Below are 57,671 nucleotides of genomic sequence, written 5' to 3'. Positions count from 1 at the left end.
CACGGCATTGTGGCGCCTGTATGCCGCACTTTCGAGTGCACTATGACCGCTGAACACCATTAACTCCGGCCATCTAATGGCTTGATAAAACACAGAGGTAATTGCGATGCGCATCAGCATATTTGGTTTGGGTTACGTTGGCGCGGTATGTGCCGGTTGCCTGTCTGCACGGGGCCATGACGTCGTTGGCGTCGATGTTGCCAAAGACAAGATCGACATGATCAACGCCGGCAAGTCGCCGATTGTTGAACCGGGCCTGGGCGAACTTCTGGCTCAGGGTATCGAGACCGGTCGTCTGCGCGGTACGACCAACTTCGCCGAGGCGATTCGTGACACCGACCTGTCGATGATCTGCGTCGGCACGCCGAGCAAGAAGAACGGCGACCTGGAACTGAACTACATCGAGGCCGTGTGCCGCGAGATCGGTTTCGTGCTGCGTGAAAAATCCACCCGCCACACCATCGTGGTGCGCAGCACCGTGCTGCCGGGCACCGTTGCCAACGTGGTGATCCCGATCCTCGAAGACTGCTCGGGCAAGAAGGCCGGTGTCGACTTCGGTGTCGCGGTCAACCCGGAATTCCTGCGTGAATCCACCGCGATCAAGGACTACGACCTGCCACCGATGACCGTCATCGGCGAATTCGACAAAGCCTCGGGCGACGTTCTGCAATCGCTGTACGAAGAACTCGACGCGCCGATCATCCGCAGGGACATCGCGGTCGCCGAGATGATCAAGTACACCTGCAACGTCTGGCACGCGACCAAAGTGACCTTCGCCAACGAGATCGGCAACATCGCCAAAGCGGTCGGCGTCGATGGCCGTGAAGTGATGGACGTGGTCTGCCAGGACAAGACCCTCAACCTGTCCCAGTACTACATGCGTCCGGGCTTCGCCTTCGGTGGTTCGTGCCTGCCCAAAGACGTGCGCGCCCTGACCTACCGTGCAAGTTCGCTTGACGTCGAAGCACCGTTGCTCAACTCGCTGATGCGCAGTAACGAATCGCAAGTGCAGAACGCCTTCGACATCGTTGAAAGCCACGACAAACGCAAAGTCGCCCTGCTCGGCCTGAGCTTCAAGGCCGGTACCGACGACCTGCGCGAAAGTCCGCTGGTGGAACTGGCCGAAATGCTGATCGGCAAGGGCTACGACCTGAGCATCTACGACAGCAACGTCGAGTACGCCCGTGTTCACGGCGCGAACAAGGACTACATCGAGTCGAAGATCCCGCACGTGTCGTCCCTGCTCAACTCGGACTTCGATTCGGTGATCGACAACTCCGACGTGATCATCCTCGGCAACCGCGACGAGAAGTTCCGCTCGCTGGCCCAGGAAGCACCGCAGGGCAAACAGGTCATCGACCTGGTCGGCTTCATGGCCAAAGCCACCAACCCGGGTACTCGCACTGAAGGTATCTGCTGGTAAAGCAGCGCCAAGCGACAAGCCTCGAGCTGCAAGCAAAGCGTTTCGCTTGCAGCTTGAAGCTTGCAGCTCGAAGCCTCTCTTACCTTGGATGACGTCGATGACCAAGCTCAAACATTTCTTTCTGCAATCCGCCGGCTGGCTTTTGTTTCTGAGCCTGTTGTTGGGCCTGGCCTTGATGCTGCCCACGTCCACGTTCGACTCCGAGTCGAAGGACTTTATTTTCCTGATTGGCGCCGTGGGTATCTGGCGCTACTCGATGGGTGCAACGCACTTTGTGCGCGGCATGATTTTTCTCTACATCGTTTACCCGCACCTGCGCCGCAAAGTGCGCAAGCTGGGTAAGGCGGCGGACCCGTCGCATGTGTTTCTGATGGTCACCAGTTTCCGTATCGACGCGCTGACCACCGCACAGGTCTACAGCTCGGTGATCCGCGAAGCCATCGACTGCGAACTGCCGACCACCGTGGTCTGCTCGATCGTCGAAATGTCCGATGAGCTGCTGGTGAAAGCGCTGTGGGCGCGGATGAATCCGCCAGACCGCGTGAAGCTCGACTTCGTGCGCATTCCCGGCACCGGCAAACGTGATGGCCTGGCCTACGGTTTCCGCGCAATCTCCCGTCACCTGCCAGACGACCGCGCCGTGGTGGCCGTGATCGACGGCGACACCGTGCTCGGCGAAGGCACCGTACGCAAGACCGTGCCGTGGTTCCAGCTGTTCGGCAATGTCGGCGGCCTGACCACCAACGAGTTCTGCGAAGTGCGCGGCGGCTACATCATGAGCGAATGGCACAAGCTGCGTTTCGCCCAGCGCCACATCAACATGTGCTCGATGGCCCTGTCCAAGCGCGTGCTGACCATGACCGGGCGCATGTCGGTGTTCCGTGCCACCGTGGTCACCGACCCGGAATTCATCGCCGACGTCGAAAGCGACTCGCTGCAACACTGGCGCCTGGGCCGTTTCAAGTTTCTCACCGGCGACGACAAGTCGAGCTGGTTCAGCCTGATGCGCCTGGGTTACGACACCTTTTACGTGCCGGACGCCGCGATCAACACCGTTGAGCATCCGCCGGAAAAGAGCTTCATCAAGGCCAGCCGCAAACTGATGTTCCGCTGGTACGGCAACAACCTGCGCCAGAACTCGCGAGCGCTGGGCCTGGGTGTGAAACGCCTCGGCGCCTTCACCTCGGTGGTGCTGTTCGATCAGCGCGTATCGATGTGGACGTCGTTGCTGGGCCTGACCGTGGCGATCATCGCCAGCTTCAAGTACGGCGGCGCGTTCATCCTCGCCTACCTGCTGTGGATCGGTATCACCCGCCTGATTCTGACCCTGCTGCTGTCGTGCTCCGGTCACCGGATCGGCCCGGCCTATCCCGTGATTCTGTATTACAACCAGATCGTCGGTGCGCTGGTGAAGATCTACGTGTTCTTCCGCCTCGACCAGCAATCCTGGACGCGCCAACCCACTTCCCTGACCCGTGATCTCGCCAGCTTTCAACGTTGGTTCAACACCTGGTCGTCTCGGACCATGACCTTCTCCGCCGGCAGCATTTTCGTCGCCGTGCTGCTGATGATGGTCTGACCTGCCCCTATTGAATTAACAAGGAAATCGCCCCCATGAATACCGCCGTCAACGCCAACGTAGTGCATGAATCCGAAGCCCAGCGTCAGCACGCCCGAGTGAAAATCCCGGCCAAACTGCGTTTCTTCGGCCCAGACCGGACGCCGGTCGAAGCGCGGGTCCTCGACCTGTCCGCCGGCGGTCTGGCGTTCAACGCCGGGCAACTGCCGCTGACCATCGGCGAGGTGTACAAGGCACGCCTGCAATTCGTCATCGACAACCTCGGCCTGGCCATGGACGTCGAACTGCAAGTGCGCTCCTACGACCGCCAGAGCGGCCGCGCCGGTTGCCAGTTCCAGAATCTGGAACCGCAGGACATCTCGACCCTGCGTCACCTGATCACTTCGCACCTGGCCGGCGACATCGTCAGCATGGGTGAAGTACTGGCGACCCTGCAGCGCGACAACTTCACCAAGGCGCGCAAGGTCAAGGACGGCGGGAGCGGCATGACCCCGTTCGGGCGTCTGAAAGCCGTGACTTTCAGCGCCGGCATTTTCGCCATCGGTCTGGTCGCTTTCGGTTTCGTCTTCAAGTCGGTGTACGGCATGTACTTCGTCAGCCACGCGCAAGCAGGTCTGGTCAGCGTGCCGGGAATGAACATCACCATGCCGCGTGACGGCACGGTGCAGAGCCTGGTCAAGTCCGACGGCGTCGCCGCCAAAGGCGCGCCGCTGGCGACCTTCAGCACCAGCATGCTCGACGTGCTCAAGGGCCATCTGGACGAAGACCAGTTGCAACCGGCCAAGGTTGAAGAACTGTTCGGCAAGCAAATGACCGGCACCCTGACCTCGCCGTGCGATTGCACCGTGGCCCAGCAACTGGTGGCGGACGGTCAGTACGCGAGCAAGGGCGACGTGATCTTCACTCTGGTACCGCGCAATACACAGGCCACCGTCGATGCACGCTTCTCCTATCGCCAGTTCGGCGACGTGCGTCCGGGGACGCCAGTGAGCTTCCAGATCGCCGGCGAAGACCAGACCCGCACCGGCAAGATCGTCAGCAGCACCAGCCTGAAAAGCGCCGACCTGTCCTCCGACATCCGCGTGCAGATCCAGCCGGACGAACCACTGGACAGCAGCTTCGCCGGCCGCCCGGTGGAAGTGAACAGCGACCGTGGCCCGAACCTGAACTGGCTGATCGACAAAGCCATGGCTGCCGGTCTTTAAGTCGAGGACATGCCTGTGACTACTCCACCCATCCTGAAAACACCGCGAGCCCTGTGGGAGCTGGCCTGCCAGCGATTGGATCAGCGCGGTGTGTCTGATGTACCGCGCCGCCTGAATCGCGAGCAGGCTCACTCCTACATGGGAGCGGTATGTGCAGTTGCATTGGCGGTGAGTCTCGCCGGTTGCGCCGGCCTGCCCGACCAACGTCTGGCCAACGAAGCGCTCAAGCGTGGCGACACTGCCACCGCCGCGCAGAACTACCGCGCATTGGCGGATCTGGGTTACAGCGAGGCGCAAGTCGGCCTCGCCGATATCCAGGTCGACAGCCGCGACCCCGAGCAGATCAAACAGGCCGAAGCGACCTACCGCGCCGCCGCCGATGTTTCGCCACGGGCCCAGGCCCGTCTCGGTCGCCTGCTGGTAGCCAAGCCCGGGTCAACCGAAGCCGAGCACCACGAAGCCGAAAGCCTGCTGAAAAAAGCCGCCGCCAATGGCGAAGGCAACACGTTGATCCCGCTGGCGATGCTGTACCTGCAATTCCCGCACAGCTTCCCGAACATCAACGCGCAGCAGCAGATCGATCAGTGGCGCAAATCCGGCTACCCCGAAGCCGGTCTGGCGCAGGTGCTGCTGTATCGCACCCAGGGCACTTACGACCAGCATCTGGATGACGTGGAAAAGATCTGCAAGGCCGCGCTCAACACCACCGACATCTGTTACGTCGAACTGGCTACGGTCTATCAGAAACGGGCCCAGCCTGAGCAACAGGCCGAGCTGATCAAGCAGATGCAGGCCGGTTACAGCCGTGGCACGGTCAGCGCGCAGCGCGTCGATTCGGTGGCCCGCGTGCTGGCCGATTCGACCCTGGGCAAGACCGACGAGAAGACCGCGCAGTCGCTGCTCGAACCGATCGCCCCGGGCTACCCGGCATCGTGGGTGACCCTCGCGCAGCTGCTCTACGACTTCCCGGAACTGGGCGACGTCGATCAGATGATGAAGTACCTGGACAACGGCCGCGCCGCCGACCAGCCGCGCGCCGAACTGTTGCTGGGCAAGCTTTACTACGAAGGCAAACTGGTGCCGGCCGACGCCAAAGTCGCTGAAGAACACTTCCAGAAAGCCGTCGGCCGCGAAGTCGCCGCCGACTACTACCTCGGCCAGATCTATCGCCGTGGTTACCTGGGCAAGGTCTACCCGCAGAAGGCCCTCGACCACCTGCTGACCGCCGCGCGCAACGGCCAGAACAGCGCCGATTTCGCCATTGCCCAACTGTTTTCCCAAGGCAAGGGCACCAAGCCCGACCCGCTCAACGCCTACGTATTCAGCCAATTGGCCAAGGCGCAGAACACCCCGCAAGCCGATGAACTGGCGACCACCCTGGCCGCGCAATTGCCGCCCGAGCGTCTGGCCGAAGCCCAGCGCCTGCTGCAACAGGAACAGGCCAGCCGTGGCGCCCTGAACCAGAACACGCTGCAACTGCACGCCCTGCAAGAAGAAGACGGCGAGGAATCCCTATGAAGTTGAATCCCTTTGTGAAGGCCGGCATTGGTCTCACGTTCGCGCTGATCTGGTCTTGCCCGACACTGGCCGCGATCACTGAAACCAAGAACTTCGGTCTGGAAGTAAAAATCACCGGCCAGTCCGAAGACGACCGCGACCTCGGCACCGCCAGCGGCGGTGACGTCAATGGCGTCGGCCTGGACTTGCGTCCGTGGGTCTACGGCGAAAGCGGCGCGTGGAGTGCCTACGCCATGGGCCAGGCCGTGACCTCGACCGACATCATCGAGACCGACACCCTGCAGCAGTCCGACGGTGAACAAACCACCGACAACAGCGACCGCAAAACCAAGAAGAATTACCTGGCGATGCGCGAATTCTGGGTCGGCTACAGCGGCCTGACGCCGTACCCCGGCGAGATGCTCAAGTTCGGTCGCCAGCGTCTGCGCAATGACGACGGCCAATGGCGCGACACTAACATCGAAGCGCTGAACTGGACCTTCGACACCACCCTGTTGCGCGCCAACGTCGGTGTCGCCGAACGTTTCAGCGAATACCGCACCGACCTCAAAGAGCTGGCGCCGAAAGACAAGGATCGCCTGCACGCCTACGCCGATGCCGCCTACCAGTGGACACCGGGTAACTGGGTCGGCATTCGCGGTCATCACACCCACGACAACGGCAAGCTCGATTACGCCGAACCGGGCGTGCCCCGCGACACCCTCGACAAAACCCAGAACGGCGACATCAGCTGGCTCGGTCTGACTGCCGACAGCGACGCCTACAACTGGCGCAACACCAACACCGTCAACTACTGGGGCAGCATCACCGGCATGAGCGGCGACCTCGATTCGGTCAACCCGCTGAACGCTGATGGCAGCCGTCCTGCGCAAGCCAAACGCAGCGATGACATCAACGGCTGGGCCACCGACCTTGGCGTGCGCCTGCGCCTCGATCCGCAGTGGCAAGTCGGTGCGGCGTACGCCCGCGCCAGCGCCGATTACCAGCAGAACGGTCTGGAGAGCAACCGCTCCAACTACACCGGTACCCGCTCGCGCGTGCACCGCTTCGGCGAAGCCTTTCGCGGCGAAATGAACAACATGCAGACCGCGACCCTGTTCGGTTCGTGGATGCTCAACGACCAGTACGACGCCAGCCTGATCTACCACAAGTTCTGGCGCGTGGACGGCAACAAGCCGGTGGGCAGCAACGGCATCAACGCCGTGGAAAACAACACCGACGACGTCACCGGCGCAATCCTCTCCAGCACCTCGCTGCCGCTGCAAGATGGCAACAAGGATCTGGGTCAGGAAATGGACCTGGTGGTGACCAAGTACTTCAAGCAAGGCCTGTTGCCGGCGGCGTTGAGCCAGTCGATCGACGAGCCGTCGGCGCTGGTGCGCTTCCGTGGCGGTGTGTTCAAGCCCGGTGATGCCTATGGCAGCCAGGTCGATTCGTACATGCACCGCGCGTTCATCGACGTGATCTGGCGCTTCTGATGCAAACCGCCAAGGGAGTGCCCGACATGCACCATGCAAGGAAAGGCTCGCTCAGCCTGTTGGCCGGCGCCATGCTGCTGGCCTCCGCTGGCGCGTTCGCCACGGTGGAACCGGCTGTGCCTCAACAGGGCAAACCGGTGACCACCGCCAAAGAGCTGCAACAAGCCAAGACCTACACCGTCAGCAGCGCGCCGACCGAGGCGCTGGAGCTGGCCAAGCCGAAACTGCCCGACCTGTCCGGCTTCACCGCCGAGGCTGCCGCCGCGAAGATCAATCGCAGCAAACCGGGCAAGATCAGCGTGCGTCGGATGATGCAGGAAGACGCGCTGAAGGACTTCATCGGCGGCGACAACAAGATGGCCGAATGGGTGGTGCGTCAGCACGGAATCCCACAGGCGATCTTCGTCGACGACGGTTACCTGAACCTCAAGGATCTGGCGCAGAAGCTGCCCAAGCAGTACTTCAGCGAGACCGCGCCGGGCGTGTACCTGGCGAAGCTGCCAATCGTGGTAGGCCGTAAAGGCATCCTCGAAATCGACGGCCAGACCCAGGAGTTGCGTCTGTCGCAAGAGGCCGGTTCGTTCCTGGTCAACGACGGTCAGTTGTTTGTGCGTGACACCAAAGTCACCGGCTGGCGCGAGAAGGACAACGGCCCGGCAACCTTCCGTTCGCCGAAGGAATTCCGTCCGTTCCTGCTGGCCTGGGGTGGCACCGAGACCTACATCGTCAACAGCAAGATGGCCAGTTTCGGCTACGCCAACAGTAAGTCGTACGGGGTGAGTATTTCCCAGTACACGCCGAACATGGCCAAGGTGCTCAAACGCCCTGAACCGACCGGCTGGATCGTCGGCTCCGAGTTCTCCGACATGTGGTACGGCTTCTACTGCTACGAGACCCGCGACTTCGTGGTCAAGGGCAACACCTACAAGGACAACATCGTCTACGGCATCGACCCGCACGACCGTTCCCACGGTCTGATCATTGCCGAGAACACCGTCCACGGTACGAAGAAGAAGCACGGCATCATCATTTCCCGTGAAGTGAACGACAGCTTCATCTTCAACAACAAGAGCTACGACAACCACCTCTCGGGCCTGGTGATCGACCGTAACAGCGTCAACAACATCATCGCCTACAACGAGATCTATAAGAACCACACGGACGGCATCACCCTCTACGAGTCCGCCGACAACCTGCTGTGGGGCAACAAGGTCATCAGCAACAAGCGCCACGGCATCCGCATTCGTAACAGCGTGAACATCCGCCTCTACGAAAACGTCGCCATGGCCAACGGTCTGACCGGCGTCTACGGCCACATCAAGGACCTGACCGACACCGACCGTGACATCAAGCTCGACCCATTCGACGCGCAAGTCTCGCTGATCGTGGTCGGCGGTGAACTGGCGGCCAACGGCAGCGGCCCGATGGCCATCGACTCGCCGTTGAGCGTCGAGCTGTATCGCGTATCGATGCTGGCGCCGACCAAATCCAGCGGCATCAGCTTCAACGGCATCCTCGGCGAGCGCCAGGATGAAATTCTCGACCTGCTGGTACGCCAGCAGAAAGCCGTGCTGATCGACCCTGTCGAACGCCAGACCGAATTGCAGGACTGAGGATAATTTTATGCACCCACACTTGATCAAATTACTCAGCCTGTCGGCCCTGACCGTGGGCATTCTGGCGGCCAGCCAAGGCGCTCGCGCCGATGAAGCGGCGGGCGCCACCCCGCCAAAATTCAGCGCCGAACCGTGCTGCAACCTGTGCCCGGCCGCGCATGACGCGAAGAACTACACCACGCGCTACCAGCAGAACTTCACCACCCTGGTGCAGGCGCAGGGTGACTGGTTGTTCCGTACCCAGGAAGACCTGCGCACCGAGTTCAACACCACCCCGGCCGGCTACAAACGCCTGCAACAGCTGCACGATGCGTTCAAGGCCAAGGGCGTCGAACTGGTGATCGTCTATCAGCCGACCCGTGGCCTGGTGAACCGCAACAAGCTCAACCCGCAGGAAAAAGCCGCGTTCGATTACGAGAAAGCGCTGGGCAACTACAAAACCATGCTCGGCCGTTTCGCGCAGATGGGTTACGTGGTGCCGGATCTGTCGCCGCTGACCAACGAATCGCTGCCGGACACCCTGCCCGCCCACGATTTCTACTTCCGCGGCGACCAGCACTGGACCCCATACGGCGCTCAGCGCACGGCGAAAATCGTCGCCGAGAAGGTCAAGCAGATTCCGGCCTTCGCCGACATTCCCAAGCGTGAATTCGAGACCAAGCGCACCGGGCGCATGGGCAAGACCGGCACCCTGCACAACATGGCCGGGCAACTGTGCGGCACCAGTTACGCGATCCAGTACATGGACCAGTTCACCACCGAGCCGAAAGGCGAAGCCGGTGACGGCGACCTGTTCGGTGATTCCGGCAACCCGCAGATCACCCTCGTGGGCACCTCGCACAGCGGCAAAAACTACAACTTCGCCGGCTTCCTCGAAGAGGCAATCGGTGCAGACATTCTCAACGTCGCCTTCCCCGGCGGTGGTCTCGAAGGTTCGATGCTGCAGTACCTCGGTAGCGACGAATTCCAGAAGACCCCGCCGAAGATTCTGATCTGGGAATTCTCGCCGCTGTACCGCCTCGACCAGGAGACCATCTACCGCCAGATGATGTCGCTGCTCGACAACGGCTGCGAAGGCAAAGACGCGCAAATGTCCGCCAGCACCACGCTCAAGCCTGGCGGCAAACAGGAACTGCTGGTCAACAGCAAGAACCTGAACCTGCAGAACAGCAGCCATCAGGTCGACATCCGCTTCGCCGACACCTCGGTGAAAACCCTGCAAGCCACCCTCTGGTACATGAACGGTCGCCACGAGGACATCAAGATCGAGAAACCGGAAACCTCCGACACCGACGGTCGTTTCGCCTTTGAGCTGCGCACGGACGAAGACTGGGCCTCGCAAAATCTGCTGGCTGTCGAAGTCCAGGGCCCGGAAGCGGGTACCGCGCCGCAAAAAGTCGAAGCGAAAATCTGCAAACGCAACGTATTCCCGGGCGCTGGGCCACAAACCGCTCAGCTCGGGCAATGAGGTCTGCTATGCGAAATCGAACGATCAAACACTTGCTTGCGCCATCCCTGCTGACCCTGGCGATGTTCGCCGGGGCCACTCAGGCCGCCGCGCCACTGCGTCCGCCGCAGGGCTACTTTGCGCCTGTGGATAAATTCAAGAGCGGCGACAACAGCGAAGGCTGCGATGCGATGCCCGCGCCGTACACCGGGCCGCTGCAATTTCGCAGCAAGTACGAAGGCTCGGACAAGGCCCGCGCGACCCTGAACGTGCAGTCGGAAAAAGCCTTCCGCGACACCACCAAGGACATCACCACGCTGGAGCGCGGCACCGCCAAACGCGTCATGCAGTTCATGCGCGACGGTCGTCCGGAGCAACTCGACTGCACGCTCAACTGGCTGACCGCGTGGGCCAAGGCCGATGCGTTGATGTCGAAAGACTTCAACCACACCGGCAAATCGATGCGCAAATGGGCGCTGGGCAGCATGGCCTCGTCGTACATTCGCCTGAAGTTCTCCGACTCGCATCCGCTGGCCACGCATCAGCAAGAAGCGCAGCAGATCGAGGCGTGGTTCAGCAAGATGGCCGATCAGGTGGTCAGCGACTGGGACAACCTGCCGCTGGAAAAAACCAACAACCACTCGTACTGGGCCGCGTGGTCGGTGATGGCGACCTCGATCGCCACCAACCGTCGCGACCTGTTTGATTGGGCAGTGAAGGAATACAAGGTCGGGGTCAATCAAATCGACGCCGACGGCTTCCTGCCTAACGAACTGAAGCGCCAGCAACGCGCCCTCGCCTATCACAACTACGCCCTGCCGCCACTGGCGATGATCGCCAGTTTCGCCCAGGTCAACGGTGTCGATCTGCGTCAGGAAAACAACAGCGCGCTCAAGCGTCTGGGTGACCGGGTGCTGGCCGGGGTGAAAGACCCGGATCAGTTCGAGAAGAAGAACGGCAAAGAGCAGGACATGACCGACCTGAAAGAGGACATGAAATTCGCCTGGCTCGAACCGTTCTGCACCCTCTACACCTGCCCGGCGGATGTGATCGAGAAGAAGCACGGCATGCAGCCGTTCAAGACCTTCCGCCTGGGTGGCGACCTGACCAAGGTCTACGACCCGTCCCACGAGAAGGGCAACAAGGGTTCGTAAGAGTGAATGCAATCCCCTGTGGGAGCGGGCTTGCTCGCGAATGCGGTCTGACATTCAAAACTGATGTCGACTGACACACCGCCTTCGCGAGCAAGCCCGCTCCCACAGTGAAGTGATGTCGCCCCCTGAATTTTCATGGGGGGTTTGGGGGGGGCTTTGGCCCTTGACTGTTGGTTCAAACATGGAGAGATCGGGATGGTATTTTCATCCAACGTGTTCCTGTTTCTGTTCTTGCCGATCTTTCTCGGCTTGTACTACTTGAGCGGGCAACGCTATCGCAACCTGTTGCTGCTGATCGCCAGCTACGTGTTCTACGCGTGGTGGCGGGTGGACTTCCTGGCGCTGTTCGCCGGCGTCACCCTGTGGAACTACTGGATCGGCCTGAAAGTCGGTGCCGCCGGCGTGCGCAGCAAACCGGCACAGCGCTGGCTGCTGCTCGGCGTCGCGGTCGACCTGTGCATCCTCGGCTACTTCAAGTACGCCAACTTCGGCGTGGACAGCATCAACGCGATCATGACCTCGTTCGGTCTGGAACCGTTCATCCTGACCCACGTGCTGCTGCCGATCGGTATCTCGTTCTACATCTTCGAGTCGATCAGCTACATCATCGACGTGTATCGCGGCGACACCCCGGCCACGCGCAACCTGATCGACTTCGCGGCGTTCGTGGCGATCTTCCCGCACCTGATTGCCGGCCCGGTCCTGCGTTTTCGCGACCTCGCCGACCAGTTCAACAACCGCACGCACACCCTCGACAAGTTCTCCGAGGGCTGCACGCGGTTCATGCAGGGTTTCATCAAGAAAGTCTTCATCGCTGACACCCTCGCCGTGGTCGCCGACCACTGCTTCGCCCTCCAAAACCCGACCACCGGGGATGCCTGGCTTGGTGCGCTGGCGTACACCGCGCAGCTGTATTTCGACTTCTCCGGTTACAGCGACATGGCCATCGGTCTGGGCCTGATGATGGGTTTCCGCTTCATGGAAAACTTCAAGCAGCCGTACATCAGCCAGTCGATCACCGAGTTCTGGCGCCGCTGGCACATCAGCCTGTCGACGTGGCTGCGTGACTACCTGTACATCACCCTCGGCGGTAACCGTAAAGGCACGCTGATGACCTATCGCAACCTGTTCCTGACCATGCTGTTGGGTGGTCTGTGGCACGGCGCGAACATCACTTATATCGTCTGGGGCGCCTGGCACGGCATGTGGCTGGCGATCGAAAAAATGCTCGGCATCAACACCTCGCCGCGCAGCCTGAACCCGATCCGCTGGGCGCTGACCTTCCTGCTGGTGGTGATGGGCTGGGTGATCTTCCGTGCCGAAAACCTGCACGTCGCCGGGCGCATGTACGGCGCGATGTTCAGCTTCAGCGACTGGTCGCTGTCGGAACTCAACCGCGCCAGCCTCACCGGTCTGCAAGTGGCGACCCTGGTGGTGGCGTACGCAACCCTGGCGTTCTTCGGCCTGCGTGATCTGTACACCAACCAGCCTCCGGTGAAGAGCAAACCTGAAGTCAACGTCGAGGCCAACGGCCCTGCCACCGCGACCCCGGGCATGATCAAAGCCGCGCCTGGCGAAAACCCGGCGAGCATCCACGAGCCTGGCTACACCGTCGGCGTCGAGGCGCAGGTGCAACCGGCCTACTGGACGGCGGACTGGTCACGCTACGTGATGCGCGGGCTGATCCTGCTGCTGTTCATCGCCTCGATTCTCAAACTCTCGGCGCAAAGCTTCTCGCCGTTCCTTTACTTCCAGTTCTGAGGGATCTGACATGACCCGCTCATTACGCATCTTCTACATCGCGCTGTTTCTGCTGACCCTGCTGGTGCTCGGTCTGTGGTCGGTGCGCAGCTTCTTCGGCTTCAGCACCAACGCCGATGCGACCGTGCTTAACGGTCGCTGGACCAAAGCCGTGGAAACCCACTACGACGATCAGTTTCCGATCAAGCGTCTGGGCACCAACCTCTGGGCGGCGCTGGATTTCAAACTGTTCAACGAAGGTCGTCCAGGCGTAGTGCTCGGTCGCGATCAGTGGCTATACAGCGACGAGGAATTCAACCCGATCGTCAACGAAGAACTGAACCTGCAAGGCAACTACGCGCTGGTCGAAGGCGTGCGCCAGACCCTCAAAGCCAAAGGCGTGAAACTGGTGATGGCGATCGTGCCGGCCAAGGTGCGCCTGTACCCGGAACACCTGGGTGAAGTGAAGCCGGCGAGCATCCACGCCAACCTCTATCAGGACTTCCACGCCCGTGTCGCGGCAGACAAGATCCTCGCCCCGGACCTGCTCGGCCCGCTGCAACAGGCCAAGCAGAACGGTCAGCAAGTGTTCTTGCGCACCGACACCCACTGGACCCCGGAAGGCGCTGAAATCGCCGCCAACACCCTGGCCAAGACTATCGCCGACAAGTTCCCGCTCAGTGGCGAGCCGCAGCGCTTTGTCACCACGCCAGCGGAGAAGGTCACGCACAAGGGCGACCTGCGTCTGTTCCTGCCGCTGGATCCGCTGTTCGAAAACCTGATGCCGGCACAAGAGCCGCTGCAGAAGCGCAACACCGTGGCCGCCGAGCAGCCTGCCGGTGACGACGCGCTGTTCGCCAGCAGCGAAGTACCGGTCGCACTGATCGGCACCAGCTACAGCGCCAACCCTAACTGGAACTTCGTCGGTGCGCTGAAACAAGCGTTGCACAGCGACGTGGTCAATTACGCCGAGGACGGCCACGGCCCGATCCTGCCGATGCTCAGCTACCTGAAAAGCGATGACTTCAAGAACAGCCCGCCACAGGTGCTGATCTGGGAGTTTCCTGAACGATATCTGCCTGTGAACAACGAAATCGGCGACGCCGACCCACAGTGGGTCGCAGAGCTCAAACAAGCCGGTGCTCGCCAACAAAACGTAGCCATCAACACTAAATCCGAGACGCCCGATCGGGCGCAAAACTGAAAGAGAGGTAACACCATGACTTTCACTACTACTCCTCGTCGTCTCGCCAAACGCTTCGCATTGGTTGCGGGTCTGAGCGTGCTATCGGTCCAGGCCTTTGCCGGTGGTGACGCCGCGCTGTACGGCCCGACCGCGCCGAAAGGCTCGACTTTCGTGCGGGTCTACAACGCCAGCAACGCCGAAGTCAGCGCCACCGTCGGCAGCACCAACCTGAGCGACGTTGCGCCACTGGCCAGCAGCGACTTCAGCTTCATGCCGGGCGGTGACTACAGCGCCAAGGTCGGCAGCCAGACCCTGCCGGTCAAACTCGCCGGTGACCACTACTACACCCTGGTCAACAACGCGTCCGGCGCGCCGCAACTGATCGAAGAACCACCGTTCAAGAACAAGCAGAAATCCCTGGTGCGCGTGCAGAACCTCAGCGACAAGCCGCTGACCCTGAAGACCGCCGACGGCAAGACCGACGTGGTGCCGAACGTGGCCGCCAAGGGCCGTGGCGAACGTGAAATCAACCCGGTGAAAGTCAGCCTGGCGCTGTACGAAGGCGACAAGAAAGTCGGCGACGTGAAACCGGTCGCGCTGGAGCGCGGTGAAGCAGCGGTGCTGTACGTCACCGGTTCCGGCAGCAGCCTGTCGCCAGTCTGGGTGAAACGCCCGGTGTCGACTCGCTAACCAATTTCATGAACTGACGCAGTAACCCTGTGGGAGCGAGCCTGCTCGCGAATACGGTCCGACATCCAACATCAATGTCGACTGATGTACCGCTTTCGCGAGCAGGCTCGCTCCCACAGGGCCTCTAACCAATCGATTTTTATGGAGTAAACAATATGATTCCGGTGATCTTGTCAGGTGGTAGCGGTTCACGTCTTTGGCCGCTTTCGCGCAAGCAATTCCCTAAACAATTCCTCGCCCTGACCGGCGAACACACGCTGTTCCAGCAAACTCTGGAGCGCCTGGTGTTCGAAGGTATGGACACGCCGATCGTGGTCTGCAACAAGGATCACCGCTTCATTGTCAACGAACAGTTGGCCAACCGTAACCTCGAATGCCAGCGCATCCTGATGGAACCGTTCGGCCGCAACACCGCACCAGCGGTAGCGCTGACTGCGATGATGCTGGTCAACGAAGGGCGTGACGAACTGATGCTGGTGCTGCCGGCCGACCACGTACTGGAAGACCAGAAAGCCCTGCAACGCGCCCTTGCCCTGGCCACCGTCGCCGCCGAAAACGGCGAGATGGTGCTGTTCGGCGTGCCGGCGACCAAGCCGGAAACCGGCTACGGCTACATCAAGTCAACTGGCGATTCGCTGCTGCCCGAAGGCGTCAGCCGCGTTTCGCACTTCGTCGAAAAACCCGACGTCAAACGCGCCACCGAGTACGTTGAGTCCGGCGGCTACTACTGGAACAGCGGCATGTTCCTGTTCCGCGCCAGCCGCTTCCTCGAAGAGCTGAAAAAGCACGATCCGGACATCTACGACACCTGCCTGCTGACCCTCGAACGCAGCCAGCAGGACGCCGACAGCGTCACGTTGGATGAAGCCACCTTCGCCTGCTGCCCGGACAACTCCATCGACTACTCGGTGATGGAAAAAACCCAACGCGCCTGCGTGGTGCCGCTGTCCGCTGGCTGGAGCGATGTCGGTTGCTGGTCGTCGCTGTGGGAAGTCAACGAGAAGGACGCCAACGGCAACGTCAGCAAGGGCGACGTGGTGATCCAGGACAGCAAGAACTGCATGATCCACGGCAACGGCAAACTGGTGTCGGTGATCGGCCTGGAAAACATCGTCGTGGTCGAAACCAAGGACGCGATGATGATCGCCCACAAGGACAAGGTTCAGGGCGTCAAGCAGATGGTCAACACCCTCAACGAGCAGGGCCGCAGCGAAACCCAGAACCACTGCGAGGTTTACCGTCCGTGGGGCTCGTATGACTCGGTGGACATGGGCGGGCGTTTTCAGGTCAAGCACATCTCGGTCAAACCGGGCGCGTGCCTGTCGCTGCAGATGCACCACCACCGCGCCGAGCACTGGATCGTGGTCAGCGGCACTGCTGAAGTGACCTGCGACGAGAACGTCTTTCTGCTCACTGAAAACCAGTCGACCTACATCCCGATCGCCTCGGTGCACCGCCTGCGCAACCCGGGCAAGATCCCGCTGGAAATCATCGAAGTGCAATCGGGTTCGTACCTGGGTGAAGACGATATCGAACGCTTCGAAGATATCTACGGCCGCTCCACCCCGGTTGAACGCGGCGTGTCGGTGAAAACCATCGCGCAGTGATCACCCGGCAATGAGAAGCCCCCGTCCAGCCCGCTGCGTCCCCTATCCGCAGTGGGTTGGGCGGGGGCTTTTTTCAACTCAACGAATGTTGTCGAGTCAGCCTTGGCCGGGAATGTCCCCCCAGCGATTGCTGCCTTCCCGCGTAGGGAGCCGGTGCGAGCAGTCCGATAAAGTCCTGGCTCCGCTGCAGGCTCTGCAGCGTACTGGACGTTTGCATCGACAAGTCGGATACCGCTTCGAAAAGCCCCGGGGCCGCGCTGCCGGTGGTTGCCAGCTCGGTGAGGATGGCTTGCGTCCTGAACTCGACCATGTCGATGCCTGCCGAAAGATGTTCGTAAGTGTTGCTCAACGCCTCAGCATTCAGTCCCTGCGCTGCATGGATGAATTCCCGCCCCGTCTGGAACAGACCCCGAGTTTCCGCTCCCAGTTTTTCAGAGACTGCCTCGATCACTTTGCCCTCGACCTTGGCGCGCGCCATTTGGGTCAAGCGTGATCGACCGTCGGCTGTGCGCGGATCATGCGCTGCCAATTGCAGTTTCACTGTGGCAAGACTCAGCTTCTTTTTCGGCTCGACGCTTTCAACCAGAGCCTTGGGATTCAATTCGCTGCCCTTGAAATGGATAGGTCGGTTCAACTGATAGGTGTCCACCACCTTGTCGATGGCTGCACCCGCCAACTTATCGGCGACCTTCGTGCCAATCTTGCCCCCAAGCGAACCGGCTACCGGTCCGAACACGGTGCCCATTGCAGTGCCAATCGTGCCCCCTGCGGCTTGAGCGCCTGCGCTGAACATGCTGCTGGCCAGTTGCGTCCCGACGCGCCTGACCAGAGCCTGAAACCGGTGTCGCGCCTGAGTGTGGTTGAGCAATGAGTTTCTGACGTCCGCTGCCGCCGAGGTCATCGTGCTCATTAATGCCTGCTGCTTTTGCACACTGTCAGCCAACTCAGATGTGGCGGTCTTCCCGCCCCCATCGGTGTCGACATGGTTCATGGGCGAGTTACCCACCATCTGATACAGGTTCGGCCCGTCGATAAAGCCTTTCGGGTCAGGATTCAACCAGCGCTGCAACCACGGCATGTAATAGCGATAGCCATAATAATAGAGACCTGTAGCATCGCGCTCCTTGCCCGAATAACGCAGGGTTTTGTAACTGGCCTCGGTGTCCCTGCTCCACGCCGTTTCACCGAACGGGAAGAAAGTTTCTTGACTGATGAGCCGGGCATCCTCGCCCAGTTCCAGGCAGGTCGATCCGAGATGATCCGTCAGCGTGTACCGATAATGGTCATTGGAACCGGTGGGCGGAGCACTTTCCCAGTGCAGCACGTGTACACGGCTGATGTGGCCCTCGACGAAAATCACTTGCAGTTGTTCACCGGTGGCCGTGTCGGTGCGTAGCTCCAGCCCAGGCAAATAGCGTACCTGGGCCGTGACGCCGCGGGCATTCGTCTGGAGTGAGCGAATCTTGCGCACACGTTGGCCGGTACCGTCGTAGCAATAGTGTTCACGGTCATTGAGTCCGCTGGCACGTTCGACCGGCGTGACCGATTGCAACTGATTACGCAGATTCCACGTCAATGAACTTCCCGCGTACAGCGCTCGCAAATTGCCACGGGGATCGAACGCCGCAGCAATCTCCTCTTCGGTCGGTGGCACGCCATTACGGTAAGGCAAACAGCGATTACTCGATCGGGCAGCCTTGAGCTCGCGGCCATTGCGCGCGCCAACATGCGTCAGCAGCAGCAGATTGCCGGATTCATCGTAGTCGAAGGTCTGTCGATAATTGCTCACTGCTGCCGGATCGTCACGTCCGATGGACGCCGGACCTTGAGTAGCAGCACCTGCTTCCCAACCGGTGGCCACATGCAACTGGTAGAAGCTGTCATAGTCGAAACGACTGACAGGATCGATACGCTGGTTGGCGAAATACCGGATCGGCAGAGCCTTGTCCTCGATGCTCAGCAAGTTGCCCATCGGGTCATAGTCGTAGATCAGATGTTGCAATACCTCGCCCCCGACTTTCCTCGCATGGCGGGCTCGCAGAAGACCATCCTCGGGCTGATAGGTCAGCGTCGTCAGCACACCATTGCCCGCCAGTTCCTGAGTGACTTGCCCATCAGCGTTGTAACGAATGTCGCTCACCAGCGTTTGCGCTTTGGTCTGGTGCCGCAATTGCAGATGGCAGGCGCGCAACTGACCGTCCAGCGTCAACTCGCGGTCCTGTCGATTATCACGTGCATCGACTTGTTCGAGTACCTGCCCCAGCGGCCCGAAGCGCCAGCGGGTCGTAGCACCGTCACCGTGCTCCAGCAAGCGCTGGCGGTCATCAACGTTTTGCGGCCAATCGGGGACGCTGGGGTCGAGGGTGAAGTGCCGCGTGCTTTCAATGGATTGCCCACTGATTGCAAAGCTTTGCGAGCACACACTACCCGCCGGATCATCGTGCCGAATCAACTGGCCCAGCTGATTCCGGGAGGGATCACCCGCGCCGGGCTGACCGTAAGTGAGACGTTCGACGCACCGCCTAGGCTCGGATGCGCCTTCTTCGAACACGGCAATCGGACGCAGCAACGGATCGTGTTGCACCTCGCGCCAGATTTCTCGACTGTCCCAGTCGTACAGCGTCTCGGCACCCAGCCCGTACAACGCCAGCTGCGTACCGGCATCGACGCTGTCGGAGCGCAGCGTTCGCCCGATCAACGAATAAAGGGTGCGCAGATTCGCTGGCGTCAGCGGCTCGGTCGTTTGCAGTGCCCACAGGCGCGGATCCCACTGTTCCACAACCCTTCCGGCAGCGTCGCGCACCGTGCGATTGACGCGGGTTTGAGCTGGGCAAAGGTCGTCGGCACGCCAATAACCAACCGTCCGAACCTGCAGTCCGCGCGGGTCGCTTACTGAAAGCGTCGGTGTTTTGCGATGCTTGTTCATCAGCTTGCTCCCGGCACTAGCGTTATCCATGCGTCAGAGCATCAGAGCATCCGCGCTTTGCGATTTTCAACTGTCAGAAATTACAGTACCGACTGACGGTACATTCGGAATACGCACGAATGTCCATTGCGCCGGCCCTCCGGTAGGATGGTACTCACGAACCAAGGAGCCTTCCCTCATGTTCATCGGCATCCTGCTGATCATCACCTGGTTGATTCTGCTGCTGCGCTATCCCGCCAAGGCTGTGCCGGTCTCCGTGGCCGCGGCTATCGGTCTGGGCCTGGTGGCCATGTGGGTGGTGTGGCTGGACAACCGCGAGCTCAAGCAACTGGCGCGCCTTGAGATGCGCATCAGCTATGCACCGGAGCAATGCCCGGCAGATCGGCCGCTGCAATTGAAAATGAAAAACGGCAACGACGTGCCGCTGACTGAACTGCGCTGGCGTATCGCAGCTTACGCGCCGGGCGACACGGTCAATCTGGCCGACAACCAATACACCGCCCCGCGCTATCGCGGCCCCGGCGAACTGCAGGCCGGTGGCGACTGGGAAGACTGCCTGCCGATGCCTCCACTGCGCCCCGGTTATCGCCCACAAACCCTGGAGTTTCGTGCCGAGCGCTTGCAGGGCAGTTTCTCCGACTGATCCCCCTCCTCCCATTTTTTGCACAAGGAATGCGCCATGCCCGTTGCGTTGATTACCGGTTGCTCCAGCGGCATTGGCCGCGCCCTCGCCGATGCGTTCAAAGCCGCCGGTTACGAGGTCTGGGCCAGTGCGCGCAAGGCTGAAGACGTCGCGGCCCTCGCCGCTGCGGGGTTCAGCGCAATCGCGCTGGACGTCAATGACGGCGTGGCGCTGGAACAACTCGCTGAGCGCATCAACCAGCAACACGGCGGCCTCGACGTGCTGATCAACAACGCCGGTTATGGCGCCATGGGACCGCTGCTCGACGGCGGCGTGCCGGCCATGCAGCGCCAGTTCGAAACCAATGTGTTCTCGATTGTCGGCGTTACCCGCGCCCTGTTTCCGGTACTGCGCCGGGCCAAGGGGCTGGTGGTGAATATCGGCAGTGTCTCAGGGGTTCTGGTCACGCCGTTCGCTGGCGCCTACTGCGCCTCGAAAGCCGCGGTGCATGCCTTGAGCGATGCGTTGCGCATGGAGCTGGCGCCGTTCGGCATCCGCGTGATGGAAGTGCAACCGGGAGCGATTCAGTCGAGCTTCGCCAAGAATGCCGGGCATGAAGCGGAGCAACTGATCAACGAGCAATCACCGTGGTTTCCGTTGCGTGAGGGGATTCGTGCGCGGGCCAAGGCCTCGCAGGACAAGCCGACCCCGGCCAGTGAGTTTGCGGCTGAGTTGCTCAAGGCGGTGCAGCAGAACACGCCGCCACGCTTGATCCGCATTGGTAATGGCAGCCGCGCGTTGCCATTGCTGGCGACGTTATTGCCCAAGGGATTGCTGGAGTCGACGTTGATGAAGCGGTTCGGGTTGCGCGGCCAGCTCTGAGACCGGGTTGACGCTTTCGCGAGCAAGCCCGCTCCCACAGGAGAATGCATTCCAAATGTGGGAGGACAAGCCGACCCCGGCCAGTGAGTTTGCGGCTGAGTTGCTCAAGGCGGTGCAGCAGAACACGCCGCCAAGATTGATCCGCATTGGTAATGGCAGCCGCGCGTTGCCGTTGCTGGCGACGTTATTGCCCAAAGGGTTGCTGGAGTCGACGTTGATGAAGCGGTTCGGTTTGCGCGGCCAGCTCTGAGACCGAGGTGACCCCATCGCGGGCAAGCCCGCTCCCACAGGAGAATGCGTTCCAAATGTGGGAGCGAGCCTGCTCGCGAAGAGGCCGGATCAGCCAGCATTCAGCCCCAGCCCTTCATGAAATCAATAAACGCCCGCACCTTCAGCGGCAAATGCCGGGTATCCGGGTACAGCGCATACACACCCTGCTGGGCAAAGCGATAATCGGCCAACAACCGCACCAATCGCCCCGCCTGCAGATCCTCCTGAATCAGCCACTGCGGCAAAATCGCCACGCCTTGCCCGGTCAGCGCAAACGCCCTGAGCGTCGCCGAGTTGTCGGCGACGATGGCGGTGGTCCCCGGTTTTGGCTGGTAGACATGCTCACGGCCGGCCGGGTCGGTCACGGTCATTTCCGGAACTCGGCCATGGCCCAGCGTCGGCATCGACTCCAGCGTTGCCAGCGTGGCAACCGGCGCGAAACGCTCGACCAGTTGCGGCGCCGCCACCGCAAATACTTCGAACCTCGACAACTGCACCGCACGCAGATTGGAGTCGTGCATGCGGCCGAGGCGGATCGCCATGTCGAAGCGCTCGGAGATTAGATCGGCGTGGGTCGAGGACGTCGACAAGTGAATGTTCAGTTGCGGCTGTTGCTGGCGAAACACCTCCAGCGCCGGCACCACCTGCGCCAAGGCAAACTCCACAGTGGTGGTGATACGCAACGTGCCCTTGAGTTGCGAATGCTCGGAGCGCGCTTCCTCAATCGCCAGTCGCGCTTCGTCGAGGGTGCGCAGGCAGCGCCGATAGAAGCGCTCGCCGGCATCGGTCAGGGCCAGTTGCCGAGTGTTGCGCGTAAGCAGCGTGACGCCCAATTCCTCTTCCAGGCGCTTGAGGTTGAAGCTCACCACGGCGCGGGTCTGGCCCAAGGTATCGGCGGCGGCCGTCAGTGACCCGGCCTCGACCACGGCTTTGAAGGTGTCAAAACGGTCCAGGCTGACCATGTCCAGCGCGCTCCCTGTCAAAATTATTTTGACAAACTAGCAGGCAAACCAGCGTTTTCCTAACGTCCGAAGCGCCCTACCCTGCACGTCTCATTACAGGGAAGCTGCCATGGCCTATCGCTCGAAAGTCGCGCTGGTGTATCTGTTCGGGTTCGCCCTCGACCTGCTGAACATGTTCGCCGCGAGCATCGCCTACCCGGACATCGCCCGGGAATTACAGGCCTCGGTGACGCAATTGGCGTGGATCACCAACGCCTACATGCTCGGGCTGACACTGATCATTCCGCTGAGCGTTTGGCTGGCGGCGCGGCTGGGCGAACGGCGGCTGATTCTGGGCTCGTTGCTGCTGTTCGGTATCGCTTCCGGTCTGGTGGCCCAGGCCGGGTCGATTGAAAGCCTGATTGTCTGGCGCCTGCTGCAAGGCCTCGGTGGCGGGTTGTTGCTGCCGATCGGTCAGGCCTTGGCTTATCGGCAGTATCCCGCGACACAACGCGCGCACCTGACCGGCGTGGTGCTGATGGTCGCGCTGATGGTGCCAGCCCTGTCGCCGGCGGCGGGCGGCCTGATCGTCGAGGCGTTGTCGTGGCGCTGGATTTTCTACCTGAACATGCCGCTGGCGCTGCTCGCGTTCGGCCTGGGTCTGCTGTGGTTGCAAGCGGATCAACCCGGCACGGAACGCCCGACACTGGATCTGCGCGGCCTGCTGCTGGCGGTGGCAGCCCTGACTCTGTTGTTGATTGCCGTGAGCCTGGCGAGCGCCGCCACTACCCGTCACCTCGCCGGCGGAGTTCTGCTGCTCGGCGTCCTGACCTTATGGCTGTACCTGCGTGATGGCTGGCACAAACCCGACGCGGTGCTCGACCTGCAACTGCTCAAGAGTCCGTCACTGCGTTTGGCAATGCTGATCTACCTGTTCGTGCCCGGGGTGTTTACCGGCACCAACATGATTGCCGTGTTGTACCTGCACGACCTCGGCTTCGGCGCCGCGCAGACCGGTGCGCTGATGCTGTCCTGGGCGGCCGCATCGGGGGTGGCGATCATGCTCGGCAAACGCAGTTTCAACCGCATTGGCCCCAAACCGCTGCTGATCACCGGGATGCTTTTGCAGTGCCTGGGGATTGTCCTGCTGATGCGCATCGAACAACCCGCCGCCACGCCGCTGATCATTGCCTATGCCTTGATGGGACTGGGCGGCAGCCTGTGCAGCGTCACCGCGCAGAGCCTGGCGTTTGTCGGCATCGCGCCGGAAAAAATGGGCCACTCCAGTGCTCTGTGGAACATCAATCGCCAGCTCGGTTTCTGCCTCGGCGCGGCGCTGCTCAGTTCGCTGTTGGGCGCACTGGGCGGCAACGGATTCAAATACTGCTTTGTCACGGCGGCCTTGCTCACCTTGTTGCCCATGATCGCCGTGCTGCGTTTCGACGCCTCCACAGTGCTCGCCCTGCTGAGCCCACCTCCCCTTCAGGAAAAATCCACATGACTGACTACAACGAATATTTTGATGAAGTGTTCCAGGCCCACCTGGTGATCGAACGCTGGTTTGCCGTGGACCAGGGTTCAGCCGAAATGGAGCGCTTGCTGAGCCGATTCTCGGCGGATTTTTCCATGGTCACACCGCTGGGCCGGGTGCTGGATATCGAAGCCTTGCGCGGGCTGTTTCAGTCAGCAGGCGGGAAAAAGCCCGGGTTCCGGATCGAGCTCAGTGAGCTGCGCGGGATTGCCCTGTATGCGCATGGCGCGACGTTGAGTTATCGCGAGCAGCAGAGCGATGCGAGCGGGTTGCACACTGATCGCCAGTCTACGGTGGTGTTTGAAAAGAGCGAAGACGGGCGGGTGCTGTGGCGGTATTTGCAAGAGACGTTTTGCGCTGAATGATTACTCGGTTTTGGTCTGAAAGACCGGGTTGTCCTTATCGCGAGCAGGCTCACTCCTACAAGGGATCTTCGGTGTGGCAGAGATCCAGTGTAGGAGTGAGCCTGCTCGCGATTCAGTCGGCGCGGCCTGTCAGTTATCCACAGCGTCCTGCTTCACCACCACCGTGCAAGTAATCCCCGCCGCCAACAACACACCCTCCGGCACATCGTCGATGTGAATGCGCACCGGCACCCGCTGCGCCAAGCGAACCCAGTTGAAGGTCGGGTTGACGTCGGCAATCAACTCGCGGCTTTCCGGGTTGTCGCGGTCGTAGATGCCGCGGGAAATGCTCTCCACGTGGCCCTTCAACACTTCGCCGCTCATCAGTTGCATGTCAGCCTTGTCGCCTACGCGCACGTGCGGCAGTTTGGTCTCTTCAAAGAAGCCGTAGACCCAGAACGAGTTCATGTCGACCACGGCCATTTTCGCTTCGCCGATGCGCGCGTAGTCACCGCGATGCACGTTGAGGTTGGTCACGTAGCCGTCCACCGCTGCGCGCACTTCAGTGCGTTTGAGGTTGAGTTCGGCGGCTTCCAGTTGTGCTTGCGCGTGTTGATAGTCGGCGAGCGCGGCGTCGGCGATGTTGCTGGCGTCGTCGCGGTTTTCCTTGGAGATCACCAGGTTGTCGAGGTCGGCGCGACGATGCGCGTTGACCTTGCGCATCTCCCAGGTCGACTTGCGCGAAGCCACCAGCGACTGCGCCTGCTTGACCGCGATGCGGTAGTGCTCGGGGTCGATCTGCATCAGCAAATCGCCCTTCTTCACCAACTGGTTGTCGCGCACCGGCACGTCGACCACTTCCCCGGTGACGTCGGCCGCGACGTTGATGATGTCCGCCCGCACCCGGCCGTCGCGGGTCCATGGGGTGTTCATGTAGTGCTCCCACAGGGTCCGGCCAATCCACAGTGCCAGGGCCAGCACCAGCAGGGTCGCGAGCAGGCTGAAAAACTTTTTCATCAGAACGTTCTCAACGGTAGACGGTCAGCGCCATGGCGCCGAACAGACAGGTAAACAGACTCAGGCGCAGCAGCGCCGGGTGCCAGAAAAAGCGGTACAGGTCGAACCCCGAGAGGAACCGGTCCAAGGCCCAGGCCAGCGCCGCAGCGACAAAAAACATCAGGGTCATGGTCGGCATGTACACGCCGTGGAAGGCGATTTCACGAGGCATGGGCAAGTCCTTCGGGCTTGGCGACGGCGTAGGCAGCGAGTGGTGATTGCGGGTCGAGCAACGAGGTGCGGATGAAGTGCAGATAGCTCTTCACCCGGCGTAACGCGGACGTATCGAAGTGCGGCGCGAACGGCTCATCGGTCGCGGCGACCCGACTGATCGCGTGATCGACCGCCACCAGTGCGCGCTCCAGATTGCTCGGGTTCGGTTGCAGAAACAGTCGCACCAGCGCCCGGCCCATGACGCGGATCGCCTGACGCCACGGCTGCGATTCGGCATACGCCGGATGCACCGGGAGGATTGCCTGTTCCTTGCGCAATTCGATGATCGCGTGGCCGACTTCGAGCACCACGAACATCCAGCGCAGCAGGTTCTTCTGCACGGTCGGCTGCCCGGCGGCGAGACCATAAGCCTGATGCAGCAAGTCACGAGTACGACTCTCGAAACTCGACGCCAGGCCCTTGAGTTTGCCGCTGATCGCGTACACCACCTGGCCACGCAGATCCTGCTCCAGGCGCTTCCACAACCAGCGGCTGTTGGGCGGCAGAATGATTGCGCCTGCAGCAGCGCAGACCAGCATGCCCATGACCATGGCGATGTAGTCGTTGATGAAGCTGTAGGGGTTGTAAATGGTCAGGTTGTCCGGCACCGAACCGGTGCTGAAGAAGATCAACAGACCCAGGCCGATCCCGGCGTATTGCGGTCGCGAAGCGAGGAACGAGCCGAGCACGATGACTGGCGCAAGCATCACGCACAACAGTGGAAAACCGTCGATCCACGGGAAGATGAAAAACATCTCGACGAAGCCGATCAGCGCCCCGAGGAACGTACCGCAGGCCATTTGAAAAGCCATGCGTTTGGGGTTGGGCGTGGCGGCAGACAGGCCCACGGTCGCGGCAGCAATCAGGGTCATGGTCGCGCCGCTCGGCCACGCGGTGGCGACCCAGTAACTACCGAGCACAATCAGGATGAACGAGGCGCGAATCCCCGAAGCCGCAGCGGCCCACCAGTTGGTTTGCGGGGTGAACGGCTCGTCCCAGCGCTCGCGTTCGTGGCGGTGATCGGCCAGAGAGGCGTGGGTCTGTGCATAACTGTGCAGGTCGTCGACGAAGCGATAGAGCAGTTCGTACGCGGTGTGAAAATCCAGTTGTTCGGCTTCACTCGGGCCGGTTTCCTGGAAAATGCCGCGCAAGGTTCGCACGCGCGTCGGCAGGCCTTCCTTGTACGTGGCCAATGCCGTCGCCAAACGTGCCGCGTCCGGGCTGGTCAAGGCGCGGCCACTGAAGCCGTCGAGTACTTCCGCCAGATCCTGCAGGCCCGGCCTGATCGCGGCCACCACGTGTTCTTCGTCATTCTCGCGCAAGCGTTCCAGCAACTGATGCAGCGCGTTGAAGCGCGTGGTGATGCCCATGAACTCGCTGTTCAGGCGACTGAGGCGACCGTTGCGTCGGCGCATGTGCGGGTCTTCGAAAACGGTGACGCTGCGCAGCCCTTCCAGGCCCACGGCTTCGGCGATAAAACGCACGTTGCTCGCTTCGAACGATTCGGCTTTGCTACGCCCGCGCAAGCCATCGGTGACGAACAACGCGAACACGCCGAAGCGCTGATACAGCGCGTTGCGCATCGCCGCACTGGCGGTTTGCGGCAGGATCGCGGCGCTGACTACTGTCGAGCAGAGAATCCCCAGCGAGATCTCCAGCACCCGCCAGACGGCGGCCATGAACGCACCGTCCGGATGCGCCAGCGCCGGCAGGCCGACCATCGCGGCGGTGTAGCCGGCGAGGACAAAACCGTAGGCGCGAAAGTTACGGCAACGCGCCGCTCCAGCCGAGCAGATGCCGACCCAGATCGCCAGCGAACCGAGGAACAACTCGGTGTTCTGCGCGAACAGCGCGATCAGCGTGACCATCATCGCCGACCCGGCCAGGGTGCCAAGGAAGCGATAGAAACTCTTGGCGAACACCTGCCCGCTCTGCGGCTGCATGACGATGAACACGGTGATCATCGCCGTGCGCGGCTGCGGCAGTTCCAGGCGCATCGCCAGCCACAGCGTGAGGAACGCGGCGAGCAATACCTTGAAGATATACACCCAGGTCACGCCATCGCTGCGCGCCCAGTCAAACAAACCCCGACGCCATTCCAGGGAGTAGAGCCAGCGTAGAGGTGCGGGCAAGGGAGTCATTAAATTTTGCTCAAGAATTCAGTCGAACCGGAGAACCTGTGGGAGCGGGCTTGCTCGCGAATGCGGTGTGTCAGACACCTGATGCGCGGGCTGACACACCGCATTCGCGAGCAAGCCCGCTCCCACAAGGGCTGTGTGTTCACCGCAGGAGGGCCGGGGTTTTCGGGGCTGCCGTTTGCTCGGTGGTCGGCACATCATTGCCAGCCCCGAGGCCGCCACCCAGCGCCGTCACCAGCTCGGCATGCGCACTCAAGCGCGCCGCCTGCACCTGCTGCTGCACTTGCTGCTGCTTGAACAGCAAGGTCTGCGCATTCAGCACGTTGAGGTAATCGGTGAGGCCACGCTGATAAGCGATCATCGCGATGTCGTAGGTCTTTTGCGCGGTGGCCACCGACTCGGCGGCGAAGGCTTGCTGTTTGTCCATCGACTCGCGGCGGATCAACTGGTCGGAGATGTTCTTCAGCGCATTGACCAGCGTCTGGTTGTAATGCGCCACGGCGATGTCATACCCGGCGGAGGCTTCACCCAGTTCACTGCGCAAACGCCCACCGTCGAAGATCGGCAGCGAGATTGCCGGGCCGACGTTGTAGTTGAGTTTCTTGCCAGTCAAAAACTCCAGCGCCCCGCCGCCGGTGGCCATGTAGCCGAGGCTGCCGACCAGATCGACGTTCGGATAAAACCCGGCATGCGCGACATCAATGCCGCGTGCCTGCGCCGCCACTTGCCAGCGACTGGCGACCACGTCCGGGCGCTGACCGAGCAACTCGGCGGGCAATGCCGATGGCAGTTTCAACGCAGCGCCCAGCGCCAATGTCGGTCGCTTCAACTGTGCACCTGCGCCCGGGCCTTTGCCCGCCAGCGCGGCGATCTGGTTACGGCTCAGGGCAATTTCTTCGTCGAGCGCATCCAGTTGCCGATGGGTCTCCGGCAACGGCGTTTCCGCCTGACTGACTTCGAAGTGCGTGCCGATCCCGCCATCCAGACGCTTCTGCGCCAGATCCAAAATCTGCTGTTGCTGCTTGAGGGTCGCGGCGACGATATCGCGCTGGGCGTAATGCAGCGACAGCTCGATGTAGGCGCGCACGATGTTGTTCTGCAATTCCAGCTGCGCCAGCCGCGCTTCGGCGGCGCTCATGTGCGCCAGATCCACCGTACGTTCGCTGGCATTGCTTTCCCGGCCCCAGAGGTCGAGGGCGTAGCTGAAACCCAGCGCGGCGTTGTTGTCCCAGGTGGTGGTGTTGGCCAATTCGCCCGGGCCGTAGAACTGGTCGGTCGGCCAATTGTGGCGCTTGAGCGTCGACTCGCCATTGATCTGCAACGCCTCGGCGGCCTCGGCGACACCGGCCAGCGCCTTGGCCTGACGCACCCGCGCAGCGGCCATGGCCATGCTCGGACTGCCCTGCACGGCGAGGTCGATCCAGTGATTGAGTTGCGGGTCGCCGTAGGCTTGCCACCATTGTGCGGTGGGCCAGTTTGCGTCACGGGCGGCGTGGGCGATGGCGTCGTCAGTGGCCAGTGCGTCGGCTTCCAATGCCGTGCTATGCGGGGCAATTCCTTGCGTTGAGATGCAGCCGCTGAGACCCAGGGTAAAAGCCAGAACACTGAGCGGCAAAAGCGCTCTGATGATGCGACGCGGCACAGCTGCGAATTCCTGAAAAAGGGGAAGAACCGAGGCCCTGTGGGAGCGGGCTTGCTCGCGAAAGCGTTCTGTCAGAAGACGCCGCGTTGAAGATGAAATCGCTTTCGCGAGCAAGCCCGCTCCCACAACGGCGCAATTCTAGGTGGGCGCCTTGGTGGCGATAAGCTGGGATTCCTGTGAATCTTTGTTACCGTTAACGAGATAATCCGTTGGTCGGGGGTCTCAGCCCCTGAAACTTCGTGTCACAATTTGCCATCTCCCTTGAGAGCACCCCATGGACACATTGCAAAACATGCGCGCCTTCAGTTGTGTGGCCGAAGCCGGCAGCTTCACCGCCGCTGCCGTGCAACTCGACACCACCACGGCCAACGTCTCGCGCGCGGTCTCCAACCTGGAAGCCCACCTGCAAACCCGCCTGCTCAATCGCACGACCCGGCGCATCGCCCTGACCGAGGCCGGCAAGCGCTACCTGCTGCGCTGCGAACAGATCCTGGCCTATGTCGAAGAAGCCGAAGCCGAGGCCAGCCAGGCCCACGCCCGCCCCGCCGGCCAGTTGAAAGTGCACACCATGACCGGCATCGGCCAGCACTTCGTGATCGACGCCATCGCCCGCTACCGCAAGACCCACCCGGACGTGACCTTCGACCTGACCATGGCCAACCGCGTGCCGGACCTGCTCGACGAGGGCTACGACGTATCCATCGTGCTCGCCAGCGAACTGCCGGACTCGGGCTTCGTCTCGCAACGCCTGGGCATCACCTACAGCATCGTCTGCGCCTCCCCGGCCTACGTGAAAGCCAACGGCTGCGCGCAAAAGCCCGCAGACCTGCTGAACCACGCGTGCCTGCGCCTCGTCAGTCCGGTGATCCCCCTGGAAAAATGGGCCTTCAACGGCCCGGACGGCCAGGAAATGGTCACCATCAACAGCTCGCCATTCCTGGTGAACTCCGCCGACGCAATGAAAGCCGCGATCATCAGCGGCATGGGCGTCGGCGTCCTGCCGGTCTACGCCGCCATCGAAGGCCTGCGCAACGGCACGCTGGTGCGGATGATGCCGAACTACCGCTCGCAGGAACTCAACCTGTACGCGATCTACCCTTCGCGGCAGTACCTGGATGCGAAGATCAAGACCTGGGTCGAGTATTTGCGCGGGTCACTGCCGGAGATATTGGCGGCGCATCAGGCGGAACTGGCGGCTTATGAGTTGAGTGGGAGTCTGGCCGGAGCCCGCGTCGCCAACTGATTTTCAACACACGGTGTTCACTGTAGAAGCGGTGATTTGAAGGGAGTTTTCCGACAGGTTTTGACGGTTGTGACTCGGAAGTGGGGTGGATAGGCTCAGGGGGTCGTTGACGAATCAACGACCGGACTTGGTCGTCCGGGTTTAGAATGGCGCACTTTTTAAGCTTGCTTAATGGCGAGCTGTGCGTGGGAGGGCCTTGGCCCTGCCGGGTTTCCATTCCCTGGTCGACCAACCTGCGTACGGTTCGCCACCCTATTGCTTGGTCGCAGTACGTGGCGAACTCCACATCCCGAATGGAGTTCCACCATGCTCAAACCGACACCCAATCCGCCCCAAGCCGAAAGCACCTCCCCCTACGAATCCCTCGATTCAAAAAAGCTCCACGACGCCGCCGAGCGTGCACTCGACCACCTGAAACCTTCCGCCGCCGCTGTGAGATTCCACAAACCCAGCAGCATGTTCCAGGTCGCCCCCGACATGGACAACGAAAGCCTGCTGGTTCACGCCTGCGAATCACTGGCCTCGGCCAGCATCATGACCAGCGACATTGCGGCCTATGTCGAAAGCCCGCAGCGGCAGACGATACTGGCGATCCAGCAAATCATCATGCTGGCCGAGCTGGCGGTGAATCGGGTGCTGGACAACGTGGAAATCAGCCAACCTGCAGCACACAGCTGAGCCATTGTGGGAGCGGGCTTGCTCGCGAAGGCGTCAGCACATCCAACACTTTCGGTGACTGACACACCGCTTTCGCGAGCAAGCCCGCTCCCACAGGGGGATTGGGGTGAGTCAGTTAGAAACTGGTCGGCTGTCAGACCGCCATCGCTAGCAAGCCCGCTCCCACAGGGGGAATGGGGTGAGTCAGTTAGAGCCTGGTCGGCTGTCAGGCCGCCATCGCGAGCAGGCTCACTCCTACAGAAAAGCAAAGCACTCCAGACAGACCGCATGCTCTTCACCACTCAAATGGCCGAGTGTCAGCTCGCCGAAAGCTCTTGATCTTGCCGTGCCGGCCCCATCGGCAGGCTGAGTGGAGGGGTTTATCCGGGGGTAGGCGCGCAGCGCCATGCGGCGAAGCCGCATACATCGAGAGGAGGTGCAGCGAAGCAAACCGGAGGCGATGCCCCCGGATGAACCCCGCAACGAAGGAACCCGAGCCTAAGCGAGGGCCGAACGCAGGGGCCAAGACCTTTGCTTCCTTTGGGGCGTTTGCCAAAGGGAGTCGCTGTAAGAGCGAAACCGCCAGCAGCAGCACCCGAAGCAACGGATATGTCCCCCATCAACCCAAAGCATGGTCGGCCCAGAGGCCGCCAAGACAACCCAAAACAGAAATGTTAGCTTGCTTGGCAATAAAGCCCAGAAGCCGAGCCCATAGCGATGAAAAAAACAGTCCTGGCCTTCAGCCGCATCACCCCACCCATGATCGAACGCCTGCAGCAAGAGTTCGACGTCATCGTCCCCAACCCGAAGAACGGCGACATCAACGCCCAATTCAACGAAGCCCTCCCCCACGCCCACGGCCTGATCGGCGTCGGCCGCAAACTCGGCAAAGCCCAACTCGAAACCGCCACAAAACTCGAAGTAGTCTCCAGCGTCTCCGTCGGCTACGACAACTACGACCTCGACTACTTCAATGAACGCGGGATCATGCTCACCAACACCCCCGACGTACTCACCGAAAGCACCGCCGACCTCGCCTTCGCCCTGATCATGAGCAGCGCCCGCCGCGTCGCCGAACTCGACGCCTGGACCAAGGCCGGCCAATGGCAGGCCAGCGTCGGCGCACCGTTGTTCGGCTGTGACGTCCACGGCAAAACCCTGGGCATCGTCGGCATGGGCAACATCGGCGCCGCCGTCGCCCGCCGTGGCCATTTCGGCTTCAACATGCCGATTATCTACAGCGGCAACAGCCGCAAGACCGAACTGGAACAGCAACTCGGCGCGCAGTTCCGCAGCCTTGACCAACTGCTGGCCGAAGCCGACTTCGTCTGCCTGGTGGTGCCGCTCAGCGACAAGACCCGCCACCTGATCAGCCATCGCGAATTGGCGTTGATGAAGCCGGGGGCGATTTTGGTCAACATCTCCCGTGGCCCGGTGGTCGACGAGAAGGCGCTGATCGAAGCCCTGCAAAACAATCGCATCCGTGGCGCCGGACTGGACGTCTACGAGAAAGAACCGCTGGCCGAGTCGCCGCTGTTCCAGTTGAAAAATGCTGTGACATTGCCGCACATTGGCTCCGCCACGAATGAAACGCGCGAAGCCATGGCCGATCGAGCACTGGCCAATCTGCGCAGCGCGCTGCTCGGCGAACGCCCGCAGGACCTGGTCAATCCGCAAGTCTGGCGCGGATAAAAAATGACGGGCAAGTGCAAAACCACACTTGCCCGTTAGTTGCCGCCCTACACAACTTGAAATTGAACAACAAAGCCAACTTAACAACAGCATTATAAGCTCTGCCCTGGCAATCGAATGTTCGACCACTGCTATGGAGAGCTAATCCCGTGAACAACCTGACAACCGATAAAGTTATTCGCTACAGCAAAGTTATATTAATGGCTTACATCAGCTTCTTTGGTGTATTGGTGATGATTCACAACTTTACCGACTATGACTCGAACTACACGTACGTGGCTCATATCCTGAGCATGGACACAACCACCGCCAGTGAGTCCATAAAATACCGAGCCATCGACTCACCGATGATTCACCACCGGATCTATTGGTTCATCATCACACTGGAAGTGACGTATACAGCGTTGTGCCTGATAGGCACCTATCAACTCTATCGGCACATCAATGCGCCTGCAGAGGTATTCCACGAGGCAAAAAAGTTCTCGATCATGGGCATACTGGCGGCAATTTTCATTTATTACGTGTGCCTGCAAACCGTGGGCGTGGAATGGTTTGACATGGACACTTCCCAATCATGGAATGCCAAGGACTGGGCCCGGCATATCGTAGATTTTATATTGCCAGTGATGATTTACATCACCTTGAAAGTCGAGCGCTGATGTTCAGTGATCATTTGTTTCATACCAACTTCCCCTGCACCGGCGCCACCAGCGTTTTCGGCTTACGAAACACCAAGACATTACCCAGCATCACCAACACCAGCCCGAACAACGCCGGTGCCGTCCACTGATAACCTTCAGCAAACGCTGACACGTTCAGTGCCACCACCGGGAACAGCACGGTGCAATACGCCGCACGCTCCGGCCCCATACGTCCGACCAGCGTCAGGTACGCGGTGAAGCCGATCACCGAACCGGGGATCACCAGATACAGTAACGCCCCGACGTAACGTGGCGACCACTCCATGTCGAACGCAATGCCATTGACCAGACACCACACCGACAACATCGCCGCCCCGTAGGCCATGCCCCAGGCATTGGTGGTCAAGGGTTTCAAGCCTGCCTTCTGCTGCAGACTCGACAACATATTGCCCGCCGAAAAACACAAGGTGCCACACAGCGCCAGGCCAAGACCAAGCAACGTTTCGGGGCTGGCGTGATGGCCGGCCAGTTCCGGCCAGAACAGCATTCCCAGACCGAACAGGCCGAGCGCCCCGCCCATCAACACGTTGCGCGCGATGCGCTGACCGAAGAATACGCGTGCATTGAGCGCATTCCACAAAGTGGCCGTGGAAAACACCACCGCCACCAACCCGCTGGGAATCCACTGGCTGGCGGTCAGAAAGCACATGAAGTTGACGCAGAACAGGCACAGCCCCTGCGCCACACAGATCAGATGTCCGCGCCGATTCATCGGTTGCAGCCGCCGACTGAGCAGCAACAGCACGAACAGCACCAGCGCGGCGAGACCGAAGCGATAAACGATCGACACCGGAATCGCCACCACGCCCAGTTGCCATTTCAGGGCAATCCAGGTGGTGCCCCAGATCAGCACGGTCAGCAGATACAGCGAAAGGTTCATGACGAAACTCCTGAGAACACCGGGCACTCTGTGGCAAGCGAGCTTGCTCGCGCTTGAGTGCGCAGCACTCACTGATGGGTCCGCTGCGCAGCCCGGCGGGAGCAAGCGCCCTCGCCACAGGGTTGTGTTGTATGGAGGTTCAGGGTGCGACAGCAACGATCGGGGCGCTTGCAGATTCTTGCGCTTTTGTCGCTCGACAGGCTGGCAGAGCGAAAGCTACAGAGTAGGATGCAAGGCGTTGGAGAGAACCGAATATGGCCGCTATCGATACCCTGCAAGTCTTCCAAGCCCTCAACCGCTCGCCGAATGCACGCCTGTTGCACAGCGCCGATCTCGGTGACGGCTTGTCTGCGGCCCTGTGGACCAACCACCACGATGCCCAGGAATACGAAACGCCGAGCCACCACACGCTTTCCTGCTACATCGCCGGGGGCACGGGCACCTTTCGCCGTGGCCAACCGGGGCGCAAGGGCGGACCGGACAAGTTGTGCATCCTGCCCGCCGATCACCAATCGGGCTGGGTGATCAACGGCGATCTGCGTCTCGCTCATCTGTATTTCAGCGCCGAACAATTTGCCTTGGGTTGCGTCACGCTGCTGGATCGCGAGCCGCGAGAGATGCAGTTGCGCGAGCAGACCTTTCTGGAAGATCCGCAGCAGGCCCGACGCTTTCGTCAGTTACTGACACTGAATTGGGACGAACCGGCCGAACGCCTGCTGACCAGCAGCATTGCGCATGAATTGATCAGCCATACCCTGCTCAGCCAGGTCGGCGCCCGGCAGGGTGTGCGCCTCAAGGGCGGACTGGCGCCCCATCAGCGGCGGCAACTGGTCGAGTTCATCGACAATCAGTTGGCCGAGCCGATCAGCCTCGGGCAACTGGCCGGGCTGTGTGCGCTGTCGGAATACCACTTTGCGCGGATGTTTCGCGTGAGCTTCGGCCTGCCGCCGCATCAGTACGTGCTGGCGCGGCGCTTGAACCGGGCGCGGGAATTGTTGCGTGGCACGGCGTTGCCGCTTGGGGAGATTGCATTGGCGTGCGGGTTTGCCAGTGCCAGTCATTTCACCAACCGGTTTCGGCAGGTGTTGGGTGGGACGCCTGGGGAATATCGGCAGGCGTTTTTGCGTTAGATCCGGGGTTTTTATTGCCTGATCGGGCCGCTTCGCGAGCAAGCCCGCTCCCACAGGGTTCAGAGTGAACTCAGATTGTGTGAATAACACCATCCAGTGTGGGAGCGGGCTTGCTCGCGAAGAACGATGACGCGGTCCTGGATCAGAACTCCAAAGTGCTCGACAACGAAATCTGCCGCGAATCGCCCATCGACACAAAGAACCGGCTCGCCGCCGAGGTGTAGTAGGTGCGGTCGAACAGGTTCTTCACGTTGAGCTGGAACTTGACCTTCTGCCCTTCGAGTCTGGTGTCGTAAGTGGCAAACGCATCGGCCACGGTGTAGCTCGGCAGGTCGAAATCATTCACCGCATTGCCCGCGCGTTCGCCGACATACCGCGCCCCGGCACCGACCCGCAGTTGGTCGCCACCCATCACGCTGCCGAAGTCATACACCGCCGACAATGAACCGCTGTTCTTCGCCACGTTTTGCAAGCGATTGCCTTTGTAGTCCGGGTCTTCGGTGACCTCGGCATCGGTGTAGGCATAGGCGCCGATCAGGCTCCAGCGATCGGTCAACTGCCCGGTCAGGTCCAGTTCCAGACCCCGGGAACGCACTTCGCCAGCCGCGCTGTAAATGGTGGTCGGGCCTTCAGAATTGGAGACCAGTACGTTGCGCTTCTTGATGTCGAACAGCGCGATATTGCCGGTGATGCGCCCCGGCATATCCAGCCGCGCACCCAGTTCCCACGACTTGGCCTCTTCCGGCGCGATGCTGCCGTCGAGCACGGTGCTGCTGCCGCTGAGCGGGGCGATGGTCGAGTTGGGTTTGAACGATTCGGTGTAGCTGCCGTAGAACGACAACTCGTCGGTGTAGCGATACACCAGACCGGCGCGCGGTACGAATTTCTGCCCGTTGCTGTCGGTGTTGGCCTTGAACGGCACGCCTTTGCCGGCGTACTGGTCGTACTCCTGGAAGCGCCCGCCGGCGACCAGAATCCACTGATCATTGAGATGGATCGAGTCCTGCAGAAACACCGAATCGCTGCGCAGCAGATCGGTCTGCGCACTGTCCGCCGGACTGACCGTGGTGCCTTCGACTTCGCGGCCGTAGACCGGGTTGACGTAGCTGAAGGTGCTCAGGCTTTTCTGGCGGATCAGGTCAGCGCGGTAGATCTTGCGGTACTCATCGTCAACGCCGAACACCAGATCATGTTGCATGCCCAGCAGGTTGACTTTGCCTTCGAGGCTGGCGGTGGTGAAACGGTCAGTGCTGATCGCGCCTTGCGTGCCGTCCATGCTGCGGGTCAGCGTGCCTTTTTTGGTGTCGATGGCGGTCACGCGTACCTGGCTGGCGTCGTAGGTTTCGCGGTTCCAGCTGTAGCCAAAATGGGCTTTCCAGTCGTCGTTGAGTTCGTGGTCGGCTTCGAAGTGGTACAAGTCGGAACGGCCTTCCATGTCGTTGAACGGCTCGTCCAGACGCTCGTTGCGCGAGATGTCCAGCGGATGGTTGGTGCGCGGATCGATTACCGTGCCCCGGTCGAACGGGGTGAGAAACTCGCGGTGTTCATAGCCGAACGACAGCTTGGTACGCTCGCCGAACCAGGCCAGCGACGGCGCGATCAGCGTCTCGCGGTGAGTGCCGTAGTTGCGCCAGTAATCTTCGTCTTCATGGTCCAGCACCAGCCGATAGGCCAGCCCGGATTCGCCCAGCGCCCCGGTGCTGTCGAAGGTGCCACCGCTGCCATTCTTGCCGTCGCCGTAGGTGGAACCGCGCAGGGTCAGGGCGTTGTATTGAGTCAGTTCCGGCTTCTTGCTGACCAGGTTGACCACGCCGCCCGGATCCTGAATGCCGTAGAGCAACGAGGCCGGGCCCTTGAGCACTTCGACCCGATCGACCGTCGCGTTCATGCCACGGCCCTGCACGATCGGCATGCCATCGCGCATGATCGAGCCATTGCGGTTGTCGCCGAAGCCACGGGTCATCACCGAGTCCTGGGTGCTGCCCAAGGTGTTGCCCTGGGTGATGCCGCTGACGTTGGCCAACGCATCGTCGAGATTGCGCGGGGCCTGATCGCGAATCACCTGGGCCGGGATCACGTTGACGGTCTGCGGGATTTCCTGCAGCGAAGCCGAGGAGCGCATCACCGAACTGGTCTGCGGCGGCTGATAGCTCATCGACTCGTCACGCATCGACGTGATGGTGGTCGCGCCAAGATTGAGTGCGCCTGCGGTGGGTTGCGGTTCCAGCGCCAGGGTGTGGCTGTCGGTACGGCGAAAGGTCATGCCGGAACCACTGAGCAGGCGTTGCAGCGCCTGTTCGGCGCTCATCTGGCCACTGACGGCCGGGGCGTTGAGGCCGTACGGCGCTTCATCGGTGTAGACCACGCTTTGCCCGGTGACGCGGCTGAAGTCGCTCAGAGCCTGGGGCAGTGGTTTGGCGCTCAGGGAGAAACTGAACTGTTTCTGTGTCGGGCTGCTGACGGTTTCAGCGGCCAGCGCCACACTCAGCGGCACCAGCGCCAATGCGGAAAAACTCAATGCCGAAACACCCAACCACTGTTTGACCGAACCCGATTTTGCCCTGGACTTCATTGCTCAATGACCTGTGTAGAACCGCAACGGATGCGAATGACTCGCAGTTTCAGTCACTACACGGATGGGGCTGTGGTTTACCTCACCACAAATTTGAAAATATTTTTTGGTGTCTGAAAGAACGCTATCGCGAGCAGGCTCACTCCTACAGGGGGAACGCATTCCAAATGTAGGAGTGAGCCTGCTCGCGATGGCGCCGGCAGGCTCAGCGCAAAATAATCAGATGCCCCAGCACCTGATGCTGCTCAAAACCCATCACCCCTTGCAGGGAACTGAGCACCGCCTGCGGATCCTTGCTCGGAAAACTGCCGCTGACCTTGCGCGCAGCCAACTCATCATTGAGCACAACAATCCGTCCTGGGTAATAGCGCCGCAGATCCTCCACCACATCGGCCAGCGACGCCTTGTAGTAATTCAGCCAGCCTTGGCGCCAGGCCAATTGCGCTTCGCTGTCCACCGCGTGCGATTTTTCCGCAATGCCCTGCCCGTGAGCCACTTGCTGGCCGGCGGTCAGAATCTGCTGTTGCGCGTTGCGATTCGCCGTCACGCCAACACGCCCGGACAGCACCGTGACTTGCGCACCACCGGGCTGCAGACGCACTTCGAACTGCGTGCCGAGCACCCGCGCCTCACCCTTCTCCGCCGCGACCACAAACGGATCCCCCGTATGCGTGACACTGAAAAATCCGGCACCGCGACGCAATTGCACATGCCGCTCGCCATGACTGAAATCCACCGCGATGGCGCTGTCGGCATCCAGCGTGACTTGCGATTGATCGGCCAGGGTCACGGTGCGGATCTCGCCCGGTGCCGAAACGTAATCGGCACCCAGATCATCGATCCAGCGCTGCGGCTGCCAACCCGTGCCAAGGCTGATCATCAGCATCAGACACGCGGCCATCGCCAGCGCGCCCGACCAGCGCAGCAGCGTTGAACGACGCGGACGATCCATCGCATTGAGGTAGCCCTGCAACGCCAACGCCTCTTCATCGGCCAAGGTACGCGCCGGACTTTCGCTCAACTCCCAGAGCACTTGCGCCTGGGCGTAAGCCTCGGCGTGGGCCGGGTCGGCGCGCAGCCAGTGGCTGAAGGTCAGTTGATCGCCGGTGCTTGGCCGGTCGTGCAGCAGACTCAGCCAGGCGAGCGCGGCCTGTTCCTGAGCGGGCGTCGGGATGACGCGGTCGTTGGCTTTCACGGTGCTTTCCCTGGCAGGCGTGGCGCGGGTTCGCGCAGGCTGGCCTTGCAGGCCTCGAGGGCGCGCATCATATGTTTTTCCACGGCACTTTGGGACAGGCCCATGGCTTTGGCGATGTCTGCGTATTTGCGGCCGTGGATGCGATTGAGCAAAAAGATCTGCCGAGTGCGCTCGGGCAAGGCGCGCAACGCCGCTTCGACATGGCGCAGATCATTGCCCGCTTCGAGCGCGGCTTGCGGTTCGCTGCCGTGACTGTCCGGCGCATCCGGTTGCCAGCCCTCATTGACCCGCACCCGCGTGCCTTCGCTGCGCAAGTGATCGATGGCGATGTTGCCGGCGCAGCGCAAAAGGTAGGTGCTGAGTTCTTCGACCTGCACCAGCGGCCGTCGCCAGAAACGCAGGAACAGATCCTGCACCAGATCCGCCGCCGTGGCCCGGCAGCCGACGCGCCGGTTGACCAGCGCTTCCATCTGCGAGCGCTGCGACAGGAACACCTGAAGAAAATGCGCACGCGCACCGTGCGGTTCGTCGTCGCCGGACTCCGGGGGATGATCGATCAGCATGTCAGACCTGCGCCCAGGCAGCGACCGGACTGGCCAGCAGGCTCAACCCGGCCAGTGCGAGGGCCAGACGTGGGCGATACGGCAGCAACAGCACCAACGCCAAGGCGCTGAGCATGAGCACCGCGAACCAGTCGACCAGACCGAAACTCCAGCCGTGTGCAGCGACTGCCGCCCAAAGCGACAGCCCGAGCAACAGCCAACCGGCGAGTTTCAGACCTCGTGCACGTCGGGCAGAGGGTTTGTTGCCGAGCAGTTCATCGTGGTGCCGAGGCATCGACAGACACAACGCGCTGAACCCGGCGTAGCACAGCAACAACGCCAGCAACATCAGCTGACCTCCTGCTCAAGCGCGATCGGTCGCGGCTTTTCGCGGAGTGTTTTTTTCACGCTGACGGTGCTGCCGGCACGCTGCATTTTCCATGCGGCCCAGCCGAGGAACAGGCCTGCGCCCAGGCACGTCAGATCAAAACCCGCCAGCGTCCAGTCACCTTGCGCCAGTGTTACCCCGAGATTCCACGGTGTGGTCAGATTGATCAGCGGCACCGCGATAAACAGCACGGCAGCCAGCGCGAGCTGTTCGACCCAGGCCTTGCGCCCTTTGCGCAGCAACGCATGCACCACGCTCAAGACCCAGGCGACAAAAAACGCATTCACTTCCTGATCGGCGCGCCCGGCCAGATCTGCCGGCAACAGGCGATTGGCCAAAAAGAACACCGCCACCGCTACCACCAGCCCGGCCATGCTGGCGATGTTCAGCACTTCCACCAAGCGCAATTCGAACGGCATCACGCCGCTCTTGGCGTGTTTGAGCTGGCGCTTGCCAAGCCAGATCACCAGCCCGGTGCCGATCATCGCGGTACTCGCCAGACCACAGATGAAATACAGCCAGCGCAATGTCGACCCGGCAAAGTGGCCCATGTGCAAACCGTAGAACGTGCCGCCGACCGCCATCGCCACGGGCTGCTCCGGCGTGCTGCCGAGGCGCTCGCCGGTGACGCCGTTGAACGTCACCGCGCGCCCGAAATCGTGGACGACGCGGTCGCCACGGCGCGACAGCACCACCGAGGCATTCGCGTCCCCCGGGTTGTTCACTGTCAGCCGCGCGGTGCTGCCTCCTTCCCACTGCTCACTGGCCTTGGCCAGCAGTGGCGCCATCGGGCTCAGCGGCGCCGCCCGGTTGGCTCGCTCAGGGGTCTTCGATGCCGGAAAAACTTCGTCGTAAAAGGTGCGCACGTCGCCGTTATAGGACGCCAGAATGCTCGCTGGCATGACCATCGCCATGAAAATCACCAGGCTGCTGTAGGTGATCATCAAGTGAAACGGCAACACCAGCACGCCGACCGCGTTATGCCCGTCGAGCCATGAACGCTGGCCTTTGCGCGGGCGAAAGGTGAAGAAGTCCTTGAAGATTTTCTTGTGGGTGATGATGCCGGTGATCAGCCCGACGAACATCACCATCGCCGCCATCGTCGCCAGCCAGCGCCCCCATGGATAAGGCATTTGCAGCTGGAAATGGAAGCGATAGAAGAACTCGCCGCCCAGGCTTTCGCGGGCCTGGACTTCGCTGCCGGTCTGCGCGTCGAGTGTTCTGGATTCGAACTTGCCGCGCTCGCCCGGTGCGTTCGGCGCCTGCTGCCAGCGCACCGTCAGGCCGGGATCGCGGGCGTCGGGCAAGTCGATCAGCCAGCGCGAGGCGCCGGCGGCGTGTTGCTGCAGGTAACTTTGCGCCAGGGTCAGGCTCGCTTCGGCATTGATGGGTCGTGCGGGAATTTCCGGCTGCATCCAGTGGCTGATCTCATCCTTGAAATAGGCCAGCGTTCCGGTCAGAAAAATCGCAAACAGCAGCCAGCCGAACACCAGCCCCGTCCACGTGTGCAGCCAGGCCATCGACTGACGAAAGCCCTCTTTCATGCGTAACCCAAGCCCCGCGCGGCACCCGACACCGTCGCCAGAATCACGCTGGGCACCAGCAAACCGACCCACGCCGACCACGCCGTGCGGCAAGCGAAGCACCATAGCACCGCGACCAGATAGACCAGAAAGGAAATGGTCATACCGGTCACCACCGCTTCGGCGCGGCTCAACGGCAGCCACATCGTCAACGCGACACTGGCCAGCGCCGCGACCAGATAGCCGCCGAACACCGCCGCCAGCACCCGCGAGGTGACGGCCAGACGATAGGACATGGGAAGTGAGGCGAGTTTGCCTTTCATGTTTCGACCCTGAAACGAAAAAACGTCCGGCCAACGAGCCGAACCAACAGGCGAGCAATATTAATGATAAATATTCTCATACGCAAAAGCATCTGATTGCCGGACACCCTCGCCCGCCCCTACAATGCGAACAGTTCTTGTTCTCTAACGCATCGATCATGCGCCCGGAGTAATACCCTTGTCGTCCGCCCATCCCGTCGAATCGCTCTACCACGACCACCACAGCTGGCTCACCGGCTGGTTGCGGCGCAGACTCGGCTGCCCGGACAGCGCGGCGGATCTGGCGCAAGACACGTTCATCCGCGTGCTCAGCTCTCGCGAACCCGCAGTGATCATCGAGCCGCGCGCCTTCCTCACCACCCTCGCCAAACGCGTGCTGTTCAATCATTACCGTCGTCAGGATCTGGAACGCGCCTACCTCGACACGCTGGCGCAGATGCCGGAAATGGTTGCGCCATCGGAAGAAGACAAAGCGATCATCCTGCAAACCCTGATCGAGCTGGACCAGCTGCTCGATGGCTTGCCGCGTCTGGTCAAGCGCGCCTTTTTGCTGGCGCAGGTCGATGGCCTGACTTATCCGCAAATCGCCGCCGAGCTGAGCATCTCGGTGGCCACGGTCAAACGTCATCTGCACAAAGCCGCCCTGCGCTGCTATTTCGCCCTATGAACCGCGCTCCGGATTTCTCTGCGCAAGTGGCCGAACAGGCCGTGCACTGGCTGATGGAAATGCAGCAAGGCACGCTCTCCCCGCGTCAGCAACAAGCCTGGCAACAATGGCTGGACGCCCACAGCGAACATCGTCGCGCGTGGGAGCACATGCAGCGGGTCAACCAACGCTTGCGCGGCGTGGCGTCGCCATTGGTCCACGCCGCGTTGAACGGGCAGAAGTCTTCCAGTCGCCGTCAGGCGCTCAAATTGCTGCTGCTTCTCGGTGCCGGTTCTGCCGTCACCTGGGGCATGCGCGAGCACAATCCGCTGCCGACCCTGCTCGCCGACTACCGCAGCCCGCTGGGCGAGCGACGCAAGGTGACGCTGGGTGCGGGCAGTCAGCTGCAGCTCAATACCGCGAGCGCCGCGGACGTGGATGGCGCGCAGCGGCTGATCCGTTTGCTGGAGGGCGAGATCCTTCTGAGCACCGCACAAGCGTTCGAAGTGCACACGGCACAAGGGCTGTTGAAAACCAGTGCTGCCCGGATCAACGTCCGTCAATTTGCCGATCGCACACAAGTTGCGCTGTTCGAAGGCCAGGTCGAATTGATCCGCCACGGGCACGCGCCGATGGGGCTGCCCGTCGCTCGTCAGCTGAGTTTCAGCGCCACTTCCGTCAGCGAAGCCAAGCCACTGGACGCCAACAGCGGCGCCTGGACCGACGGCATGCTGATCGCCGCACACATGCGCCTGGGCGATTTTCTTGAAGAGCTCGGCCGCTACCGTCGTGGCCAGTTGCATTGCGATGCGAAAGTGGCCGACCTGCTGATCTCCGGGACCTATCCACTGGACGACAGCGAGCGGATTCTTGATCTGCTGCAAATCAGTCTGCCGGTGAAAGTGCGGCGGTTTACCCGCTATTGGGTCAGCGTTGAGGCGCGGGCGTAGAAGCAAAATCAAAAGATCGCAGCCTTCGGCAGCTCCTACAGGCTGAACAAGTGTAGGAGCTGCCGAAGGCTGCGATCTTTTGCTTTCAAAAAAAATGAGCCGTTTTTCAGATCTGGCGTGACAGAGAAGGAAAGCCCCCTTGATTCAACCTTCTCAGGATCAACCTTCATGCACCCCACCCGTCTCACGCCACTGGCCCGCCGCCTGCGCAACCTCTTACTGGGCGCCAGCCTGAGCTTCAGCGCTCTGCCGGTCATGGCTGCCGAAACCAAGGTTTACCACATCGCTCCGGCGTCGCTGGAAAACGCCCTCAACCAGTTTGGTCGTGAAGCCGGCGTGCTGATTTCCTTTGGCTCGCAAGTCACCAGCGGTGTGCAAAGCCGTGGCCTCGAAGGCAGCTACAGCGCTGCACAAGGTCTCGATGCGCTGCTCGAAGGCACCGGCCTGCAAGCTCGCGCCGAGGGCGACAATGCCTTCAGCCTGCAACCGGTCGGCGACACGGCGCTGGAGCTGGACACCTCGAAAGTCGTCGGTGACTGGCTCGGTGAAGCGGCGCAGGTCAACGTGTTCGAACACCCCGGCGCCCGCGATGTGATCCGCCGCGAAGATTTTGAACGGCAGGGCGCGACTCAGGCGCGCGATGTGCTCAACCGCATCCCCGGGGTCAATGCCCCGGAAAACAACGGCACCGGCAGCCACGACATGGCGCTGAACTTCGGCATTCGCGGTCTCAATCCGCGCCTGGCCGCGCGCTCGACCGTACTGATGGACGGCATTCCCGTGCCGTTCGCACCGTACGGCCAACCGCAGTTGTCGTTTGCGCCGATCAGCATGGGCAACATGGATGCCGTGGACGTGGTGCGTGGCGGCGGCGCCGTGCGTTACGGCCCGCAGAACGTCGGCGGGGTGGTCAACTTCGTGACCCGTGCCATTCCCGACGCGCCGACGGTCAAGGGTGGTTTCCAGACCGAAACCAGTCCGTCGTCGAGCCATGACGGCTTCAAAACCAGCGCCAACCTGCTGGCCGGCGGCACCAACGAAAATGGTCTGGGCGGCGCGCTGCTGTACTCCGGCACCCGTGGCGGCGACTGGCGTGAACACAGCGACAGCGAAATCGACGACCTGATCCTCAAGGGCAAATACCAGCTCGACGAGGCCAACAGCTTCAACGCCATGGCCCAGTATTACGAAGGCAAGGCCGACATGCCCGGCGGCCTCAGCGTCGCCGATTACGACGCCGATCCGTATCAGTCGACGCGCCTGAAAGACCAGTTCTGGGGTCGCCGCACAATGTTCAACTTCGGCTATCGCTATCAGGAAGATCGTCGCGAATTCACCGCCAACACTTTCTTCACCAAGACCCTGCGCAGCGGTTATCTGGATCAGGGCAGTTTCCTCTCGCTGTCACCGCGCGAGTACTGGGTGCGCGGCTTCGAAACGCGTTTCGCCCAGGGCTTCGACCTCGGCGCGACCAGCCATGAAGTCGGCGTCGGTTACCGCTACATCAACGAGGCTGGCCACGAATTGCGCTATCGCACGCCGATCAGCAGCAACCAATACCCGACCACCGACAGCCGCAACGACCGTGACACCCGCGGTGGCACCGAAGCCAATGCGTTCTTCGTTGACGACCGCATCGACATCGGCAAATGGACCATCACCCCGGGCGTGCGCTACGAGATGATCGAATCGCAGCAGACCAACAACCTGACCGACGTCAAATACAAGGGCGACTACAACACCGCGCTGCCGGCGCTGAACGTGCTGTATCACCTGAGCGACAGCTGGAATCTGTACGCCAACACCGAAGGTTCGTTCGGCAGCGTGCAATACAGCCAGATGCCCAACCGTGTGAGCAGCGGCGAAGTCAAACCGGAGAAGGCCCGCACCTGGGAACTCGGAACCCGTTATGACAACGGCACCCTGCGCGCGGAAATCGGTGCGTTCCTGATCAACTTCGACAACCAGTACGAAAGCAACCAGACCAACGATTCGGTGATCGCCCGGGGCGAGACCCGCCATCAGGGCATCGAGACCAGCGTCAACTACGCGCTGGATGACTTGAGCCCGGCACTGGCCGGTTTCGATGTGTACGCCACTTATGCCTACGTCGACGCGACCATCCGTGAGGACGGGCCAAATAAGGGCAATCGCGTGCCGTTTTCCTCGAAACACAAAGGCACGATTGGCGTCGGTTACACCGAAGGCCCGTGGAAACTCAATGTCGACAGCAGCTTCCAGAGCGACCAGTTCGCCGACAATGCCAACACCTCCAAGGAAAGCGCCGACGGCAGCACCGGCAAGATCCCCGGCTACATGCTGTTCAGCAGCCGCGCCGGTTACGACTTCGGCCCGCAACTGTCGGACCTGAATGTGGCGGTGGGGGTGAAGAACATCTTCAACACCCAGTATTTCACCCGCTCGTTCGATGACAACAACAAGGGCAAGTACGTGGGTGAGCCGCGCACGGTGTATGTACAGACGTCTGTAGCTTTCTGACAACTGTGGCGAGGGAGCTTGCTCCCGCTCGGCTGCGAAGCGGCCGTAAATCTTGCTGATGCGGTCTGACTGTTGAACGGCGTTGCAGGTTTTGGGGCTGCTTCGCAGCCCGGCGGGAGCAAGCTCCCTCGCCGCACATTGACCAAACAAAAACGGGCCTGCTTGCGCAGGCCCGTTCTCATTGGGTGGCTTGAAAAATCAGCGCATCAACTGTTGATCGCTGCCTGTTCGTTTTCCAGGAACTCTTCTTCCAGCAGTGCGTCATTCGCCTTGCTGAACGGCACGATGGCGGCGCGGGGTTTGCCTCGCAGTTTGCCAAACAGGTGTTCCAGCGCGTGTTCCAGTTTTTCGGCTGCACCGTCGATCGCCTGTTCCAGCGAATCGGCTTTATGGGTGACGGAAATCGGTTGATGGCCTTTTGGCCGCGCTTCCAGTTGGCAGCGCAAGTCATGGGGACCTGGTTTGTCGCCGTTCTCGTCGCTCAGGTGGACTTCGACACGGGTCAGGTCTTCTTCATAACGGTCGAGCGTGCTCTCAATAGTTGTACGTACCCACTCCTCCAGTCGCTTACTGCTTTGAATATGGTTATCGCTGTTGACTTGGATTTGCATAGTTCATCCCTTATTTCAGCTAGCTCGCCAGAGGCCTTGAGTTGGATTTCCTGACCTCCTGGTTACAACAATCGGCCCGACCGCCGAACATTTCAACCCCTGAAAAAAGATAAATATTCATTCGCAAAAAAAGCCGGACAACCGAGCAAGTCACTGGTAAGGTCGGGAGTTGGGTCGCCTCGCAACCCTGCAAAATCTGCTCACAATTGCCCGTCGTTCAACGGGTGCAAGCTGCGGAAAATCCCCGCCTCCTCCACCAGCCAGTCATGCACCGCACGCACGCCCGGATGGCTCAACGCCCCCGGCGCATACAGCAGAACGTAGCGTTTGTGGTTGGGCACCGATAGGCCGAATGGAACAATCAACGTCCCGCGCTCCAGTTCATCGTTGAGCAACGTGCGTCGGGCAATCGCCACGCCCATGCCGGCGATCGCCGCTTCGATGGTCAGGTGATTGCGATTAAACGTGTGCCCACGCCGTACGTCGGCGCCTTCAAAGCCAATCGCGTTGAGATAAAACTCCCATTCCGCGTATTCATAACTGCCGCGCCAGGCGGTGATGTCGTGCAACAACGGGAAATGCACCAGATCCGCCGGCCCGTGCAGCGGCGGGCGTCCGCGCAACAAACTCGGCGCGCACACCGGGAAAATCTGCTCATCGAGCAAGGCTGTGGATAACAGTCCCGGGTAGCTGCCGTCGTTCAGGTCAATCGCCAGATCGAAATCGCCCTCGTGCAACGGCACGCTGCTGTCCTCGGCCACCAGGCGCAACTGGATGTCGGGATAACGCTGTTGCAGACGCGGCAAACGCGGGGTCAGCCATTTGCTGAGGAACGACGGAATAGAGCGCACCCGCAGAATCCCGCTGATCATCCCCGCATCCAGCCGGCGCAATTCAGCATCGATGCTGCCGTAGGCCTCATTGACCGTGATGGCCAGCCGCTGCCCCTCCGCACTCAACTCGACACCCCGCGCCCGGCGATGGAACAGGCGAAAACCGAGGCGCTCTTCCAGTTGGCGAATCTGTTGGCTGACCGCCCCCGGGGTGATGTGCAGCTCCTCCGCGCAACGGGTGAACGACAGGTGCCGCGCGGCACAGGAAAACACCTGCAGCCAGACGTAGGTCTGGGCGTGCAATTGACGACTCATCGTTTAGTCCTGCTAAAGGCTTTCTTAGGAAGTTTCGTTGGTCACGTAGAACCGAGGTAGGCAGTATCGCCGACATTGCGCTTGTCCTACAAAAAATGGCAGCGATTCCTACTCCATTGCTTGTAAGGGTTTAGCATGGCTATCAGTGTTTTCGATCTATTCAAAGTCGGCATCGGTCCGTCCAGTTCCCACACCGTCGGCCCGATGCGCGCCGCCGCGACCTTCGCCCAGGCGCTGATCGATCAACGGTTGCTCAACGATGTGCGCCGCGTGGAAATCCGTTTGTACGGTTCGCTGTCGGCCACCGGTGTCGGCCACGCCACCGACCGCGCCACCGTCATGGGCCTGATGGGTGAATGGCCGGACAGCATCGATCCGGCGACCATCGATCCACGCATCCAGCAACTGCGCGAAAGCGGCGTGTTGCTGCTGGCCGGCCAGCGAGAAATTTCCTTCAACTGGCAGCACGATCTCCTGCTGCTGGACGAAAGCCTGCCCTACCACCCCAACGCCATGTCGCTGACAGCCTTTGGCGAAAGCGCCGAGCTGTTCACGCAAACGTACTACTCGATTGGCGGCGGTTTCATCATCGAAGCGGCGGAAGCCGAGTCGGGTGTGGCACCGGCCGGCGACGTGGTGTTGCCGTACGATTTTTCCAGCGCCGCCGAACTGCTGAGCCTGTGTAAAACCCACAACCTGCGAGTCTCAGAGTTGATGATGGCCAACGAACGGGCCTGGCGCAGCGACGCTGAAATCCGTAACGGCTTGCTGCACATCTGGTCGGTGATGCGCGAGTGCGTCGAGCAAGGCCTGCGCCACGAAGGCATCCTGCCCGGTGGGCTGAACGTGCCGCGCCGCGCGGCGAAATTGCACCGCAGCCTGCTGGAAATCGGCAAGCCGAATGTCATCAGTTCGACGCTGTCGGCGATGGAGTGGGTCAACCTGTTCGCCCTCGCCGTCAACGAAGAGAACGCTGCCGGCGGGCGCATGGTCACCGCGCCGACCAATGGCGCGGCCGGGATCATTCCGGCCGTTCTGCACTACTACATGAAATTCAATCCGGACGCGTCTGACGATGACGTCGTCGCTTTCTTCATGGGCGCCGCCGCCGTCGGCATTCTGTGTAAGAAAAATGCCTCGATCTCCGGCGCCGAAGTCGGCTGCCAGGGCGAAGTCGGTTCGGCCTGCGCCATGGCCGCGGCGGGCCTCGCTGAAGTACTCGGCGCAACTCCGGAGCAACTGGAAAACGCCGCTGAAATCGGCCTGGAACACAACCTCGGCCTGACCTGCGACCCGGTCGGCGGCCTGGTGCAGGTGCCGTGTATCGAGCGCAATGCCATCGCCGCCGTGAAGGCGATCAACGCCACGCAAATGGCCCTGCGCGGCGACGGCAAACACTTCATTTCCCTCGACCGGGTAATCCGAACCATGCGCGATACCGGCGCCGACATGCACGACAAATACAAAGAGACTTCACGGGGCGGCCTGGCTGTGAACTGGGTGGAATGCTGACGCGCATTGCCTGACCGTCCCGGCGGGCCGCAACTTGCGGCCCGCCAACCGTGAGCCCGAGCAAAAATAATAACGAGGCAAAAACGATGACCGATGTACGTACACCTGCTGCCGAAAATCCCGCTGTAGATCGCACACGCAACACCGAAATAGCCCACAAGGGCTGGAGCAAATCCGACACCACCTGGATGCTCGGTCTGTATGGAACCGCCATCGGTGCCGGCACTTTGTTTCTGCCGATCAACGCCGGTGTCGGCGGTTTCTGGCCATTGCTGATTCTGGCGTTACTGGCGTTCCCGATGACCTTTTTCGCCCACCGGGGCCTGACCCGCTTCGTCTTGTCCGGGCGTTCGGGCGACATCACCGAAGTCGTGGAAGAACACTTCGGCATCGGTGCCGGCAAGCTGATCACCCTGCTGTACTTCTTCGCGATCTTCCCGATCCTGCTGGTGTACAGCGTTGCACTGACCAACACCCTGAGCAGTTTTCTCGAACATCAATTGCACATCGCGCCTCCACCTCGGGCAATCCTGTCGCTGGTGCTGATCCTCGGCCTGATGGCGATCGTGCGCTGCGGGCAGAACGTGATCGTCAAAGCCATGAGCGTGCTGGTCTATCCGTTCGTCGCCGCGCTGCTGTTGCTCGGCCTGAGCCTGATCCCCAACTGGAACGGCGCGTTCTTCGCCAGCGCTCAAGAGCCTATGCCGCTGTCGACGTTCCTCAAGACCCTGTGGCTGGCGATCCCGGTGATGGTGTTCTCGTTCAACCACTCGCCGATCATCTCCGCCTTCGCGGTTGACCAGAAGCAGCGCTACGGCGCCGAGGCCGAACGCAAGAGCAGCGGCATCCTCGCCATGGCCCACGGGATGATGGTGGTGACGGTGATGTTCTTCTGCTTCAGCTGCGTACTGGCGCTGTCGCCGGCCGATCTGGCAGCAGCGAAGGCGCAGAACATTTCGATCCTGTCGTACCTGGCCAACCACTTCCAGACCCCGGTCATCGCCTACGCCGCGCCGCTGATTGCGCTGGTGGCGATCACCAAATCCTTCCTCGGCCACTACATCGGCGCCAGCGAAGGCTTTCAGGGCATGATCGTCAAGAGCCTGCGCGGTCGTGGCAAGGTGATGTCGGCGAGCTGGCTGAACCGTGCGACCGCGCTGTTCATGATCCTCAGCTGCTGGGCCGTGGCGACGTTCAACCCGAGCATCCTCGGCATGATCGAAACCCTCGGCGGGCCAGTGATTGCCTGCCTGTTGTTCCTGATGCCGATGTACGCCATCCGCCGTGTGCCAGCCTTGCGCCAGTACTCGGGACAGGCGTCCAACGTGTTCGTGGTGCTGATCGGCCTGATTGCACTGTCGGCGATCATCTACTCGGTTCTGCCCTGAAACGGGCCACAAATGACAAAGGCGAGCCATGTGCTCGCCTTTTTTATGCCGTATCCATTGTCCAACAATTTTCCCGGCACAGCCCTTGCTATGACCTGTGCAGGAGCTGTCGAGTGCAACGAGGCTGCGATCTTTTGATCTGCATGACGCACATCAAGACGCTGCAGCGCAAAAGATCGCAGCCTGCGGCAGCTCCCACATAAAGCAACAACACAGGCCACGGAATCGCCGATGATCAGGTATTGCGAACCAACCCGATCACGGCCGGTCAACAACTGCACGTTCAATCAGGCGGTGACGCATCATGGACAACCCTTTTCAGATCATTACCGATGCCTTCGCGCCGGACTATCAGATCAACCTGAGCATTCAGGGGCTGGACGGCAGCATCATGCTGACCCTGTCCAACAGCGGCCGAATCGTCGCCAAACGGATGATCAGCGCCGAACAGCGCAACGATCCGGTACGGCTCAAGCGGCTGGTGCAAAGCATTCAGTTCGGCATCGCCATCGAACAGGGCCACAGCGCCATGGCGATCCTTGAAGCGATGACCAGCGGCGACGGGCTGCCTCCGCCACCGCAGCAGAGCAACGGCCAGCCTCGGCCGTCGATGGGGCTTTAAAGCTCGCCCTTCTCGATCTCGGGGTGTTCACCGGAGCCGGCGCCGAGCTTGCGTTGCGGTTTTTCGATCTTCACCGACGGAAATTGCGACGAGGCGTAACGCACCACCAGGATCGAGAACGCCAGCAGCAGAATGCCGCCGCACAGGTAGATGATGCCCATGTCCGGCGGGTTGTGGTGCGAAACGTTGGAGATCAGCAGGCGGGTCAGCGCAGTGATCGCCACGTAGATCAGGAAGCGCACCGGCATGTGGTTGGTCTTGAAGTAAATCCCGACCATCGCCCCCAGTTCCAGATAGATGAACAGCAACAGAATGTCATCGATCTTGATGTGGCCTTCTTCGAGCATGCCGAGAAATTCCATCACCGCCGCCCATGCGGTCACCGCACCAATGGCGAACAGCGCCAGGTAGTGGAAGGTCTCGACGAACAGGTTGCCCAGGGACTCGGCCAGTTGATGCACGTTTTGCCGCAGTTTCTCGGCCCAGTTGATTTTCACGATGATGTTCCTTAGCCCGATGCGAGCGGATGATGCCGGTTGGACGTGACGGTTTTCTGTATGCGCTATGCGCCATGCAGAAACGAGGCCACGCATCATGGCGAGCCGGCATGAAACCTGCGCCGTGGCGTTTGGTCGCACCGTTGAGCAGGCACCGTCGACAGGAATGTTTGTGACGGTATAACTGAAGTTTCTTGATGAATTCGTTACGCTTGAAAAGGCATTAGCTTATAAATGAAATATTATTAATCGGGAAAATCTGTGAACTCGCGCACAAACACTCCGGTTATTCACCAGTTAGTTATCCAATAAATTATCAGGGTAATTATTTCCACAGCAGGCCCATCAGCGAAGCTTTAACTGCAGCGGCGATCTTGTTTTGGCAACCGAGTTTTTTCAGGCAATGATTAATATGGAAGTTTACTGTCCTTTTGCTGATACCGAGGATCACCGAAACATCGTCCGATGACTTTCCGTCAGCGGTCCATTGCAGGATTTCCTTTTCCCTCAGCGACAGTTCTATCGGTACCGGGAGCACCGAATCGGCGCCGCGCATCTGCAAGCGCGTCAGCCCCAGGTGAGTAATCTGGGCCAGCCAGGACAGCTGCGCCTGTTTGGTTTCGAGTTCCTGCGCGGTGATCGTCCCGCTGCCCCGGGCAAAGGTCACCAGCCCTTGAGTTTCGCTGTTGAGCAGCGTCTGCCCCCAGCCCTCCGAGAGCCCGTGAGCCTGCGCATCCTGCCAGAATTCGGGCATCTGAGCCTTGAGTTCAGCGTCCCACAGCACCGGTTTCACGCTGCGCATTGCGCGCTGGACGTAAGGATCGATGTCCAGGTAACGATTGGCGGAATAGGCAGCTTGCCAGGCGGGCGAATAATTATTGGCGAGAAAAAGACAAGGTTTGGTGATGGGGAAAAGCCGGCGTGACCCGTAAGCCACATAATCAAACTCCAACTGCCTGGCCACGGTCTTGATACTGTCGAACAACAACTCGACATCCGTTGCAGACATGGCGTTTTCCAACAGTTCAGCCTGCCAATATGACATAGAGATTCCTTTCCCACAGTTAATGCTGCCGGCCTCTTGCCAACATGCCTAGCATATTTCCAAATGTTTCCGCTAGCTGTCAAGGGTGACAGGTAGTATGCGAGCGCAGTGTGCACTTTAATCGCCACCCAACCAATCACTAAACGGAATCTGTGATGGATTACTTGTCAGGACGTTATGACGAGTTGACGACACTAAAGCGTCAACGCTTGGCTCAATATCGCTATCAGGTGTTCGTCGAACGCCTCGGCTGGCAATTATCCACGCCGGACGATTTCGAATTCGACCAATTTGATCACAGCGGCACTCACTACATTGTCGCCGAAGAACACGACGGCAACATCAAGGGATGCGCCCGCCTGCTGCCCACCACCCAGCCGTATCTGCTGAGTGAGGTGTTCACCTCGTTGCTCGGCGACAAGCCTGCCCCGTGCGGCGATGACATCTGGGAGCTGTCGCGTTTCACCTCACTGGACCTCGATGCCGAGGGCGGCAAAAACGAACAGATGATGTCCGACGAAAACACCGTTGGCCTGTTCATGGCCACGCTGGAGTACGCCCGAACCTGCGGCGTTTCACATCTGGTGTCAGTGTCCCCGGTTGCCATCGGACGCCTGCTCAGACGTGGCGGCATCGACTACAAATGGCTGGCGCCGCTGCAGGTTCTGGACAACCGAACCCTGGGCGCCTGCTACATCACGGTGCAGTAACCCTGCCCGACACTCGATAACAAGAAAACAAGAAAACAAGAAAACAAGAAAACACATCAACTGAAGCTGCCGACACGCGTCGAGCAGCACCTTTCGGTGTGGGTCGATTTCACGCCATGGATAGCAACTGCCTTACAACCAACGTTCAACACAGAGGGATGATCATGATCGACATGCACAGGAAAGTTGCCAAAGACATCGTCCACAAGGGCCACGATGACGACGTGCTAATTTACGACGCTCACCACTTGCTGCCGGCCTGGCTGCCAGCCGCCGTCGTGCAACGGGCGAACCTTGATCCAATGGATCTGGAGATCGTCAATCAGGCCTATCGGCTGGACAGCGAACGTCTGGTGCTGCGCTCGCTGCCAACCATCATTGACCTGGAAGAGCTCGAACAGGCAGGCCTGTCGGACTGTCTGCCGGAACTGCTGACGAATTACGAAAAGGCCACCGACCACCTGATCCTCAGCGGCATCTGGGTGCTGGAAAGCACCGAAGCCAAACTGGCTCGACTGCCCGGTTGCGGCAACGGCCTGAGCCTCGATCAGCGCCGGCAGGTGCATGATGTCCTGAAAAACCTGGACGGCTGCCCTCAGCAGGGTCAGCTCTATTTCACCCTGTTCAACGACACCGCCAATTACTTTTTCTACCGCAAGCACCACGAACATGTGCCCGGCCTGATGCTGATCGAAGCGGCACGCCAGGCCATGTACGCGCAATTCTACGAGCACAGCGGTTATGCCCGCGGCGAGGTGTCGATTTCCATCGTTGATCTGCTGTCGAGTTTCCCCCGTTACACCGAGTCTTCGTTTCAGGTGGATGTGCTGGTTGGCGACTACGAAGGCATGGCCCAGCCACGCGCGCGCAAGGTCGACAAGCGTGCGCGATTCTTCCAGCGGGGCGAGCTGGTGGCCGACATTCGCCTGCACGGTGAAGTGATCAAGATGCCGGTGTTCAAGCGCATGCGGAACATCAACATCGACCCCGCCTGCTGGTTCCGTCCGCTCAAGGGCATCCGCCATGAAGCGCTGGTGCGCCTGGATTCAGGTCGTCACCTCTCCGCCCGCCTTGAGCTGCTGTCGATGGCCGGTCTGCAAGTGCAATGCGACAGCCCGCTCGAGGCTTCCGAGCGCGGACACGTCTACCTGTACCTGGAAAACGAAGGGATGATCAGCCTGCCGTTGCAATCGCTGCACGCCAGCGACGCGACAAAGGCCGGCACGCTCAAACTGCACCTGGCAGAGCTGGATTCGCCGTTGCGCTTCAAGTGGCGCGAAGTGCTCAAACAGTTCGCTTACTTCTCCCACGAAGAAACCGCCCCGGTTCCGGCGCCTGTCCTCGGCCAACCGTTGTGGATGACCTTCGACCAGGCTTCGGCGATGCCCGAACAAAGGAAGGAAGCATGATGCCGCGCTATCCCCACGTGCTGGAGCCGCTGCGGCTGGCCGGCGGGCTGGAGTTGCGCAATCGACTGTTCTTCGCGTCGATGGGCGTGGACCTGGCCGATCACAGCGGATGCGTGACGCCCGCCATGATCGAGTTCTATCAGGGCATCATGGAGGGCGGCTGCTCCATGGCGTTTCTGTGCAACGCCACGGTCTCGCCGCAATCGCGTCTGCAGAGCACCGGGCTCGGCCTGTTCGAACAGCAGCAGGGCGAATCGCTCAAGGCGATGTTCGCGATGGCCGAGCAGGTCAACACGCCGGTAGGTGTGCAATTGCAGCATTACGGCGGTCAGGGCACCACCACCCACACCGGCGTTGCCGTGCTGACCCCGAGTGGCGTGCCCTGCCCGCGCGTGTCGAAACTCGATCCGGATTACCGCGTGCGGATCATGGACGAAACCGACATCGCTCAGGTGATCGAGCAATTCGCCCACTCCGCCTGGCTGGCCTGGACCAACGGCGCACGTCTGGTGCAGTTGCAGGCGTCCAACGGCTACCTGCTGAGCAGTTTTCTCTCGCCGCACACCAACAAGCGCACCGACCGATATGGCGGCAGCGAAGAGAACCGTGCGCGACTGTTGCTCGACGTGGTCAAGGCCATCCGCGAGCGCACCCAGGGCCAACTGATCGTCACTATTCGTCTGGGCATCGACGACCGTCTGGGCGCTGAAGGGCTGCAATATCCGGACCTCAAGGAAACCGTGCAGGCGCTCTGTCAGGCCGGCGTTGCCGCGCTGGAATGTTCGATGTGCATGGGCGCGACTTTCGGCCAGTTGATTGTGCATTCGGAGACCATGGACCATTACCTGCAAGCCGGAGTGCGGGCGATCAAGTCGGTGTCGACAGTACCGGTGGGTTACGCCGGTTTCATCGACGGTCTGGACAAGGCCGAGCAGTTGCTCGCCGACGGCGTATGCGATTGGGTGGGGATGTCGCGGGCGCTGTTTGCCGACAACGACCTGATCAACAAAACCCTGCAGGGCCGCTCCGCCGACATCCATAAATGTCGATGGGACAGCCAGTGCTTCAGTGACAAAAGCAATCCGCGACTGGATCGGGTGTATTGCTGCGTAAACCCGAAATATTTACGCCCCGCGTTGGCATAAGGAGATGCGACATATGTACGATTTTCTGGGAAAAGTGTGTCTGGTCACCGGCGGCACCAGTGGTATTGGCGAGACCGTCAGCGAACGCCTGATCAAGGCCGGCGCCGATGTGATCGTGTTCGGTCGGGACGAAGAAAAAGGCGCGGCGCTGGCCGATCGGCTGGGTGAACACTGCCGCTTTATCGCCTGCGATGTCGGTGATCCGGCGCAGGTCGAGCAGGCGTTCGCGACCATTCGTTCGGCCTACGGCCGCCTCGATTGCGCGTTCAACAATGCCGGCGTGACCGCCAAATACGGAGCGCTCGCGCAATCGTGCCCGGAGGACTGGATGAAGGTGATGAACATCAACGTCAACGGCACCTACCACTGCATGCGCCATGAACTGCAACTGATGCTCACCCGCGGCACCGGGGCCATCGTCAATACCTCGTCCTGCGCCGGCGTGGTACCGATTGGCGGCCAGGTCGCCTATGTCGCCAGCAAGCAGGCGATCAACGGCATGACCCAGGTGGCGTCGATCGAGAATGCGCGGCTGGAAGACGGCGGCTGCATTCGCGTCAATGCGGTCGCCCCCGGGCCGATCCTTGGCGGCATGAACAGCGAGGCACGCCTGAAAGCCGCACCGGAAAACACCCAGCGCAAAATCAACGTGACGTCGATGAAACGCTTCGGCACGGCGGACGAAGTGGCCAACGCGGTGCTCTGGCTGCTCAGCGATCAATCCGCATACGTCACGGGTGTGATCATGCCCATCGATGGCGGTTACGCCAGCGGCAAGTTCTGAAATCAAATAAACCAACGACCCGCCGTGTGCGGGTCGTTTTGTTTGAGGCGCGTGCATCAGGAAAAATGCCGAATCCGGTCTACATTGAAAAGCCACTACCCAAAGCGCAGGGATTCGCTTATCCTTTCGCTGTATATAAATACAGTAGTCGCTAAGACAACTAAATGTGAAGGCATGTGAGGTGGTGAATGGCCGTCGAAGTGGTATACCGCAGCAGCCGAGATCTGGAGCGCTTGTTCATGGATAAAGCCGAAGCTGACCGTCATGACAAAATGCTCGAACTGGCCGAGATGCTGTCCGAAGTGTTGCAAAAAGCCGTGCCGTCGCTGAACGAGCAGCAGGTTGAAGAAGTCGGGATCTACATGGCGAAGAACCGCGATGCGTTCGCCAAGGCCTTCAAGAGCCAGCCTGATGCGCTGTCGGAGCTGATCAATGCACCGGCAGAAGTAGTCGAAAAAGACGCAGCGGCTGAGCCGGAAGAAGCTCCAGTGAAGCCGGTTAAAGCGGCGAAAGCTGCCAAGTAACCACGTTTGAATCGAAAAGATCGCAGCCTGCGGTGTAGTGGTTCAGTTTTTTTAAACCACTCCGTAGGAGTATTAGGCCGCCTGCTGCTCAAACAGCGCAGGCGGCAATTGGTTCGAGGCAGAGTGA

At 60.9% G+C, this 57,671-nt stretch carries 48 protein-coding genes and 2 pseudogenes; 33 read left to right on the top strand and 17 right to left on the bottom strand.

Annotated elements, in window-relative coordinates; genetic code table 11:
* Positions 1-106 precede the first annotated feature (106 nt).
* The 12 genes from V3W27_RS07025 to V3W27_RS06970 all read left to right on the top strand — a co-directional run bounded on the left by V3W27_RS07025 (position 107) and on the right by V3W27_RS06970 (position 16,643).
* Complete coding sequence (locus V3W27_RS07025; RefSeq protein ID WP_247267859.1) at positions 107-1,423, top strand: nucleotide sugar dehydrogenase; 1,317 nt, start codon at positions 107-109, stop codon at positions 1,421-1,423.
* A gap of 97 nt (positions 1,424-1,520) precedes the next feature.
* On the top strand, positions 1,521-3,002 hold the full coding sequence (alg8, locus tag V3W27_RS07020) for a mannuronan synthase (protein ID WP_171061828.1): 1,482 nt from the start codon (positions 1,521-1,523) through the stop codon (positions 3,000-3,002).
* A 35-nt stretch (positions 3,003-3,037) separates the two neighbouring features.
* On the top strand, positions 3,038-4,207 hold the full coding sequence (locus V3W27_RS07015; protein ID WP_027610927.1) for an alginate biosynthesis protein Alg44: 1,170 nt from the start codon (positions 3,038-3,040) through the stop codon (positions 4,205-4,207).
* Between the two features lie 15 nt (positions 4,208-4,222).
* Complete coding sequence (gene algK, locus V3W27_RS07010) at positions 4,223-5,725, top strand: alginate biosynthesis TPR repeat lipoprotein AlgK (RefSeq protein WP_330206284.1); 1,503 nt, start codon at positions 4,223-4,225, stop codon at positions 5,723-5,725.
* On the top strand, positions 5,722-7,203 hold the full coding sequence (locus V3W27_RS07005) for an alginate export family protein (RefSeq protein WP_047292669.1): 1,482 nt from the start codon (positions 5,722-5,724) through the stop codon (positions 7,201-7,203). The genes algK and V3W27_RS07005 overlap by 4 nt, the downstream gene beginning before the upstream one ends.
* 26 nt (positions 7,204-7,229) lie before the next feature.
* Positions 7,230-8,816, top strand: a complete 1,587-nt coding sequence (gene algG, locus V3W27_RS07000; protein WP_115990441.1) for a mannuronan 5-epimerase AlgG — start codon at positions 7,230-7,232, stop codon at positions 8,814-8,816.
* Between the two features lie 10 nt (positions 8,817-8,826).
* Positions 8,827-10,287: an alginate O-acetyltransferase gene (locus V3W27_RS06995; protein WP_330206283.1), complete on the top strand. Its 1,461-nt coding sequence runs from the start codon at positions 8,827-8,829 to the stop codon at positions 10,285-10,287.
* Between the two features lie 8 nt (positions 10,288-10,295).
* Complete coding sequence (locus V3W27_RS06990) at positions 10,296-11,420, top strand: mannuronate-specific alginate lyase (RefSeq protein WP_115988166.1); 1,125 nt, start codon at positions 10,296-10,298, stop codon at positions 11,418-11,420.
* Positions 11,421-11,615: 195 nt separating this feature from the next.
* Complete coding sequence (locus V3W27_RS06985) at positions 11,616-13,181, top strand: MBOAT family O-acyltransferase (protein ID WP_027610921.1); 1,566 nt, start codon at positions 11,616-11,618, stop codon at positions 13,179-13,181.
* 10 nt (positions 13,182-13,191) lie between these two features.
* The gene (locus tag V3W27_RS06980; RefSeq protein WP_135295000.1) at positions 13,192-14,364 is read left to right on the top strand and encodes an alginate O-acetyltransferase; all 1,173 of its coding nucleotides are present in this window, start codon (positions 13,192-13,194) and stop codon (positions 14,362-14,364) included.
* 15 nt (positions 14,365-14,379) lie between these two features.
* On the top strand, positions 14,380-15,036 hold the full coding sequence (locus tag V3W27_RS06975; RefSeq protein WP_007969549.1) for an alginate O-acetyltransferase AlgF: 657 nt from the start codon (positions 14,380-14,382) through the stop codon (positions 15,034-15,036).
* Positions 15,037-15,191: 155 nt separating this feature from the next.
* Positions 15,192-16,643, top strand: a complete 1,452-nt coding sequence (locus V3W27_RS06970) for a mannose-1-phosphate guanylyltransferase/mannose-6-phosphate isomerase (protein WP_247267864.1) — start codon at positions 15,192-15,194, stop codon at positions 16,641-16,643.
* A gap of 73 nt (positions 16,644-16,716) precedes the next feature.
* On the opposite strand, the gene V3W27_RS06965 is transcribed toward V3W27_RS06970, so the two are convergent.
* Positions 16,717-19,569: an RHS repeat domain-containing protein gene (locus V3W27_RS06965; protein ID WP_330206282.1), complete on the bottom strand. Its 2,853-nt coding sequence runs from the start codon at positions 19,567-19,569 to the stop codon at positions 16,717-16,719.
* A 178-nt stretch (positions 19,570-19,747) separates the two neighbouring features.
* Here V3W27_RS06965 and V3W27_RS06960 point away from each other — a divergent pair, with 178 nt between their 5' ends.
* The 3 genes and pseudogenes from V3W27_RS06960 to V3W27_RS06950 all read left to right on the top strand — a co-directional run.
* Positions 19,748-20,212, top strand: coding sequence for a hypothetical protein (locus V3W27_RS06960; protein ID WP_027610918.1), 465 nt, complete (start codon positions 19,748-19,750; stop codon positions 20,210-20,212).
* Positions 20,213-20,248: 36 nt separating this feature from the next.
* The gene (locus V3W27_RS06955) at positions 20,249-21,073 is read left to right on the top strand and encodes an SDR family oxidoreductase (protein WP_247267867.1); all 825 of its coding nucleotides are present in this window, start codon (positions 20,249-20,251) and stop codon (positions 21,071-21,073) included.
* Positions 21,074-21,134: 61 nt separating this feature from the next.
* Positions 21,135-21,323 (top strand): annotated as a pseudogene (locus V3W27_RS06950) (SDR family oxidoreductase); the annotation flags it as partial.
* 100 nt (positions 21,324-21,423) lie between these two features.
* Here V3W27_RS06950 and V3W27_RS06945 read toward each other — a convergent pair.
* On the bottom strand, positions 21,424-22,305 hold the full coding sequence (locus tag V3W27_RS06945) for a LysR family transcriptional regulator (RefSeq protein ID WP_247842351.1): 882 nt from the start codon (positions 22,303-22,305) through the stop codon (positions 21,424-21,426).
* A gap of 109 nt (positions 22,306-22,414) precedes the next feature.
* Between V3W27_RS06945 and V3W27_RS06940 the strand changes: the two genes are divergently transcribed.
* Together V3W27_RS06940 and V3W27_RS06935 are read left to right on the top strand one after the other, a co-directional pair.
* A complete protein-coding gene (locus tag V3W27_RS06940; RefSeq protein WP_330206281.1) occupies positions 22,415-23,785 on the top strand; it encodes an MFS transporter in 1,371 nt (456 codons plus the stop codon).
* Positions 23,782-24,180 (top strand): DUF4440 domain-containing protein, encoded by a 399-nt coding sequence (locus V3W27_RS06935; protein ID WP_330206280.1) that lies wholly within the window; start codon positions 23,782-23,784, stop codon positions 24,178-24,180. Before V3W27_RS06940 ends, V3W27_RS06935 begins: the two co-directional genes overlap by 4 nt.
* A gap of 129 nt (positions 24,181-24,309) precedes the next feature.
* Here V3W27_RS06935 and V3W27_RS06930 read toward each other — a convergent pair whose 3' ends face one another.
* The 4 genes from V3W27_RS06930 to V3W27_RS06915 all read right to left on the bottom strand — a co-directional run bounded on the left by V3W27_RS06930 (position 24,310) and on the right by V3W27_RS06915 (position 29,208).
* Complete coding sequence (locus V3W27_RS06930; protein ID WP_330206279.1) at positions 24,310-25,176, bottom strand: HlyD family secretion protein; 867 nt, start codon at positions 25,174-25,176, stop codon at positions 24,310-24,312.
* 10 nt (positions 25,177-25,186) lie between these two features.
* Positions 25,187-25,387 carry a DUF1656 domain-containing protein gene (locus V3W27_RS06925; protein ID WP_003221811.1) on the bottom strand — a complete coding sequence of 67 codons (201 nt, stop codon included), beginning with the start codon at positions 25,385-25,387 and terminating at the stop codon, positions 25,187-25,189.
* Entirely contained in the window at positions 25,377-27,569 is a 2,193-nt protein-coding gene (locus tag V3W27_RS06920; protein WP_330206278.1) for an FUSC family protein, read from the bottom strand. Before V3W27_RS06920 ends, V3W27_RS06925 begins: the two co-directional genes overlap by 11 nt.
* Before the next feature lie 139 nt (positions 27,570-27,708).
* Positions 27,709-29,208 carry an efflux transporter outer membrane subunit gene (locus tag V3W27_RS06915; RefSeq protein WP_330206277.1) on the bottom strand — a complete coding sequence of 500 codons (1,500 nt, stop codon included), beginning with the start codon at positions 29,206-29,208 and terminating at the stop codon, positions 27,709-27,711.
* Positions 29,209-29,482: 274 nt separating this feature from the next.
* Between V3W27_RS06915 and V3W27_RS06910 the strand changes: the two genes are divergently transcribed.
* The 4 genes from V3W27_RS06910 to V3W27_RS06895 all read left to right on the top strand — a co-directional run bounded on the left by V3W27_RS06910 (position 29,483) and on the right by V3W27_RS06895 (position 33,459).
* Positions 29,483-30,451, top strand: a complete 969-nt coding sequence (locus V3W27_RS06910) for a LysR family transcriptional regulator (protein WP_027610909.1) — start codon at positions 29,483-29,485, stop codon at positions 30,449-30,451.
* 306 nt (positions 30,452-30,757) lie between these two features.
* Positions 30,758-31,129, top strand: coding sequence for a DUF6124 family protein (locus V3W27_RS06905; RefSeq protein WP_330206276.1), 372 nt, complete (start codon positions 30,758-30,760; stop codon positions 31,127-31,129).
* 696 nt (positions 31,130-31,825) lie between these two features.
* Positions 31,826-32,800, top strand: a complete 975-nt coding sequence (locus tag V3W27_RS06900) for a 2-hydroxyacid dehydrogenase (RefSeq protein ID WP_330206275.1) — start codon at positions 31,826-31,828, stop codon at positions 32,798-32,800.
* A gap of 149 nt (positions 32,801-32,949) precedes the next feature.
* Positions 32,950-33,459 (top strand): DUF2165 family protein, encoded by a 510-nt coding sequence (locus V3W27_RS06895; RefSeq protein ID WP_247267875.1) that lies wholly within the window; start codon positions 32,950-32,952, stop codon positions 33,457-33,459.
* A gap of 19 nt (positions 33,460-33,478) precedes the next feature.
* Here the strand turns inward: V3W27_RS06895 and V3W27_RS06890 are convergent, their stop codons facing one another.
* Positions 33,479-34,381 carry a DMT family transporter gene (locus V3W27_RS06890; RefSeq protein WP_247267876.1) on the bottom strand — a complete coding sequence of 301 codons (903 nt, stop codon included), beginning with the start codon at positions 34,379-34,381 and terminating at the stop codon, positions 33,479-33,481.
* 254 nt (positions 34,382-34,635) lie between these two features.
* Here V3W27_RS06890 and V3W27_RS06885 point away from each other — a divergent pair, with 254 nt between their 5' ends.
* Positions 34,636-35,511, top strand: a complete 876-nt coding sequence (locus V3W27_RS06885; protein WP_027610904.1) for a helix-turn-helix domain-containing protein — start codon at positions 34,636-34,638, stop codon at positions 35,509-35,511.
* 142 nt (positions 35,512-35,653) lie between these two features.
* Here V3W27_RS06885 and V3W27_RS06880 read toward each other — a convergent pair whose 3' ends face one another.
* From V3W27_RS06880 to V3W27_RS06855, 6 genes are all read right to left on the bottom strand, one after another.
* On the bottom strand, positions 35,654-38,083 hold the full coding sequence (locus tag V3W27_RS06880) for a TonB-dependent siderophore receptor (protein ID WP_330206274.1): 2,430 nt from the start codon (positions 38,081-38,083) through the stop codon (positions 35,654-35,656).
* Positions 38,084-38,288: 205 nt separating this feature from the next.
* Positions 38,289-39,278: a FecR family protein gene (locus V3W27_RS06875; protein ID WP_330206273.1), complete on the bottom strand. Its 990-nt coding sequence runs from the start codon at positions 39,276-39,278 to the stop codon at positions 38,289-38,291.
* Positions 39,275-39,841 (bottom strand): RNA polymerase sigma factor, encoded by a 567-nt coding sequence (locus tag V3W27_RS06870; protein ID WP_330206272.1) that lies wholly within the window; start codon positions 39,839-39,841, stop codon positions 39,275-39,277. Before V3W27_RS06870 ends, V3W27_RS06875 begins: the two co-directional genes overlap by 4 nt.
* Before the next feature lies 1 nt (position 39,842).
* Positions 39,843-40,169, bottom strand: a complete 327-nt coding sequence (locus V3W27_RS06865) for a DUF3325 domain-containing protein (RefSeq protein ID WP_027610900.1) — start codon at positions 40,167-40,169, stop codon at positions 39,843-39,845.
* Entirely contained in the window at positions 40,169-41,752 is a 1,584-nt protein-coding gene (locus V3W27_RS06860) for a PepSY-associated TM helix domain-containing protein (RefSeq protein WP_330206271.1), read from the bottom strand. Before V3W27_RS06860 ends, V3W27_RS06865 begins: the two co-directional genes overlap by 1 nt.
* Positions 41,749-42,054, bottom strand: a complete 306-nt coding sequence (locus V3W27_RS06855; protein ID WP_007967542.1) for a DUF3649 domain-containing protein — start codon at positions 42,052-42,054, stop codon at positions 41,749-41,751. The genes V3W27_RS06860 and V3W27_RS06855 overlap by 4 nt, the downstream gene beginning before the upstream one ends.
* Positions 42,055-42,232: 178 nt before the next feature.
* Here V3W27_RS06855 and V3W27_RS06850 point away from each other — a divergent pair, with 178 nt between their 5' ends.
* From V3W27_RS06850 to fecA, 3 genes are all read left to right on the top strand, one after another.
* On the top strand, positions 42,233-42,721 hold the full coding sequence (locus tag V3W27_RS06850; RefSeq protein WP_027610898.1) for a sigma-70 family RNA polymerase sigma factor: 489 nt from the start codon (positions 42,233-42,235) through the stop codon (positions 42,719-42,721).
* Positions 42,718-43,650 (top strand): DUF4880 domain-containing protein, encoded by a 933-nt coding sequence (locus V3W27_RS06845; protein WP_097090421.1) that lies wholly within the window; start codon positions 42,718-42,720, stop codon positions 43,648-43,650. The genes V3W27_RS06850 and V3W27_RS06845 overlap by 4 nt, the downstream gene beginning before the upstream one ends.
* A gap of 168 nt (positions 43,651-43,818) precedes the next feature.
* Positions 43,819-46,149, top strand: coding sequence for a TonB-dependent Fe(3+) dicitrate receptor FecA (gene fecA / locus V3W27_RS06840; protein WP_330206270.1), 2,331 nt, complete (start codon positions 43,819-43,821; stop codon positions 46,147-46,149).
* 206 nt (positions 46,150-46,355) lie between these two features.
* Here fecA and V3W27_RS06835 read toward each other — a convergent pair whose 3' ends face one another.
* Positions 46,356-46,760, bottom strand: coding sequence for an HPF/RaiA family ribosome-associated protein (locus V3W27_RS06835; RefSeq protein WP_007968091.1), 405 nt, complete (start codon positions 46,758-46,760; stop codon positions 46,356-46,358).
* Positions 46,761-46,960: 200 nt separating this feature from the next.
* Entirely contained in the window at positions 46,961-47,908 is a 948-nt protein-coding gene (locus V3W27_RS06830) for a LysR substrate-binding domain-containing protein (RefSeq protein ID WP_007914183.1), read from the bottom strand.
* 135 nt (positions 47,909-48,043) lie between these two features.
* Between V3W27_RS06830 and V3W27_RS06825 the strand changes: the two genes are divergently transcribed.
* The 3 genes from V3W27_RS06825 (at position 48,044) to V3W27_RS06815 (ending at position 51,430) form a co-directional block, all read left to right on the top strand.
* Positions 48,044-49,420: an L-serine ammonia-lyase gene (locus tag V3W27_RS06825; RefSeq protein ID WP_330206269.1), complete on the top strand. Its 1,377-nt coding sequence runs from the start codon at positions 48,044-48,046 to the stop codon at positions 49,418-49,420.
* An 86-nt stretch (positions 49,421-49,506) separates the two neighbouring features.
* A complete protein-coding gene (locus V3W27_RS06820) occupies positions 49,507-50,808 on the top strand; it encodes an HAAAP family serine/threonine permease (protein ID WP_330206268.1) in 1,302 nt (433 codons plus the stop codon).
* 304 nt (positions 50,809-51,112) lie between these two features.
* Complete coding sequence (locus V3W27_RS06815) at positions 51,113-51,430, top strand: DUF3509 domain-containing protein (protein ID WP_007968083.1); 318 nt, start codon at positions 51,113-51,115, stop codon at positions 51,428-51,430.
* Here V3W27_RS06815 and V3W27_RS06810 read toward each other — a convergent pair.
* Both V3W27_RS06810 and V3W27_RS06805 read right to left on the bottom strand, forming a co-directional pair.
* Positions 51,427-51,927, bottom strand: a complete 501-nt coding sequence (locus tag V3W27_RS06810; RefSeq protein WP_003221775.1) for a phosphate-starvation-inducible protein PsiE — start codon at positions 51,925-51,927, stop codon at positions 51,427-51,429. The genes V3W27_RS06815 and V3W27_RS06810 overlap by 4 nt on opposite strands.
* A gap of 325 nt (positions 51,928-52,252) precedes the next feature.
* Entirely contained in the window at positions 52,253-52,972 is a 720-nt protein-coding gene (locus V3W27_RS06805) for an autoinducer binding domain-containing protein (protein ID WP_330206267.1), read from the bottom strand.
* A gap of 155 nt (positions 52,973-53,127) precedes the next feature.
* Between V3W27_RS06805 and V3W27_RS06800 the strand changes: the two genes are divergently transcribed.
* From V3W27_RS06800 to V3W27_RS06780, 5 genes and pseudogenes are all read left to right on the top strand, one after another.
* Positions 53,128-53,682 (top strand): acyl-homoserine-lactone synthase, encoded by a 555-nt coding sequence (locus tag V3W27_RS06800; protein WP_027610891.1) that lies wholly within the window; start codon positions 53,128-53,130, stop codon positions 53,680-53,682.
* Between the two features lie 164 nt (positions 53,683-53,846).
* Positions 53,847-55,091, top strand: a complete 1,245-nt coding sequence (locus tag V3W27_RS06795; protein WP_330206266.1) for an AfsA-related hotdog domain-containing protein — start codon at positions 53,847-53,849, stop codon at positions 55,089-55,091.
* The gene (locus tag V3W27_RS06790; RefSeq protein ID WP_150370296.1) at positions 55,088-56,236 is read left to right on the top strand and encodes an oxidoreductase; all 1,149 of its coding nucleotides are present in this window, start codon (positions 55,088-55,090) and stop codon (positions 56,234-56,236) included. The genes V3W27_RS06795 and V3W27_RS06790 overlap by 4 nt, the downstream gene beginning before the upstream one ends.
* Positions 56,237-56,249: 13 nt before the next feature.
* Positions 56,250-57,020 carry an SDR family NAD(P)-dependent oxidoreductase gene (locus V3W27_RS06785; RefSeq protein WP_135294985.1) on the top strand — a complete coding sequence of 257 codons (771 nt, stop codon included), beginning with the start codon at positions 56,250-56,252 and terminating at the stop codon, positions 57,018-57,020.
* A gap of 188 nt (positions 57,021-57,208) precedes the next feature.
* A pseudogene (locus V3W27_RS06780) lies at positions 57,209-57,463 on the top strand (YebG family protein); the annotation flags it as partial.
* Positions 57,464-57,671 lie beyond the last annotated feature (208 nt).

Source organism: Pseudomonas sp. AM14(2022) (genome assembly GCF_036346455.1).
Classification (GTDB): Bacteria; Pseudomonadota; Gammaproteobacteria; order Pseudomonadales; family Pseudomonadaceae; genus Aquipseudomonas; species Aquipseudomonas putida_A.
The sequence above is the reverse complement of the archived record's forward strand: the minus strand, read 5'-3'. Positions and strand labels throughout refer to the sequence as shown.

Excerpts from the sequence above, each read along its gene's own strand:
- V3W27_RS07025 (WP_247267859.1), top strand. The coding sequence starts at position 107 with ATGCGCATCAGCATATTTGGTTTGGGTTACGTTGGCGCGGTATGTGCC.
- alg8 (WP_171061828.1), top strand. The coding sequence starts at position 1,521 with ATGACCAAGCTCAAACATTTCTTTCTGCAATCCGCCGGCTGGCTTTTG.
- V3W27_RS07015 (WP_027610927.1), top strand. The coding sequence starts at position 3,038 with ATGAATACCGCCGTCAACGCCAACGTAGTGCATGAATCCGAAGCCCAG.
- V3W27_RS07005 (WP_047292669.1), top strand. The coding sequence starts at position 5,722 with ATGAAGTTGAATCCCTTTGTGAAGGCCGGCATTGGTCTCACGTTCGCG.
- algG (WP_115990441.1), top strand. The coding sequence starts at position 7,230 with ATGCACCATGCAAGGAAAGGCTCGCTCAGCCTGTTGGCCGGCGCCATG.
- V3W27_RS06995 (WP_330206283.1), top strand. The coding sequence starts at position 8,827 with ATGCACCCACACTTGATCAAATTACTCAGCCTGTCGGCCCTGACCGTG.
- V3W27_RS06990 (WP_115988166.1), top strand. The coding sequence starts at position 10,296 with ATGCGAAATCGAACGATCAAACACTTGCTTGCGCCATCCCTGCTGACC.
- V3W27_RS06985 (WP_027610921.1), top strand. The coding sequence starts at position 11,616 with ATGGTATTTTCATCCAACGTGTTCCTGTTTCTGTTCTTGCCGATCTTT.
- V3W27_RS06980 (WP_135295000.1), top strand. The coding sequence starts at position 13,192 with ATGACCCGCTCATTACGCATCTTCTACATCGCGCTGTTTCTGCTGACC.
- V3W27_RS06975 (WP_007969549.1), top strand. The coding sequence starts at position 14,380 with ATGACTTTCACTACTACTCCTCGTCGTCTCGCCAAACGCTTCGCATTG.
- V3W27_RS06970 (WP_247267864.1), top strand. The coding sequence starts at position 15,192 with ATGATTCCGGTGATCTTGTCAGGTGGTAGCGGTTCACGTCTTTGGCCG.
- V3W27_RS06965 (WP_330206282.1), bottom strand. The coding sequence starts at position 19,569 with ATGAACAAGCATCGCAAAACACCGACGCTTTCAGTAAGCGACCCGCGC.
- V3W27_RS06960 (WP_027610918.1), top strand. The coding sequence starts at position 19,748 with ATGTTCATCGGCATCCTGCTGATCATCACCTGGTTGATTCTGCTGCTG.
- V3W27_RS06955 (WP_247267867.1), top strand. The coding sequence starts at position 20,249 with ATGCCCGTTGCGTTGATTACCGGTTGCTCCAGCGGCATTGGCCGCGCC.
- V3W27_RS06945 (WP_247842351.1), bottom strand. The coding sequence starts at position 22,305 with ATGGTCAGCCTGGACCGTTTTGACACCTTCAAAGCCGTGGTCGAGGCC.
- V3W27_RS06940 (WP_330206281.1), top strand. The coding sequence starts at position 22,415 with ATGGCCTATCGCTCGAAAGTCGCGCTGGTGTATCTGTTCGGGTTCGCC.
- V3W27_RS06935 (WP_330206280.1), top strand. The coding sequence starts at position 23,782 with ATGACTGACTACAACGAATATTTTGATGAAGTGTTCCAGGCCCACCTG.
- V3W27_RS06930 (WP_330206279.1), bottom strand. The coding sequence starts at position 25,176 with ATGAAAAAGTTTTTCAGCCTGCTCGCGACCCTGCTGGTGCTGGCCCTG.
- V3W27_RS06925 (WP_003221811.1), bottom strand. The coding sequence starts at position 25,387 with ATGCCTCGTGAAATCGCCTTCCACGGCGTGTACATGCCGACCATGACC.
- V3W27_RS06920 (WP_330206278.1), bottom strand. The coding sequence starts at position 27,569 with ATGACTCCCTTGCCCGCACCTCTACGCTGGCTCTACTCCCTGGAATGG.
- V3W27_RS06910 (WP_027610909.1), top strand. The coding sequence starts at position 29,483 with ATGGACACATTGCAAAACATGCGCGCCTTCAGTTGTGTGGCCGAAGCC.
- V3W27_RS06905 (WP_330206276.1), top strand. The coding sequence starts at position 30,758 with ATGCTCAAACCGACACCCAATCCGCCCCAAGCCGAAAGCACCTCCCCC.
- V3W27_RS06900 (WP_330206275.1), top strand. The coding sequence starts at position 31,826 with ATGAAAAAAACAGTCCTGGCCTTCAGCCGCATCACCCCACCCATGATC.
- V3W27_RS06890 (WP_247267876.1), bottom strand. The coding sequence starts at position 34,381 with ATGAACCTTTCGCTGTATCTGCTGACCGTGCTGATCTGGGGCACCACC.
- V3W27_RS06885 (WP_027610904.1), top strand. The coding sequence starts at position 34,636 with ATGGCCGCTATCGATACCCTGCAAGTCTTCCAAGCCCTCAACCGCTCG.
- V3W27_RS06880 (WP_330206274.1), bottom strand. The coding sequence starts at position 38,083 with ATGAAGTCCAGGGCAAAATCGGGTTCGGTCAAACAGTGGTTGGGTGTT.
- V3W27_RS06870 (WP_330206272.1), bottom strand. The coding sequence starts at position 39,841 with ATGCTGATCGATCATCCCCCGGAGTCCGGCGACGACGAACCGCACGGT.
- V3W27_RS06865 (WP_027610900.1), bottom strand. The coding sequence starts at position 40,169 with ATGTTGCTGGCGTTGTTGCTGTGCTACGCCGGGTTCAGCGCGTTGTGT.
- V3W27_RS06860 (WP_330206271.1), bottom strand. The coding sequence starts at position 41,752 with ATGAAAGAGGGCTTTCGTCAGTCGATGGCCTGGCTGCACACGTGGACG.
- V3W27_RS06855 (WP_007967542.1), bottom strand. The coding sequence starts at position 42,054 with ATGAAAGGCAAACTCGCCTCACTTCCCATGTCCTATCGTCTGGCCGTC.
- V3W27_RS06845 (WP_097090421.1), top strand. The coding sequence starts at position 42,718 with ATGAACCGCGCTCCGGATTTCTCTGCGCAAGTGGCCGAACAGGCCGTG.
- fecA (WP_330206270.1), top strand. The coding sequence starts at position 43,819 with ATGCACCCCACCCGTCTCACGCCACTGGCCCGCCGCCTGCGCAACCTC.
- V3W27_RS06835 (WP_007968091.1), bottom strand. The coding sequence starts at position 46,760 with ATGCAAATCCAAGTCAACAGCGATAACCATATTCAAAGCAGTAAGCGA.
- V3W27_RS06830 (WP_007914183.1), bottom strand. The coding sequence starts at position 47,908 with ATGAGTCGTCAATTGCACGCCCAGACCTACGTCTGGCTGCAGGTGTTT.
- V3W27_RS06825 (WP_330206269.1), top strand. The coding sequence starts at position 48,044 with ATGGCTATCAGTGTTTTCGATCTATTCAAAGTCGGCATCGGTCCGTCC.
- V3W27_RS06820 (WP_330206268.1), top strand. The coding sequence starts at position 49,507 with ATGACCGATGTACGTACACCTGCTGCCGAAAATCCCGCTGTAGATCGC.
- V3W27_RS06815 (WP_007968083.1), top strand. The coding sequence starts at position 51,113 with ATGGACAACCCTTTTCAGATCATTACCGATGCCTTCGCGCCGGACTAT.
- V3W27_RS06805 (WP_330206267.1), bottom strand. The coding sequence starts at position 52,972 with ATGTCATATTGGCAGGCTGAACTGTTGGAAAACGCCATGTCTGCAACG.
- V3W27_RS06800 (WP_027610891.1), top strand. The coding sequence starts at position 53,128 with ATGGATTACTTGTCAGGACGTTATGACGAGTTGACGACACTAAAGCGT.
- V3W27_RS06795 (WP_330206266.1), top strand. The coding sequence starts at position 53,847 with ATGATCGACATGCACAGGAAAGTTGCCAAAGACATCGTCCACAAGGGC.
- V3W27_RS06790 (WP_150370296.1), top strand. The coding sequence starts at position 55,088 with ATGATGCCGCGCTATCCCCACGTGCTGGAGCCGCTGCGGCTGGCCGGC.
- V3W27_RS06785 (WP_135294985.1), top strand. The coding sequence starts at position 56,250 with ATGTACGATTTTCTGGGAAAAGTGTGTCTGGTCACCGGCGGCACCAGT.